This window comes from Dokdonella sp. (genome assembly GCF_044227025.1).
In the GTDB taxonomy this organism is placed as follows: Bacteria; Pseudomonadota; Gammaproteobacteria; order Xanthomonadales; family Rhodanobacteraceae; genus Dokdonella_A.
This window is the reverse complement of record NZ_JBGAFX010000006.1, coordinates 111,786-167,548: the sequence shown is the minus strand read 5'-3', so window position 1 is coordinate 167,548 and position 55,763 is coordinate 111,786. Positions and strand designations below refer to the sequence as shown.

Sequence of the window (55,763 nt, the reverse complement as noted above, 5' to 3'; positions counted from 1 at the left end):
GACCTGCGCAAGATCAAGAAGCTGATCGACCTGCTCGAGGAATCCAACCTCGCCGAACTCGAAATCAAGGAAGGCGAGGAGATCGTGCGCCTCTCGCGCGTGCCCAAGGGCATGGTCAGCACGATGGCGATGGCACCCGCGCCGATGCCGGCGCAACGCATCGAGGCCGCGCCTGCTGCGGCGACCGCCGCCGACGCCGCGCCGGCTGCCACCGGCAAGGTCGTGCCGGATGGCCATGTCCAGAAGGCGCCGATGGTCGGCACGTTCTACGCCTCGGCCAACCCCGACTCGCCGCCGTTCGTGAAGATCGGCCAGCAGGTCAAGGCCGGCGAAACGCTCGGCATCATCGAAGCGATGAAGATGTTCAACCAGATCGAAGCCGACGTCGCCGGCACCGTGCGCGCGATCCTCGTCTCGAACGGCCAGCCGGTCGAATTTGACGAGCCCATGTTCGTCATCGGCTGAGGCGACACACCATGCTCGACAAGGTAGTGATCGCCAACCGCGGCGAAATCGCATTGCGCGTGCTGCGCGCCTGCCACACGCTCGGCATCAAGACGGTCGCGGTGCACTCGACCGTCGACCGCAACCTCAAGCACGTCGGGATGGCGGACGAGTCGATATGCATCGGCCCGCCGGCGGCGGCCGACAGTTACCTCAACGTGCCGCGCATCATCGCGGCGGCCGAAGTCACCGACGCGCAGGCAATCCATCCGGGTTACGGCTTCCTGTCCGAGAACGCCGACTTCGCCGAGCGCGTGGAGAAGTCCGGCTTCATCTTCATCGGCCCGACCGCGGACGTGATCCGCCTCATGGGCGACAAGGTCGAGGCGATCCGCGCGATGAAGGCGGCCGGCGTTCCGTGCGTGCCGGGCTCCGGCGGCCCGCTCGGCGACGACATCGCGGCGAACACGAAGGTCGCGCGCGAGATCGGCTATCCGGTCATCATCAAGGCAGCCGGCGGCGGCGGCGGACGCGGCATGCGCGTCGTGCACACCGAAGCGCATCTGTCCAACGCCATCCAGATGACCAAGTCGGAAGCCAAGGCCGCGTTCGGCAATGGCGAGGTCTACATGGAGAAGTTCCTCGAGAACCCGCGCCACGTCGAAATCCAGGTGCTCGCCGACGGCCAGGGCAACGCGATCCACCTCGGCGAGCGCGACTGCTCGATGCAGCGCCGCCACCAGAAGGTGGTCGAGGAAGCGCCCGCGCCGGGCATCACGCCGGAGCAGCGCGCGGACATCGGCCGCACGTGCGTCGAGGCGTGCAAGCGCATCGGCTACCGCGGCGCCGGCACGTTCGAGTTCCTGTACGAGAACGGCCGCTTCTACTTCATCGAGATGAACACGCGCATCCAGGTCGAGCACCCGGTGACCGAGCTCATCACCGGCATCGACCTCGTGCGCGAGCAATTGCTGATCGCCGCGGGCGAGAAGCTCACGATCCGCCAGGAAGACATCGTCCTCGACGGCCACGCGATCGAATGCCGCGTCAACGCCGAGGACCCCGACACGTTCATGCCGAGCCCGGGCCTGGTGAAGCGCTTCGAAGCGCCCGGCGGCCCCGGCGTTCGCGTCGACACGCATGTCTACGACGGCTACAGGATCCCGCCGAACTACGACTCGATGATCGGCAAGCTGATCGTGCACGGCCGCGACCGCGCGACCGCGATCGCGCGCATGCGCATCGCGCTGTCGGAGATGGTCGTCGAAGGCATCAAGACCAACGTGCCGCTGCAGCAGCGCATCATGGCCGACGGCGGCTTCCAGGCCGGCGGGCAGAACATCCACTACCTCGAGAAGCGCATGGCCGAGGCGAAGGAAAAGGCGATCGGGATCGGGTGATTCCCAAGCGGCGCGGCCTGGGCCTTGCTCGCTGCGCTCGCGTTCACGACCGTCGCAAGCATGCTCAAGCGCTGACCGAGTGCCGTTGTCTATGCCTTTCCTCGAACTCTCACTGACCCTCCGTGCGACCGAACAGGAACGCGTCGAGCTCGCGCTGGAAGAGACCGGCGCACTCGCGGTGACCCTGCTCGACGCCGATGCCGACACGCCGAACGAGCGCGCGATCCTCGAACCCGGCGTCGGCGAAACGCCGCTATGGGGCGAGATCGCACTGTCCGCATTGTTCGACGCCGATGCGGATCGCGCCGGCCTGTTGCACGTACTCGCTGAACTGTTGCCGGAGATCGAACCGGCGCAGGTGCGATTCCGCGAAGTCGAAGACCAGGACTGGACGCGCGTCTGGATGGACGATTTCAAGCCGATGCGTTTCGGCCGGCGCCTGTGGATCTATCCGTCCAATATCGAGCCGCCCGGCGACGACGCAGAGACGGTCGTCGTGCGCCTCGATCCCGGCCTCGCATTCGGCACCGGCACGCATCCGACCACCGCGCTCTGCCTCGAATGGCTCGACGGCCTCGACCTCGTCGGCAAGCACGTGATCGACTACGGCTGCGGCTCCGGCGTGCTCGCGATCGCCGCGATCAAGCTCGGTGCCGCGCACGTCGACGGCATCGACAATGATCCGCAGGCGATCCTCGCCAGTCGCGACAATGCCGAACGCAACAGCGTCGCCGACCACCTCGCGCTGTACCTGCCGCACGAGTTTGCACACGCGCCGGCCGACGTGTTCGTCGCGAACATCCTCGCCGGCCCGCTCGGCGAACTCGCGCCGCGCTTCGCCGAGTGCGCGAAGGCGGGTGCGCCATTCGCACTGTCGGGCATCCTCATCGGCCAGGCCGATGAACTGCTCGCTCGCTACGCCGAATGGTTCGACGAGCTCGTCGTCGAGACGCGCGAGGACTGGGTGCGCATCTCCGGCCGGCGCCGCGCCTGAAGCAGGCCTTGCGGCTTCGCCAGGATCGGCCGCGCGCTAGACTGGCACGATCGCATTCAACGCGGAGGTACTCGTGGGTCCGTTGCAATGGCTCGGCCACCAGCTCGCGCGCTACCTGGCCCGGCCACGACCGGGCCTGCACGTCGCGACCAGCCGTCCGGGCCTGCTCGCGGCGACCTTGCGCAAGGGCGACGTGCTGCTCGTCGAAGGCACCAGCCGCTTCTCGGCCGCGATCCGTACCATCACCCAGTCGACCTGGTCGCACGCGGCGTTGTACATCGGGGATGCGCTGTCGGCGACGCGCGGCGACGACACGCCGCTGCTGATCGAGGCCGATGTTAACGAAGGCGTGCGCGCGGTACCGGTCGCACGCTACGAGCAGATGCACACGCGCATCTGCCGACCGGTGGGTGTTTCCGACGCCGACATCGACAGCCTGCTTTCCTACGCGATCAGCCGACTCGGCCAGCAGTACAACCTGCGCAACGTGTTCGACCTCGCGCGCTTCCTCGTGCGCCCACCGCCGGTTCCCGAACGCTATCGCCGCCACCTGCTCGCGTTCGGCGGCGGCGAACCGACCAGCGCAATCTGCTCGTCGCTGATCGCCGCCGCATTCGGCTCGATCCGCTACCCGGTGCTGCCCGACATCGAGATCGCGCGCAGCAAGGGCGAAGCCGGGCGCGAACAGGTGCGCGAGATCCTGCACATCCGCGATTCGCGCCTGTACGTGCCACGCGACTTCGATGTCTCGCCGTACTTCAGCATCGTGAAACCGACCCTGCTCGCCGATTTCGACCCGCGCACGCTGACTTGGGCCAGCATCCCGTCATTGCCGATGGACGCCGCCGAAGACTGACGCAGCCGCGCTGCGCGACGAGAGTGCAGGCACGCTGGCAGGCCGTTGCAGGAAAGCACTTTCTCGACATCCTGCTAGAATCGGTCGATACCGTTGCATGATGCGCCAATGTACACGCAGTGCCCCGAATGCCTGACGATCTACAGGGTCGACGGCGCCGATCTCGCGGCGGCGCATGGCAGCGTGCGTTGCGGGCATTGCGCGGCGGTATTCGATGCGTTGCGCACGTTGAGTCCCCAACTGCCACCCGAGCCGATCGAACGGATCGAGGCGCATCCGTCGCGCAATGCGCCGCCGCAGCTGGAGTCGCCGGTGTTCCGGCCGAACCCGGCACAGGCTTCGCTGTTCGCCGAGGCAACCGACCGCGCGCGCGCTGCCGAGCGATCGTCGTTGCCGGCGTTCGCGAAGCGGCGCCGGCGTGCTCGCCAGCGCAGCGACTGGCCGTGGCTGGTCGGCTGCGCGCTGCTCCTGCTCGGCCTGGCCGGCGAGATCGCCTGGGCCGAACAGGCGCGCTGGATCGACGATGCGCGTGCGCATGCATGGTTGGCCCCGGTGTGCGAGAGGCTCGGTTGCAAGCTGCCGCTGCGCCATGACGCATCGACCCTGCAACTGCTGTCGCGCGACATCCGTCCGCATCCTTCGGTGCCGGGTGCGCTCATCATCTCGGCCACGTTGCGCAACGACGCGTCGTTCGTGCAGGCGTTTCCGACGGTCGAGATCACCCTCTCGGACCTCGACGAGAAGCGCATCGCGATGCGCCGCTTCCAGCCGCGCGAATACCTCGGCGACACGCGCGCGCTCAGCGCCGGACTCGCCCCGGGCGCGAGCAGTTCGCTCGTGTTCGAGGTCGCCGACCCGGGCCGGAATGCGGTCGCCTTCGAATTCAAGTTCGAGTGACGCGTTCACGCTGCGCGGGCCGCGGCAAGGTCGGCCTTCTCAGCACATGCCGAGATAGATGACGCAAGTGCCGATGGCGCAAGGCATCTCGTCGCGATACGCGTGGCGCGAATGAAAATTCGTGCGACGAGGGACTTATCAAGGCTCGGAGTCGGCGCTACTATCGTCCTCCGACGCGCGCCCGCGATAGCTCGTCGGCCCCATGGAAGAACGTTCGCCGAGAAGGGCCTGATCGTTGTGAATGCCGCCATTCCCCTGCGTGCCGATGCGCACGAAGCCTCGTTGCAGCCGGCCCTGCGCGACTGCGTGGTGCGCGCGGTACGCCGCTATCTGGCCGACGTCGAGTCGGAGCCGGGTGAGGGGCTGCATGCGCTGGTCATGCGCGAAGTCGAATCGCCCCTGCTGCGCGAAGTGATGGCCTGGTATGGCGGCAACCAGAGCCGGGCCGCGGCGGCCCTTGGCATCAACCGCGCGACCCTGCGCAAGAAGCTGCAGCAATACGGCCTCGCCGACTGACCAGCCGGCCCGCTCGCAGGGTCCGGCGGCGGCTCTTGCAAGGACCCGGCACACGGGCAGTCCCGCCGCTATAATCGATGGCTTAGCCCCGGGACGAACCCCATGTTCGATGCCACCCTGGCGCCGGTTCGCCGCGCCCTGCTCAGCGTCTCCGACAAGTCCGGCCTGATCGACCTCGCGCGCGGGCTCGATTCGCTCGGCGTCGCGCTGCTCTCGACCGGTGGCACGGCGAAAGCGCTGCGCGAAGCAGGCCTGCAGGTCACCGACGTCAGCAGCGTGACCGGTTTCCCGGAAATCATGGATGGCCGGGTCAAGACCCTGCATCCGGCCGTGCATGGCGGCCTGCTCGGACGCCGCGGCACCGACGACGTGGTCATGGCCGAGCACGGCATCGCGCCGATCGACCTGCTGGTGGTGAACCTGTACCCGTTCGAGCAGATCACCGCCATGCCCGACTGCAGCATGGGCGATGCGATCGAGAACATAGACATCGGCGGGCCGGCGATGCTGCGCGCGGCCGCCAAGAACCACGAACACGTGGCGGTCGTGGTCGATCCGTCGGACTATGCGGAAGTGCTCGAGTCCCTCGCGCACGGCGGCACCCGCCTCACCCTGCGCCGCCGCCTCGCCGCCGCGGCCTACGCGCACACGGCACGTTACGACGGCCTGATCGCGAACTGGCTCGGCATGCGCACCGATGCGGAAAAGCCGGAGGCGTTTCCACCCGCGCTGCGCCTCGCGTTCGAGCGCAAGCAGAGCCTTCGCTACGGCGAGAACCCGCATCAGGACGCCGCGCTCTACGTCGAGCGCAACCTGCCGCCCGGTACTGTCGCCGGCGCGCGCGTGCTCGCCGGCAAGGAACTTTCGTACAACAACATCGCCGACGCCGATGCCGCGCTCGAATGCGTCAAGGCTTTCCAGAAAACCCCCGCCTGCGTGATCGTCAAGCACGCGAACCCGTGCGGTGTCGCGCTCGGCGCGAACCTCGGCGAGGCCTACGAGCGCGCCTACGCATGCGATCCGACCTCCGCGTTCGGCGGTATCATCGCGTTCAACCATCGCCTCGACGCGACGACCGCCAGGCAGATCATCGAGCGCCAGTTCGTCGAGGTGGTGGTCGCGCCGGAGTTCGAGCCGGCCGCGCTCGCTGCGATTGCCGCGAAGCCGAATGTGCGCGTGCTGAGTGTCGGCGAATGGGGCGAGGCACCGGAACAGGTTTTCGACTACAAGCGCATCGCGGGCGGCCTGCTGGTGCAGGACGCGGACCGCGACACCCTGCTGCTGTCCGACCTCAAGGTCGTGTCGCGCCGCCGACCCGACGCGGCCGAGTTGCACGACCTGCTGTTCGCCTGGCACGTCGCGATGTTCGTCAAGTCGAACGCGATCGTGTACGCGCGCGGCGGCCGCACGATCGGCATCGGCGCCGGCCAGATGAGTCGAGTCGTCAGCGCGAAGATTGCGGCGCTGAAGGCCGCCGAAGCGAAACTCGACGTCGCCGGCAGCGTGATGGCGTCCGACGCATTCTTCCCGTTCCGCGACGGCATCGATGCAGCCGCCGAAGTCGGCATCCGCGCAGTGATCCAGCCCGGCGGTTCGATGCGCGACGCCGAAGTCATCGCTGCCGCGGACGAGCATGGCATGGCGATGGTGTTCACGGGCGTGAGGCATTTCCGTCATTGATGCCGCTGGCGCGGCATCAATCCCAAAGTTCGCGGAGCGAACTTCGGGCCCCGGCCGTGCTCTTCCACACCCCATTCGCGCCTTCGGCGCGAATCGCCCCCTGACTCAGGGGGCATTTTCCTGCAGGATCGCACCATGAAGAACCAAGGGCCGGGCGCTGAGGTACTCGCATGAAAATCCTCGTCATCGGTTCCGGCGGTCGCGAACACGCGCTCGCATGGAAACTCAAGCAGTCACCACGCGTGTCCGAAGTCATCGTCGCACCGGGCAATGCCGGTACCGCGCGCGAGCACGGCATGCGCAACGCGAACGTGCAGGTCACCGACGTCGACGGCCTGCTCGCGCTGGCGACCACCGAAGGCGTCGGTTTGTCGGTGGTCGGTCCCGAGGCGGCGCTCGCCGCCGGCGTCGGCGACCGCTTCCGCGCCGCCGGCCTGCGCTGCTTCGGCGCGAGCCGCGTCGCGGCGCAACTGGAAAGCTCGAAGGCGTTCGCCAAGGATTTCCTCGCCCGCCACAACATCCCCACCGCACGCTACGCGGTGTTCACCGACGTCGATCGCGCGCTCGCCTACGTACGCAAGCACGGCGCGCCGATCGTGATCAAGGCCGACGGACTCGCTGCCGGCAAGGGCGTGGTGGTCGCACTGACGCTGTCCGATGCCGAACAGGCCCTGCACGACATGCTCGGCGCGCGCGAGTTCGGCGACGCTTCCGCACGCGTCGTGATCGAGGAATTCCTCGAAGGCGAGGAGGCGAGCTACATCGTGCTCAGCGACGGACGCAACGTGTTGCCGCTCGCGACCAGCCAGGACCACAAGCGCCGCGACGAAGGCGATCTCGGGCCGAACACCGGCGGCATGGGCGCGTACTCGCCCGCACCGGTGGTTACACCCGCGGTCGAGCAGCGCGTGCTCGAGGAGATCATCCATCCGACCATCGCGAGCATGGCCGCCGAAGGCGCCCCGTTCATCGGCTTCCTGTATGCGGGACTGATGATCGACGCCGGCGGCGCGCCGAAGGTGATCGAGTTCAACGCGCGCCTCGGCGATCCGGAAACGCAGCCGATCATGCTGCGCCTGAAGTCCGATCTGGTCGATCTGGTCGAGGACGCGCTCGACGGCCGCCTCGATCGCGCGAGCGCAAGCTGGGACACGCGCCCGGCACTCGGCATCGTTGTTGCGGCCGCGGGATATCCGGGCAAGGTGCGCAGCGGCGACGTCATCGAAGGACTGGATGCCGGCGACGGCGATGGCGTCAAGGTGTTCCACGCCGGCACCGCACTGGATGCCGCCGGCAAGGTCGTCAGTGCCGGAGGACGCGTGCTCGCGGTGTGCGCAATCGGCGAGGACCTCGAGGCCGCGCGCGCGCGCGCCTATACGCGCGCACGCGCGATCCGCTTCGACGGCGCGTTCTGGCGCCGCGACATCGGCCATCGCGCCCTGCGCAAACCCTGACGTCGCCTGAACTCCAATCGTTCGTTTCGAACGAAGCTCCTCGAATCCGTTCGTGTTGAGCGCAGCGGAGCGAAGCTCCGCGGAGTCGAAACACCTGACTTGATTCAGACGCGGCCCTTCGACTCCGGCCGTGCGGGCCTGCGCTGAGGGTGAGCGGGGAATTTCAAGCCCTGCGGGCCTGCGCCCAGGGTGAACGGGGATTTTCAAGCGAACCTTCGCACATGGCCCACTCGAATCCGTTCGTGTTGAGCGCAGCGGAGCGAAGCTCCGCGGAGTCGAAACACCAAGCTTGATTCAGATGCGGCCCTTCGACTCCGGCCCTGCGGGCCTGCGCTCAGGGTGAACGGGGAATTTGACACTTGCCTCGCCCCGGACGCCGGGAGTATCAAGCGAGCCTCGCCAAGAACGACCGAACGTCTACTTGCGTGCCGCTGCAGCAACCGGCTTCGGGTCCGGCGCAGCGCGCTGCGGATGGAACAGCACATGCCCGGGCGGCCACGGACGATCCGGCAACTTGTGCGCCTGGAACGCCTGCATGAACTCGCGGTAGTCGCCGATCTCGTCCCTCTTGTTGTTCTTCAGCAGCACGAACATCGCGGCCTGCTGCGTCTTGACGGCGTTGTCCCACTGCCCGTTCGCGGCGAGCGCGAGGGCATAGGCTTCGCCGACCGGCGCCGCGTCGACCTGCTGGTACATCGCCTGGGCGTAGTCGAGCGCCATCTTGCGTTCGCCGGCGCCGACTCCGGGGCAGGTGCTGGTAAGGCGCACGAACAACTGCAACAGGAATCCGTTTTTCGAATCCTTCGCCAGCGCGGAATTGATGTCCTTCAGTACCGAAGCGCAGCGTCCCGCGGCTACCTCGGCCGCGACCAGGTGCACCCAGCCGGCGGTGTCCTTGGGATCGCCCTTCACCACTTCGCGATACGCGGCGGAGGCGTCGTCAAGGCGCCCGGCGCGCATCAGATAGTTGCCGCGGCGGATGTGCGGCTCGACCAGGCCGGCATCGAGCGCGATCGCCTTGTCGTAGGCACGCTGCGCGCCCACGTCATCATTGGCCATCTCCAGCACGATGCCGAGGTTGGCAAAGGCCAACGCATTGTCGGGGCCGGCCGCGACCGCGGCATCGGCGCGCGCGCGTGCTTGCGGGAGATTGCCGGCCGCGCCCTCGATGCGCGCGTACAACGCCAGCAGGGTCGGATCGTTCGGTCGCAGCTTGAGCGCACGATCTGCCAGGCTGCGCGCCTTGTCGTACTGGCGCGCTGCGAGCGCCATGTTCGCCTCGGCGGCCGCCTGCATCAGCGGGTCGGTGTTTTCCGCCGGCTTCGCCGCCGGCGCCGGGCCGCTGAAGCGCAGCCCGACCGGATCGGCGAGTGCCGGAACGCCGTTGCCGGCTTTCGCGCGCGCATCGGCAGCGGCCTTGGCATTGCCGCTGCCTTCATACGCATCGGCCAGCTGCGCGTACACCTTGGTCGCCTTCGGATCCAGCTTGAGTGCGGTGTCGAACGCATCGCTCGCGTCGGCGTAGCGCTTTTCCTTCATCGCGATTTCGCCGAGCAGGACGAACGGCACCGCGACCCCGGGATGGCGCTGCGTGTACTCCGTCAGCAGGTTGCGGGCGCCAACAAGGTCGCCGGCCTGGACGCGCAGGTTGACCAGCGCGACGCGCACGGGCAGGTAGTCGGGGCTGAGCGAGAACGCGCGGGTGAACAATGCGCGCGCATCCTCGTCGCGCTTCTGCAAGTGCGCGACCACGCCCTGCGCATACGGCCAGATGCCGTTGTCGGGTGCGAGTCGCGCGGCATCCTCCAGCGCGACCGCTGCCTCGTTGTAGAGGCCGGCGCGCGCATAGGCGGAGGCGAGCAGGGAATAGGTCTCGACCAGCGCGTCGCCGCTCACGTTCTTGCTCACGTTGTCGAAGCTCGCGCGCTCCTTGCGCAGCGCATCCGCGGTGGCCTGCGGGAACCTCGACAGATCGGGCACCGGCACCGGTTGCAGGGTCGGCTCGGCGGCTGCGGCGACGCCGGAGAAGAACAACGCGAGGGCGAACGCCGATAGGCGGATGGGTTTCATGGGCAGGAATCCGGGAGGCGGCATGCTGGAACATGCAAGTCTAGCGGCTCGCACGCGGCTCCGCTGCGACCCTGCCTGCGTGCGGAAGTTCCCCCGGCAGATCGCGGCCGAGCGAGCCTCGTCGCGGAACCCAGGCAGCGCGGCGGCGCCGTTCTGCTAGATTCGCCGCACCCCGATCGCGAGCGTCTGTCCATGTCCGGCAACAGCCAGTTCTCCCTGCTCGGCAGCCGCCGCTTCGCCCCGTTCTTCGCCACCCAGTCCCTCGGCGCCTTCAACGACAACGCGTTCCGCAACGCGCTGGTCGTACTGGTCGGCTATCACATGGGACTGGACGAGCACGCGGTCGGCTTCTATTCGAACATCGCGCCGGCGCTGTTCATCCTGCCGTTTTTCCTGTTCTCGGCCAGCGCCGGCCAGCTTGCGGAGAAGTACGAGAAGACGCGCATCATCCGCTGGGTCAAGCTGTTCGAGATCGCGGCGATGGCGCTCGCGGCGATCGGCTTCTTCCTGAAGAGCATCCCGTTGCTGCTCGGCGTACTGTTCCTGATGGGCCTGCATTCGACCGTGTTCGGCCCGATCAAGTACGCGATCCTGCCGCAGGCGCTGAAGCCCACCGAACTCGTCGGGGGCAATGGCCTGGTCGAGATGGGCACCTCGCTCGCGGTGCTGGTCGGCATGATCGCCGGCGGTGTCGCGATGGGCAGCGGACCGCTGCCGGCCTCGGTGCTGGTGATCGCGGTCGCGCTGCTCGGCTGGCTCACTTCGCGCTCGATTCCACCCGCGCCGGCGACCGCGCCGGAGCTGCGCTTCAACTGGAATCCGTTCACCGAAACCTGGCGCGTACTCGGCTTCGTGACGAAGAACCGCACCGTGTTCAATTCGGTGCTCGGCATCTCATGGTTCTGGTTTTTCGGCGGCGTGTTCACGATGCAGCTGCCGAACTACACGAAGATCTTCCTTGGCGGCACCGAGTCGGTGCAGATCTTCGTGCTCGCACTGTTCTCGGTCGGCGTCGGCATGGGTTCGCTGCTGTGCGAGCGCCTGTCGGGGCACAAGGTCGAGATTGGCCTGGTGCCGTTCGGCTCGATCGGCCTGACCGTGTTCGGCCTCGACCTGTACTTCGCGCGGCCCGCGGCGACCACCCTGCACGACCTGTCCGCGTTCGCGTTCCTGGCCGCGCCGGGCGGCTGGCGCATCGCGCTCGACTTCGTGCTGGTCGGGCTGTTCGCCGGCTTCTACATCGTGCCGTTGTTCGCCCTCGTGCAAAGCCGCGCCGATCGCAGCGAGCTGTCGCGCGTGATCGCCGGCAACAACATCGTCAATGCGCTGTTCATCGTAGGCGCCGCGGCGTTCGGCATCGGCCTGTCGGCGCTCGGCCTGTCCATTCCGCAGATCCTGCTCGTGACCGCGGTGCTCAACGCGCTCGTCGCGATCTACATCTACACGCTGGTGCCGGAATTCCTGATGCGGTTCCTGTCGTGGATCCTGGTCAACACGTTGTACCGGATCAAGGTCGAAGGACTCGAACGGATTCCCGACGAAGGGGCCGCCGTGCTGGTGTGCAACCACGTCAGTTTCATGGACGCGCTGATCATCGGCGGCTGCGTGCGCCGCCCGGTGCGCTTCGTGATGTACTACAAGATCTTCCGCATCCCGGTGCTGAAGTTCATCTTCCGCACCGCGAAGGCGATTCCGATCGCCGGGCGCAAGGAAGATCCCGCCCTGCTCGAACGCGCGTTCGACGAAGTCGATCGCGCGCTCGCCGACGGCGAGCTCGTATGCATCTTCCCCGAGGGCGGGCTGACCCGCGACGGCTCGATCGACACGTTCCGGCCCGGCGTCGAACAGATTCTCGCGCGCCGACCGGTACCGGTGATTCCGCTGGCGTTGCGTGGCCTGTGGGGTTCGGTGTTCAGCCGGCACGACACGGCGCTCGGCCGTTCGCGCCTGCCGCGTCGTTTCCGTTCGCGCATCGGCCTCGCGGTCGGTGCTCCAGTTGCCGCCGACGCGGCCAGCGCGCCCGTGCTGGAACAACGCGTGCGCGAATTGCGCGGAGACTGGGCGTGAACACTCCGCGGCGCCTGCTGCTGCTCAGCGTTTCGGCGGGCGCCGGGCACGTGCGCGCGGCCGAGGCGCTGCGCGTCGCGGCCAACGGCCAGACCGGCGTCGAGGCACTGCACCTCGACGTGATGGATCATGTGTCGCCGGCATTCCGTGCGCTCTACACCGACCTCTACCTGAAGCTCGTCGAGCACTCGCCGACCACCTGGTCGATGCTGTACCGGATCATGGACCGCACGCCGCCGAACGCGCCGGTCGCGCGCCTGCGCCGTGCGATCGAGCGCCTCAACACGCGCGACCTGCGCCGCGCGATCGCCCGCTTCGCACCCGACGCGGTGGTATGCACGCACTTCCTGCCGGCCGAGCTGCTGATGCGCGAGCGCAGCCGCGGCCGCCTCGGCTGCCCGGTGCATGTCGTCGTCACCGACTTCGACCTGCATGGCATGTGGGTCGTGCCCGACATGGCCGGGTGGTTTGCCGCCAGCGACGAGGTCGCGTTCCGCATGCAGGCGCGCGGACTCGATCCCGCACGCATCCATGTCACCGGAATCCCGATCATGCCCGCGTTCGCGCAAGCGAACGACCGCGCTGAGTGCACGGCCGAGTTCGGCATCGATCCGGCGCGCCGCGCGATCCTGCTGATGGGGGGCGGCGCCGGCCTCGGCGGCCTCGACGAGGTCGCCGCGCGCCTGCTCGCGATCAAGGGAGATTTCCAGCTCGTCGCACTCGCCGGCCGCAACGCGAAAGCACTGGAGAAGTTGCGGGCACTCGCCGGCGCGCACCCGGGCCGGCTCATCGCGCAGGGTTTCACCGACAGGGTCGAACGCCTGATGAGTGCGTGCGACCTTGTCATCACCAAACCGGGCGGACTGACGACCTCCGAATGCCTCGCGCTCGGCCGACCGATGATCGTGCACGCGCCGATCCCGGGCCAGGAGGAACGCAACTGCGACTACCTGCTCGAACAAGGCGCCGCGGTGAAAGCCATCGACGCGATCGCGCTCGACTGGCGCGTGCAAAACCTGCTCGCGGACCCTGCACGCTTCGCCGCGCTCGCAGCACGCGCGCAATCGCTCGGCCGCCCGCATGCCGCGCGCGACGTGCTGCGGGTGGTGCTTGGGAGCGCGACTGCGAAGTCCCCGGCGGCTCGCCCGCTGCCGCCGGAGCGGCAGTACGCCTCGCTTCCGTAGCAGCGACCAAGCCGCTCGTCGTGCCGCAAACCTTGCTCCGCCGCCCTACAGCTCGCGCAGCGCACTCGTGACCGGCATGCGCGCGGCGCGCAGTGCGGGGTAGAGGCCGCCGATGAAACCGATCGCAAGCGCCCATTTGATGCCGGTCCACAACACCTTCGGTGCCACCGCGAACTCGAACGTGAGCTGGCCGGTGCTGCCCGCGGCAAGTGTCGAGGCGGTGTAGCCGTTGAACACCAGCCATGCGATCAGGCCGCCGATCACGCCGCCGATCAGCGCCAGCAGCATCGTCTCGAGCATGATCGCGACGACCACCGGCAGGCCGCGGAAACCGATCGCACGCAGCGTGGCAATTTCGCGCGCGCGTGCCGCGACCGCGGCGAACATCGTGTTGAGCGCGCCGAACACCGCGCCGATCGCCATGATCGCGCCGACCACGATTCCGATTGCGGTGATCACCTTCGACATGCCTTCGGACTGCTTGCTGAAATACGCCACGGTCGTGTCGACGTCGACCTGCAGGCGCGGGTCCGAGGTCAGTGCAGCCTTGAACGCGTCGAACGCGTCGGCGCCGGTCAGGCGCACGAACACCGAGGTCGAGCTGTTCGCGCCGTTCGGCCGGTAGGTCGGGCCGACCACGTCGGCGTCGCCCCACAGTTCCGAATCCATCGCGTCCTTCGATTCGAAGATGCCGACGACCTTCCACATCTGGTTGCCGAGCTTGATTTCGTGATCGACCTCGAGGCCGTCGAACTGGCGCTGCGCGCCCCTGCCGGCGACGAGCTCGCGCAGGCCCGGAGTGAACTTGCGCCCAGCGATGATCTTCGCGTTCGTGCGCAGCTTCCACGCCATCTCGCCGATGCCGCGCAGTTGCACGCTGCCGAAATCCTCTTCCGGGTTGCCGCCCTTCATCGGCAGGTTCGCCGCGACGACGAGTTCGGGCGAAGCGATCGGCTTGCCCTGCTCGTCCCGCGCGATGCCGGGTGCCTGCGCGATCACGACGGTGGCGTCATGACCGAGCACCGACGACACCTCGGATGCGGACGCACCTCGCAGCACGATCGCGGTGTCCTCGCCGCCGGTGCGGCGCAAGGTTTCGCTGTAGCCGTTCGCCATCGCGAGCATCGCGACCAGCACCGCGACGACGCCGGCGATGCCGACCACGATGACCGCGGACGAGCCAAGCCGATCGCGCAGGGTGCTGACGCCGATGCCGGTGACGGACGCCGCCTGCTGGCCGCGACGGGTCAGCACCATCCACAGGCCGAGCACGAGCAACAGTACGAGCAGCCCCTGCCACGGCAGGTTGAGGAACACGATCACGCCGGCGATGACGACGACGAAGGTGAGCAGTCCGATCAGGAATTTCATGGTATGGGTTCCTCAGCGCCCGGCCAGCGCGTCGACGATGTTCAGGCGCATCGCGCGCAGCGCGGGCAATGCACCGATGACGAGTCCGATCGCAACGGCGAGCGCGATGCCGATCGCCCAACTGCTCGCGTAGACGTGGGTGCGCGTGATCATGCCGCCACTCATCGCGGGCAGGACCAGGCTGATCAGGCTGACCAGGCCAAGCCCGACCAGCCCGCCAAGCAGCAGCAGGAGCACCGATTCCGCCAGCACCAGCGCGAGCACCTTCGGACTGGAGAAGCCGATCGTTTTCAGCACCGCGAGTTCGCTCGTGCGCTCGCGCACCGCCTGCATCATCGTGTTGCCGGTCAGCAGCACGAGGGTGAAGAACACCGCGCCCATGATCGAGGTCACGATCAGGCCGATGTCGGCCATCTGCTTGATCCAGTTCCTGGTCGCCGCCTGCTCGGTCTGCGTCTTCGTCTCGTGGTCGGAATTCACCGACAACGCATCGATCGCCTTGGCGATGCGGTCCGATTCGTTGACGTCGGCGACCCGGCTCACGTACCAGCCGACCGCGCCGCGGTTGTACGGCGTGGTCTCGTCGAAGGTCTTCCAGTGCATCACGATCATCTGGCTCTGGAACGCCTTGTTGTCCTTCGACTTCATCGTGCCGACGATCTGGAAGCTCCAGTTCTTGCTGCCTTCCTTGTTCGGGAAGATCTGCGACATCAGCGGGATGCGGTCGCCGACCTTCCAGCCGTATTTCTTGACCAGGATGTCGCCGACCAGCACGCCGTCGGCGGTGGCGTCGAACGCCTTGCGTTCTTCCGGCGCCACCGTGACTTCGGGATAGACGTCGAGGTAGTTGTCGCTGACCGCGAACGTGAAGATCTGGTTGTGCGCATCCTGGTAGGCGCCGCCGAACCAGTTCGCATGCGCGACGTCCTTCACGCCGGGCACCTGCGCGATGCGAGCCTGCAGGCTCTTCGGCAACGGCTGGATGAACGACAGCTTCGCACCGGTCTGCAGTCGCTCGGCGCCGTTCGCGGACTGGCCCGCCTCGGCGAACGAGACGCGCACCGCATCGAGCAGGCCGAACAGCAGGAACGCCATCGTGATCGACAGCAGGGTAAGGATCGTGCGGGTCTTGCGCCGGAACAGCGCCGCCCAGATGAGATGGAGATATTTCATCGTGGCCTCCGTCAGGCGTGCTGCGATTGTTCGACCAGCGTGCCCTTGTCCAGATGCAGCGTGTGGCTTGCGTACTCGGCCGCCTTCGGATCGTGCGTGACCATGATGATGGTCTTGCCGTGCTGGCGATTGAGCGTCTGCAGCAGGCCGAGCACGTCCTCGGCAGACTGGCGGTCGAGATCGCCGGTCGGTTCGTCGCAGACGAGCAGGTCCGGGTCCGACACGATCGCGCGCGCGATCGCGACGCGCTGCTGCTGGCCGCCCGAGAGTTCCGTCGGCTTGTGGCTGGCGCGGTCGGCAAGACCCACCAGTTGCAAGGCAATGCTCGCATTCCTCTTGCGCTGCGCCGCCGACAGGTTGGTCAGCAGCAGCGGCAGCTCGACGTTCTTCTGCGCCGACAGCATCGGCAGCAGGTTGTAGAACTGGAAGATGAAGCCGACGTGCTCGGAGCGCCATTTCGCGAGCGCGCCCTCGCCGAGGCGATCGATCTTCTCTCCGCCGACCGCGATGGTGCCATCGCTCGGTGAATCGAGCCCGCCGATCAGGTTCAGGAGGGTGGTCTTGCCGGAGCCGGACGGCCCCATCAGGGCGAGGAAATCGCCCTTGGCAATGTCGAGCTCGATGTTGTGCAGCACCTCGACCTTCTGCTTGCCGCGTGCGTAGACCTTGCTGACGTTGCGGATCTCGACCAGTGCGCTCATGGCTTTGTTTCCTTTCAGGTGCTGGAGTGTGTTTTCGACGAACGAGACGCTGCTATTTCGACACGGCCCTGGCCGCGATCCGCGCGCCGTCGACGAGTTCCGCCGGCGGGTCGCGCACCACGCGCGTACCGGCCACGATGCCTTCGACCAGGCGCAGGTCCGCGTAGGCCTGGCCGGGCGTTACGCTGCGCAGGCGCGCGCGATCGCCCTCGAACGCGAACACGACACTCTTGCCGTCGCGCTGCACGATGCTCGCTGCCGGCACGAGCGCACCCTTCGGCACCACCGGCGCGGCTTGCGCTTCCTTGCTGGCGGCTTCGAGGAAGGAAACGCGCACGCCCATGTCGGGCACAATGCGCGCGTCCTTCTGGTCGAGCGCGACGCGCACCTTGACCGTCGCCTTGCCGCGATCCGCGGTCGGGATGATCGCGATCACATGGCCGGGAATCTTCCAGTCCGGGTACGCATCGAGGATCGCCTCGGTGCCCTGCTTCGCGACGACGCGGTTGATGTAGGACTCGTTGACGTCGACTTCGACTTCGAGCGAATCCATGTCGACGATGGTGCCGACGCCGGTGCGGGTGAAACCGCCGCCGGCCGACAGCGGCGATACGATCTCGCCCGGCTGCGCCGCCTTGGCGATGATGACGCCGGCGAACGGCGCGCGCACCGTGCAGTAGTCGAGTTGCACCTGCGCGCCGGCGACGCCGGCGTGCGCGACCTCGACCTGGCGGCGCTGCGATTCCAGCTGCGCGGACTGCGCCTCGACCTGGGTGCGCGCCAGTTCGACCGCCTGCTTCGACACCAGCTTGCGACCAACCAGTTCCTCCGCGCGCGCGACGTCACGCCGGCTCTGCGCGAGCTGCGCCGCGATCTGCGCGAGCTGCGCCTGCGCGGCCTTGTAGCCCGCCTCTGCCTGCGCGAGTTGCGCCTTCTGCGCGGTGTTCTCCAGATGCGCGAGCACCTGCCCCTGGTCGACGTGCTCGCCTTCCTCGATCAGCACGTCGGTGAGGGTGCCGGTGATCTGCGCCGACACGGTCGCCTGGCGACGCGCGGTCACGTAGCCGGTCGCCTGCAACACCGCGAGCGGCCCGCTGCCACCCGCGGTCGGCGCCTGCGCGGTCGCGAGCTCGACCTCGACCGCCTTCGCACCACGCAACCACCACCAGCCGCCGCCCGCGAGGCCAGCCACGAGCAGCGCGACGAGCGCACCGGCCACCCAGGCGCCACCGCCCCGTACGCGCGGCGCCGGTTCGCTGCGGTCGATGCGCAATTGTTGCAAGAGATCCGACTTTTCCACTGCACCGATCCTGATGTCGCACACAAGGCTTTCAAGTCTGCCATAGACTCGCGGTCATGCCACGACGCGGCAAGGCGCCGTGGTCAGGTCAACGGGATGACAGATGTCACCATCACAAGCCGGCTATTCCGGCAAACCGGTCTGGCGGAAACTGGGACTTGCCGCGGGCATGCGCGTGCACGTCGCTGGCGCGCCCGACGACTACGCGACGCTGGTCGGCCTCGATGCGGACGCGATCGCGCTCGTCGGTGCCCGCGCCCGCTTCGATCTCGCCCACCTGTTTGCCGACGACGCCACCCGCCTCGCGCGCAGCGTCGTGGCATTGGCCGCCCGCCTTCCCGCGGACGGCGTGCTGTGGGTGTCGTGGCCGAAGAAGAGTTCCGGCATCGTCACCGACATCACCGAAGACGTGGTGCGCGCGATCGCGCTGCCACTCGGACTCGTCGACAACAAGGTCTGCGCAATCGACGCGACCTGGTCCGCCCTCAAGCTCGTGTGGCGACGCGAACTGCGCGCCGGCAAGCCGATGCGTCGACGTTGAGGCGGCTGTTATCCTGCGCGCGCCCCGCTGACCGGATCTTCCATGTCCTTCGCCATCACCGCCGCCGAGATCCCCGCCATCCCGATCGCCGGCTCGGACGCGCGTTTCCCCGTGCACCGCATCTACTGCATTGGCCGCAACTACGCCGAGCACGCGAAGGAGATGGGCGCGTCCGTCGAGCGCTCGCAGCCGATGTTCTTCATGAAGCCGGCCGACGCGATCGTGACCGATGACGCCGACGTGCCGTATCCGTCGGCGACGCAGGACCTGCACCACGAAGTGGAGATGATCGTCGCGCTCGCGCGCGGCGGTCGCGACATCGCGCGCGAACATGCGCTCGATTGCGTGTTCGGCTATGGCGTCGGGCTCGATCTCACGCGCCGCGACCTGCAGGCGGCGGCGAAGGCGAAGGGCCATCCGTGGGATGCGGCGAAGGGTTTCGATGCATCCGCTCCGGTTTCCATGCTGCGTCGGGTCGAGGACGTCGGCCATCCGCGCACCGGACGCCTCAGCCTCGACGTCAACGGCGAGCGGCGCCAGCAAGCCGACATTTCGGAAATGATCTTCGACGTCGCGGCAATCATCCACGAGCTGTCGAGACTGTGGACGCTTGCGCCCGGCGACCTGATCTTCACCGGCACGCCCGCCGGCGTGGCCATGCTGCAGCGCAACGATCGCGTTCACGCACGACTGGACGGCATCGTCGAGCTGGACGCTCGTATCGTCTAGATTCAGGGAATTCCTGCAACAACGCGCCACCTCAAGCCCGCGAAAGCCCGACAGCCGCGGCGTTTTGCGCGCGACGAGGCAAACGGACGGCGGACCATCGCCGGGCCCAAACGCGCCGGCCCGATCGGCTAGAGTAGCTTGGCGCCGCCGAGTCGGCACGAAGTCCCCAACCACTGAAGCTGGAGAGAGCTCATGGGCATGCTTTCGGAATTCAAGGCCTTCGCCATGCGCGGCAACGTCATGGACCTCGCCGTTGGCGTGGTGATCGGTGCCGCATTCGGCAAGATCGTCACCTCGCTGGTCGACCAGGTCATCATGCCGCCGATCGGCATGATCATCGGCGGCGTCGATTTCTCCTCGTACAAATGGGTGCTGCAGGCGGCAGGCCCGGACGGCAAGGGCGAGGTCGCGTTGCAGTACGGCGCGTTCCTCAACACGATCATCCAGTTCGCGATCGTCGCGCTCGCGATCTTCCTCGTGGTCAAGCTCATGAACCGCATGATCAAGAAGGAAGAAGCCGCGCCTGCGCCGCCGTCGGCGGAAGTCGTGCTGCTGACCGAGATCCGCGACCTGCTCAAGAAGGGCTGAATCCGGGCGCGGGCCAACGCCATCGAGGCGGTGGCCCGCGCCATTCACGAAGTGACAAGGACGCCCGCAGCGGCTCCGTCGATTCCGTGACGTTTGGCCCGATGCGCCCCGCTGCACGCGGCGCATACTCGGCGTTTTCCGCAAACCGGAGATCGCCCATGCCCCGCCTGCATTCGCTCGCCGCCGCTGTCCTGCTTTGTGCCTCGCCTGCGTTTGCCGCGAACCAACCGACCACGATCGCCGCGGCGGATATCGCGACCGCGACCCAGTTGCGTGACGCGGCCCTGCAGGATGAAAGCGCGTACCAGTTCATAGAAGGCCTGACCACCGAAGTCGGCGCACGCCTGGCCGGCGGCGACAACGATCTCAAGGCGCGCGAGTGGGTGATCGCGAAGTTCAAGGCGCTCGGCTTCGACAAGGTCTGGACCGAACCGGTCATCTATCCGAAATGGGTGCGCCGCAGCGAGCATGGCGAAGTCCTCGCGCCGTTCGCGCAACCGATTGCGCTGACCGCACTCGGCTACTCGGCGGCAACGCCGAACGGCGGACTCGAAGCCGAAGTCGTCGGCTTCGACTCGTTCGACGCGCTGAAGGCGGCCGATCCCGCGCGCGTGCGCGGCAAGATCGTGTTCGTCGGCGCACGCATGCATCCGTTCCGCGACGGCCACGACTACGGCATCGGCTCGACCGTGCGTACGAAAGGACCGGCGCTCGCATCGCACATGGGGGCAGCGGCGTTCCTGCTGCGCTCGGCGGGCACCGACAGCAATCGCCTGCCGCACACCGGCGTCACCGATTTCACCGGCGCGACGCCGATTCCGGCGGCGGCCGTGTCGGCGCCGGATGCCGACCAGATCGAACGCATGCTCAAGAGTGGCCAGCCGCTGACGATCCGGCTCGCGCTCGATTGCGGCGTCGACGGCCAGTACACCGGCGCGAACGTGATCGCCGAACTGCGTGGCTCGCGGAAACCGGACGAATACTTCGTGATGGGCGGCCATCTCGACTCGTGGGACCCGGGCACCGGTGCGATCGACGACGCCGCCGGCATCGGCATAGCGGTCGGCGCCGCGCACGCGATCGCCGCGTTGCCGCATCGGCCCGCGCGCAGCATCCGGGTGGTCGCGTTCGCGAACGAGGAATCGGGCCTGTTCGGCGGCAAGGCCTATGCACAAGCGCACAAGGCGCAGATCGCCAAGGCCGTGCTCGGCAGCGAATCCGACGCCGGCGCCGACCGGATCTGGAAAATCAGCGCAAGCGTGAAATCTGAAGCACGCGGCGCGATTGCGCAGATCGCCGAGGTCCTGAAGCCACTCGACATCGAATACGCCGCCGATGAACCCGGCAATGGCGGTTCGGACCTGTCCGCGGTACATGCCGTCGGCATGGCCGGTGTGTCCTTGCACCAGGACGCGACGCGCTATTTCGACTGGCATCACACGGCCAATGACACGTTCGACAAGATCGATGCGGTTCAGTTGCGACAGAACGTCGCCGCCTATGCGGTGACCGCCTGGCTCGCGGCACAGGCGAATGGCGACTTCGGCTCCGCACCCGGCGCGTTCGCTCAGGACGACGGCAAACATTGATCCCGGCTCCCACACGCGCCTGTCCCCTCTCCCCGCCGGGGAGAGGGAGAAATTCGTTCACGCCGGGCATTCGCGCATCTTCACGCTGCGCCAGTACTCGCCGAGCAGCACCGCGACGCTGGCGGCGACATTGAGGCTTTCGATCAAGCCGCTGCCGGGAATCGTCAGGCGCAGCCGGGCTGCGTCGATCATCGGGCCGCTCATGCCCTCGCCTTCCGCGCCGAACACCAGCACGAGCCGCGGCGGCAACGTCGTCGCGTACAGCGGCGTGCCGTCGCGCGGCACGGTTGCCGCCAGCGTGTAGCCGTGTTCATGCAGGGCGGCGAGCGCCTCCGATGAGTCCGCCTGCACGAGCGGCACGACTTCCGCCGCGCCTTCGGCCACGCGCGCGGCCGCCCCGGACACGTCGAGTCCCGCCTGCGCGGACACGATCACCCCGCCGACACCGAAGTGCGCGGCGCTGCGCAGCAACGCGCCGAGATTGTGCGGATTGCCGACGCCATCCAGCCACAGCAGCAGCGACGGCGCCGGTGCGCGCGGTTGCCGCTCGAGCAGCGCGTGCAGCGACAGTGGCGTGGGCGGCAACAGGTCGAAGCAGACGCCCTCGTGATGGCGCGACGCGGTCAGCTTGTCGAGGTCGGCCGCTTCGACGATGCGATAGCCGATGCGCTGCTTCACGCACCACGCTAGCACTGCCTTCAGCGCCGGGATGCGCGCCTCGGTGAGATACACCTTGCGCAACGCCTCGGGCCGTCGCGCGAACGCGGCGAGGCAGGCGTTGAGTCCGTACAGGCGTTGCTCGCGCGGCACTTTCGGCGTCGCCGCCACGGCCTCGGGTTCGGCGGCCTGCGTGCGCGGCGACGGATGCGCCCGTCGCGGACGTGACGCTGCATCACGGCCCTCGATGTATGCGCGCGCGCGCTCGTCGTCGCGACCGGAACGACCATCGCGCGCAGGCATGGGGCGCGCGCCGTCGCGCCGATCGGAGCGCGGGCGTGCCTGCGCCCAGGGTGAGGGCTTGTCCTTGTCCTTGCTCATCGTCGCCGCGCCTCGCTGGTTGCTGTCGCGCCACCAACCACGGCGGCGACGTCATTGTTGCAGAACCGTGGCGGCGGAACCGTCGGGATCGAGACATTCGCGGGTCCGCGCGTAAACGATGATGTCGAGCAACTCGCCGCGCTTGACCACCGCCGACTTCTGCACGCCCTCGCGCTCGAAGCCGGCCTTCTCCAGCACGCGCATCGACGCGGGATTGTTCGCATACACGGTCGCGTACAGGCGATGCAGGCGGAACGCGCTCATCGCGCGCGGTGCGAACGCGCCGATGATCGCACTCATCAGGCCGCGATCCCAATAGCGGCGGCCGAGCCAATAGCCGAGTTCGGCCGAATGGCGATGAACATCGGCGCCCGGATGCAGGCTCACGCCACCGACCGCAACGCCTTCGACCTCGATCGCCCACGCACGATCGGACTCATCGACCGCACGCGCGAGCCAGGCGCGACCGTCCTCGCCGGTATACGGATACGGAAAGCGGTCGCGCAAGCCGCGCGAGACATCGGCGTGGCTCGCGTTCGCGACCAGGCTGTCGAGGTCGTCCGCCCGCCAAGGGCGCAGGCGCGCGACAGCGCAATCGAGGTGCGGCAGCGGCAGCGAATCGGCATCGGTGACCATCGCACCATGCTAGCGCGAGCGGATGGCCGGCGCGCTTTGGCCGCTCCGCAGGGCGGTACGCGCAACGCGGGTGCTGCCGGCTCGGCGACCATCGTGGGCATCGCGACATGCGGCGGGACTCGCGCGGTGCGCTCGGCCTGCCCCGCGATCAATGATCCGCCACCACCGCCGGCGCCATCGCATGCCTGACCGGCCGCAGCAACAGCAGCAGCGGGATCGCCGCGAGCGTCATCACCATCATCAGCCAGAAGTCGTTGAGGAAGGCGATGCCGCTCGCCTGGCGCGTGACCTCGCCATTCAACGCGGCGAGGCCGCCGGCGGAATGGCCGACCGTCGCGGCGATCTGCGCCGCGTTGTCGCCGAACGGTGTCAGCCGCGACGCGATCTCGGCGTGGTTGAGCTGGGTGTTGCGCGACAACAGCGTCATCACGACCGAAATGCCGACGCTGGAGCCGATGTTGCGCATCAGGCTGAAGATTCCGGCCGCTTCGGTGCGCGCGCTCATCGGCAGGGTCGAATAGGCGACGGTCGAGATCGGCACGAACACGAGGCCGAGGCCGAGGCCCTGGATCATGCCGCTGGTGACGATCAAGTGCTGCGGCACCTCGAGATTGAAGTGCATCATCTGCCACAGCGAGAACGCGGTCAGCAGCATGCCGATGCCGGCGAGCACGCGCGCGTCGGCGCCGCGCGCGAGCAGCCGCCCAACGATCATCATCGCGATGAGGGTACCGATGCCGCGCGGTGCGAGCAGCAGGCCGGTGCTGACGACCGGATAATTCATCAGGCCCTGCAGGAACGGCGGCAGCAGCGCCATCGTCGCGAACAACACCACGCCGAGCACGAAGATGAAGAGGTTGCTGGCAAGGAAGTTGCGGTCGGCGAACAGGCCAAGATCAAGAAACGGCCTTGGGCTGAACTTCCAGTGCACCGCGTACAGATAGAAGCCGAGGAACGCGAGCGCTGCCTCGATCCGGATCTCGACCGAACCGAACCAGTCCTGTTGCTCGCCGCGATCGAGGAACAGCTGCAGCGCGCCAATGCCGATCGCGAGGAACGCGAACCCACGCCAGTCGAAACGCGTCTGATGCGTGTCGTCGGTCGGCAGGCTGGCGGCGACGCCAAACAGCGCGAGCGCGCCAATCGGCACATTGATCAGGAACACCCAATGCCAACTGTAGGCTTCGGTCAGCCAGCCACCGAGCGGCGGCCCGAGGATCGGGCCGATCATCACGCCCATGCCCCACAGTGCCATCGCGGCGCCGTGCTTCTCGCGCGGATAGACGTCGAGCAGGGTCGACTGCGAGAGCGGCACCAGGGCCGCCCCGAACAGGCCCTGCAACAGGCGGAACGCGACCATCGCGCCGATGCTGGTCGCCATGCCGCACAACACCGAGGCAACGGTGAAGCCGCTGATCGCGATCAGCAGCAGGCGTCGGCGTCCCATCACCGAGGCAAGCCAGCCGGTTGCGGGGGTCGCGATCGCGGCGGCGACAATGTAGGACGTCAGCACCCACGAGACCTGGTCCTGGGTCGCCGACAGCGTGCCCTGCATGTTCGGCAGCGCGACGTTCGCGATCGTCGTGTCGAGCGCCTGCATCAGCGTCGCAAGCATCACCGACACGACCAGCAGGCCGCGATTGGCGACTTCGCGGTGGGTGGCGACCGTCGTACTCATGCGCGCTTCAACGCAGCGCGTCGCCGAGCGTACTGGCGTGACGCGTGAATGCTGCGCTGGCGATGCGCCGCGCGATCTCGCGGTAGACCGGCGACAGTTCGCCGGTGCGGTCGGTGAAGGCGAAGGCGATGTCTAGCGCCGATGCCGCCGGCGCCGGCGTCGCGTGCTGCTGCCATGCGAAGGTGTCGATCAGCGGTTCAAGTGCGTGTTCGCGAAACATGGTGTGTTTCCGTCAGGTTCAGTCCTTCCCTTCAAGGCCGGTCCTGGGCGCCGTCGAAGGGGAAGGGTGGGTGGGGATGGTGTTGCTCGAGTGGCGCCAACCAGTCAAGGCGCTTGCGCGACGCGTGTCGGCGACGTCGTGTCGCTGCCCTGCCAACGCCCGATCGGCGAGTTCTGCCGGCCGGTGTCGATGTCGACGACCGCACTCATGCCGGCGCGCAGGATCAGGCCATCCTGCTGCGGTGTTTCGAGCGCGAGGCGCACCGGGATGCGCTGCACGATCTTGACCCAGTTGCCGGTCGCGTTCTGCGCCGGCAGCAGCGAGAACTCCGAGCCCGAAGCCGGGCTGATGGAGGCGACGCGCGCCTGCCACTTGCGACCCGGGAACGTGTCCACCTCGATCGAAGCCGGCTGGCCGACAACCACGTGCGTCAGGTCCGTCTCCTTGAAATTCGCATCGACCCACAGCGTGTTCGCGACCAGCGGCATCGCTGCCTGGCCGACGCCGAGGAAATCGCCCGGCTGCAGGCTGGTCTTGCCGATGGTGCCGTCGATCGGCGCGCGCACGGTCGCGTGCTCGAGGTCGAGCCTCGCCTGCGCGAGCTGAGCCAGCGCGAGCTTGTAACCGGCGAGCTGCTCATCGGGCGTGCTCGGCAGGCCACCCAGCATGTTCTGCGCCTTGCTCAGCGCGGCGTTGTTCGAGTCCTGCTTGGCGCGCGCGGCGGCGAGGTTGTTGGCCGCGTCGTCGAGCGCCTGTTGTGCGACCAGGCCGCGCGCGCGCAGCTCCTCCAGGCGCTGGAACTGCTGCTTCTTGTAGTCGAGGTCGGCCACCGCGGAACGCACGTCGGCCTGCGCCGCGCTGTAGCCGCTGCGTGCGGCGTCGAGCAGGCTGCGCACCGACTCGACCTGTGCCTGCATGCGCGCAACCGCGATCTCGAGTGGTTCGGCGTCGATGCGAAACAGCACGTCGCCGCGCTTCACCGCCTGGTTCTCGCGCACGTTCACCTCGACCACGCGGCCACCGATCTGCGGCGCGATCGTGACGCGATCGGCCTGCACATAGGCATTGTCGGTCGAGGCGTAGCGCCCGGAAGTCAGGTAGAGCCAGCCACCGGCGCCGAGCACCAGCGCGGGCCCCAGCACCCACATCAGCATGCGCGTGCGGTTCTTCGCCGGCTTCGGCGCGGCGATCGCGGGTTCGACCTTCGGTTGTTGCTCGGTCATGACTTGCCTCGTTCTTCGGTCGGTGCGCCATCGAGCGCGACCAGGTTGTCCTTGATCTGCGCAAGCACGCGCAGCAGGGCTTCGAAATCGGCGGGCTTCACGCCGCGCAGTGCTTCCTCGCGCAGGCCAGCGCCGATCACTTCCATCTCGTCGACGATCGCGTGGGCCTTGGCCGCCAGGTGCAGGCGCCAGCGCCGGCGGTCGGTGGGATCCGCGCGCCGCTCGACGAAGCCGGTCTTCTCGAGGCGGTCGATCACGCGACCGACCGGGATCGGCTGCATGTCGAGGTTATCGGCCAGCTCGGCCTGGCTCAGCCCCTCGTGGCGGCGTATCACCTTGAGCGCACGCCACTGCGCACGGGTCAGCTGCAGGCGCGTCGCGCGGCGGTCGAAATGCTTGCGCATGAGCCGGGTGACGTCGTGCAGGCGGTAGGCGAACGTGTTGTCGGTGGTCTGGATCATGGATGCCGCGAATATTATGTCCTAGGCAACATAATTTCAATACCCGCAGGTACAAATTGTTTGCAGTGCAGCAAAGATTGCGCACGAATGCTGGTAAAACAATGCATTGCATGAGTCCAGCCAGGCACCACCTGCCGCCCATGAGTCCACTGCTGCAGGTCATCGAAGCCGACATCACGACGCTCGCCGTCGATGCGATCGTCAACGCGGCAAACGAGGCGTTGCTCGGTGGCGGCGGCGTCGACGGAGCGATCCACCGCGCCGCCGGTCCCGGCCTGCTGGCCGCCTGCCGCGCCCTCCCCGAGCTGCGACCGGGCGTGCGGTGCCCGACCGGCGAGGCACGCATCACGCCCGGCTTCGACCTGCCGGCGCGCTGGGTCGTCCATACGGTCGGCCCGGTCTGGCACGGCGGCGACCGCGGCGAAGCCGACCTGCTCGCCGCCTGCTACCGCAACAGCCTGCGACTCGCGCACGCGCACGGCGTCCGCAGCATCGCATTCCCGGCGATCAGCTGCGGCGTGTTCGGATATCCGATCGAGGCGGCCGCGGCGATCGCGGTGCGCGAAGCGCGCGCATGGCTGGCGGGCGCGGACACGCCGACCTCGCTGGTTCTTTGCTGCTTCGGCGGCGCGGTCGCGGCTGCCTGCCGGCGCGAACTGGCGCACGCATAAGCGCATAACCACGCATTCTTTCCGCAGCGGCGCCGGCGCGCCTAGCATCCGGGTTCGTGGACGTTTGGACGTCCAGATGGATGGATGCCGTGCCTGCCGTATCGCCCTTGCCGGCGCTGCCGTTGCCCGAGGAAAAATCCGCCGAGGCCCTGCGCCTGTTCGACGGCCTCGATGCCGGAGCACTGTGGTGGTTGTCCGGCTACGCTGCCGCACTCGCGCGCACCGCGCCTGCGCGCCCGGTCGCGGAGCCGCTGCGCGAAGCACCCGAGCTGGAACGCCTGACCATCCTCCATGGTAGCCAGACCGGCAACGCTCGCCGCGTCGCCGAAAAGCTTGCCCGCGACGCCGAAGGCGCCGGCCTGTCGGTGCGACTGAGCAGCTCGGGCGCGTATCCGATGCGCGAACTAGCACGGGAACGCCTGCTGCTGGTCGTCATCAGCACCCAGGGCGATGGCGACCCGCCCGACGACGCGCGCTCCTTCCTCGAGTTCCTCGCCGGCAAGCGTGCGCCGAGGCTGACCGGGTTGCACTACGGCGTCCTCGCGCTCGGCGACTCCAGCTATCCGAAGTTCTGCGCCATCGGCCGCAACCTCGATGCGCGACTCGCGGAGCTCGGCGCCATCCGTGCGCTCGATCTCGTCGAAGCCGACGTCGACCTCGAAACGGTCGCGAACCCGTGGCGCGCGCGTGCGCTCGCCGGCGCGCGCGAGCTGCTGCGCGGCGCGCCGCTCGCCACGGTCACGCCACTGCGTCCGCAGCCGACCGCCGCTGCCGCGCCTTCGCGCGAGCATCCGTTTGCGGCGCCCGTGCTGGCGAACCAGCGCATCGTCGCGCGCGATGCCGCGCGCGACGTGCGCCATGTCGAGTTTTCGCTGCAAGGCTCCGGCCTCGTCTATGAGCCCGGCGATGCACTCGGCGTGTGGCCGGTGAACCCGCCCGCCGTCGTCGACGCCGTGCTCGCCGCCACCGCGCTCGACGGCGATGCGCTCGTCACGCACGACGGCCGCAGCCTGCCGCTGCGCCAGTGGCTCGCGCGCGAGCGCGAACTGACCCGCCTCGCACGGCCGTTCGTCGCGCTGCATGCCGAACGCAGCCGCGACGCCGACCTCGATCGCCTGCTCGCGCCGGATCGTGCGCCCGAGCTGGCCGCGTTCCTGCGCGCGCGCCAGCCGGTCGACCTGCTGCGCGAGCAGCCGCGGGCGTGGGATGCGCCGTCGCTGGTCGCCGCACTGCGCCCGCTCGCGCCGCGCCTGTATTCGATCGCATCGAGCCGCAAGGCGGTCGGCGACGAGGCGCACCTGACCGTCGGCGTGGTCGATTACGAAGCGTTCGGGACGCGCCATCACGGCAGCGCCTCGCGCCATCTCGCCGATGCGGGCGATGACGCGCTGATGTCGGTCTACATCGAACCGAACGAGCGCTTCCGCCTGCCGCGCGACGGCACGCGCGACCTCGTCATGATCGGTCCCGGCACCGGCGTCGCACCGTTCCGCGGGTTCGTGCAGGAGCGTCGCGAAACCGGCGCAACCGGCCGCAACTGGCTCGTGTTCGGCAACCGCCATTTCGCGAGCGAGTTCCTCTACCAGACCGAATGGCAGGACGCGCTGCGCGACGGGTCGCTCGACCGCCTCGACCTCGCATTCTCGCGCGACAGCGCCGGAACCTACGTGCAGCAGCGCGTGCGCGAACACGGCCGAGAACTGTACGCCCGCCTCGAAGGCGGCGCCCACGTCTACGTCTGCGGCGACGCCATGCGCATGGCGAAGGATGTGCACGCCGCACTGCGCGACGTGCTTGTCGAACACGGCGGCGTCGACCGCGAGCGCGCCGAGGAACACCTGGCGCAACTCGTCGTGGAGGGTCGCTATGCGCGCGATGTCTATTGACGCGGGTCGCGCCTTCGTCGCTGCGCTCAGGGAGAGCGGAGGTTTGCCACGCTGTTGCGCCGGCACATCCATCGATATCCAGCACGATCAGCGGCCGCACACTTCAAGCAGGGTTCCAATCACCCAGATGCCCACCATTCTTTCCGAACTCGAACGCATCAAGGCCGACAGCCGCCACCTGCGCGGCACGCTGCTCGCGACGCTGGCCGATCCAGTCACCGGCGCGATCAGCGATGCCGACAACAAGCTGCTGAAGTTCCACGGCAGCTACCAGCAGGACGACCGCGACCTGCGCGACGAGCGTCGCCTGCAGAAGCTCGAACCGGCGCATTCGTTCATGATCCGCGCGCGCCTGCCCGGCGGCGTGGTGACGCCGGCGCAATGGCTCGCATTCGACGCGATCGCGCGCGACTACGCCAACGGCACGCTGCGCATCACCACGCGCCAGACGTTCCAGTGGCACGGTGTGATCAAGCGCGAGTTGAAGCAGACGATCGCCGCGATCAATGCAACGCTGGTCGACACGATCGCCGCCTGCGGCGACGTCAACCGCACCGTCGTCGCTTCCGCCAATCCGGTCGAATCATCCGCGCACGCACAGGCGTACGGATGGGCGAAGCGCCTGTCCGAGCACCTGCTGCCGAAGACGCGCGCGTACCACGAGATCTGGCTCGACGAGGAAAGGATCGCCGGCAGCGACGAACACGAGCCGCTGTACGGGGCAACCTACCTGCCACGCAAGTTCAAGATCGGCATCGCGGTGCCGCCGACCAACGATGTCGACGTGTTCGCGCAGGACCTCGGCTTCATCGCGATCCTCGAACACGGTGAACTCGCCGGCTTCAACGCCGCGATCGGCGGCGGCATGGGCGCAACGCATGGCGATCCGACCACCTACCCGCGTCTGGCCGACGTAATCGGCTTCGTCACGCCGGAGCAGGTGCTCGCGGTGGCCGAACAGGTGATCGGCGTGCAGCGCGACTGGGGCAACCGCAGCGAGCGCAAGCATGCGCGTCTCAAGTACACGCTCGACCATCACGGCCTCGACGCGTTCGTGGCCGAACTCGAACGCCGCCTCGGCTTCGCGCTCGCGCCAGCGCGCGCGTTCCGTTTCGACCACAACGGCGACCGCTACGGCTGGATCGAAGGCAGCGACGGCCGCGCGCACCTGACCCTGCAGGTCGAAGCCGGCCGCGTCGCCGATCGGCCAGGACAGGCATGGTCGAGCGGACTGCGCGATATAGCGCGCGTGCATCGCGGCGACTTCCGGCTCACCTGCAACCAGAACCTCATCATCGCGAACGTCGAACCCGCCGAACGCGCGACGATCGACGCGCTCGTCGCGCGCCACGGCCTCGACGGCTGGCGTCGCGGCAGCGCGATCCGCCGTCACGCGATCGCCTGTGTCGCGTTGCCAACCTGCGGCCTCGCGATGGCCGAAGCGGAACGCTACCTGCCCGACCTGCTCGAAAAGATCGAGCGCCGGCTCGTCGCGCACGGGCTCGCCGACGCGCCGATCCTGTTGCGGGTGTCCGGCTGCCCGAATGGTTGCTCGCGCCCCTACCTCGGCGAGATCGCGCTGGTCGGTCGCGCGCCGGGTCGCTACGACCTGCGCCTCGGCGCCGATTTCGGCGGGCGCCGGCTCAATCGCCTGCATCGGGAAAACATCGCCGAAACCGAAATCCTCGAAACCCTCGACCTGCTGTTGGCGCTGTACGCGGGCGAGCGCGAAGCGAACGAGGGCTTCGGCGATTTCCTGCTGCGTACCGGCGTGGTTGCGCCGGCGCCGCGCATCGCGGCCGAGGTGGCGCCATGATTCCGCCGGATCTGGTCAGTGCGGCCGAGGATGCCCGCGCCCTCGCCGAACTCAACCGCTGGCTCGGCGAGCAGGCCACCGAAGCGCGCGTCGAATGGATGCTCGACACCCTGCCCGGCAACCAGGTGCTGTCGTCGAGTTTCGGCGCGCAGGCTGCCGCGATGCTGCACGTGGTCACGCGCAGGCGTCGCGACATTCCGGTGATCCTTGTCGATACCGGCTACCTGTTTGCGGAAACGTATCGCTTCGCCGACACGCTGACCGAGCGACTCGGACTCAATCTCAAGGTATACCGTCCGCAGATCGGCATCGCCTGGATGGAAGCACGCCTGGGTCGCCTGTGGGAACAGGGGCTCGACGGCATCGAGCGCTACAACCGCCTGCGCAAGGTCGAGCCGATGCAGCGCGCGCTCGACGAACTCGGAGCGCGCAGCTGGTTTGCAGGCCTGCGTCGCGCGCAATCGGCAAGCCGCGCCGGTACCGACTTCGTCGAACTGCGCAACGGCCGCTGGAAGGCCCACCCGATCGCCGACTGGAGCGACCGCGACATCGGCCGGTATCTCGCGCAACACGCGCTGCCGTACCACCCGCTGTGGGACGAAGGCTACATCTCGATCGGCGACGTGCACACGACGCGCGCATGGCATGCAGGCATGGCCGCCGACGACACGCGCTTCTTCGGCCTCAAGCGCGAATGCGGCCTGCATGTAGAAGTGTGAACACAACCTCGGCGCGGACCAGCGCGGATCGAGCAGCGATTCCTGTCCCTCTGCGCAGGGCCTTGCACCACGCGGACGGGGTGGTTTGGCCCCATCCGCGTCGAGCAGGGGATTCACGCCGCCATGCGCGCCGGATCGAGATCGCGCCAACGTGGCGGCAGCGGCCATTCGTCCGCGGCGATGCCATGGTCGAATGCGCGGCGCACGTCGCGGCGGTCGATGTGCGGGGCGAAGCGCGCGATGAACTCGAGTGCGTATTCGCGCAGCACGCGGTCGCGGCGCAGCACGATCCAGGTCGTGCACGAGGGCAACAGGCCGCCAAGGTCGAGGCCGACGACTTCGCGGTCGGATTCGTCGAGCGCCATCTCGGCAAGCACGCCGACGCCGAGGCCGGCACCGACGTAGGTGCGGATGAGGTCGGCATCGCGCGCGGTGAACGCGAGGCGCAGCGGCAAGCCCGCTTCGTCGAACGCGCGTCGCAATGACGACTCCGGTTTCAGTGAAGATTCGTAGCTGACCAGCGCATGCGCGGACAGCTCGGCCAGGGTCGGCGCATGCCCGGACTTCGTCAACGGGTGGCCACGCGGGACCAGGGCGACGCGATCCCAACGGTAGACCGGCAGGGCGAGCCCGGCGGGAGGCGGCGTTCCGGCGGTCGACACCACCGCAAGATCGGTCAGGCCGCGTTCGAGGAGTTCGAGGATTTCCGCATCACCGCCCGGTTGCAGGTGCACGCCGACTTCCGGGTAGCGCTTGCGCAAGGCGGCGATCGCCGGCGGCAGCGCGTAGCGGGCTTGGGTATGCGTGGTGGCGATGCGCAATTCACCCTGCGCTTCGTTGCGCAGGTTCGCGGCGAGCGCGCGGATGTTCGCGGCTTCGGACTGGATGATGCGGGCGCGTTCGATCACCTGCGCGCCAGCGGCGGTGATCGCTTCGAGGCTCTTGCCGCGACGGGTGAACAGCGTGAAGCCCAGTTCTTCCTCGAGCTGCTTGAGCTGCTTGCTTAGCCCGGGCTGGGTCGCGTGGACGCGCTCGGCGGCGAGGGTGATGTTGAGGCCGGAATCGGCGATGGCGATGAGGTAACGAAGCTGGGTGAGGGTCATGGCGAGGGGTCCGCAGGTGGTCGCAATCGGTTCGTCGAGGCATGGCGGATGGCGGAGCTACAACAGCACATGTGCTTGACCGATGCGTATTTCATGGCAATCCCCTGCGTTCGGACGGCCGGATGGCCGCCCCTGGTCAAGCGAGACTAGCGCATGAATGTTTGGACGTCCATACGTCCATCGCTGGGCGCGCGCCGGTCGACCGCCGCGGCGATAACCCGCGGGCATATCCGCGTCGCCACAAGTCATTTCCACGCAGCCGGGCCGCCACCGAGCATGGAAGACCGCGCTGCAGGCGTCGAATCCGGCCGAATCCCATGAACTTGTTCCCGTTGTTCGTCGACCTGGCGCGCCGCCCGGTGCTCGTCGTCGGTGGCGGCGAGGTGGCCGCGCGCAAGGTCGCCGCGCTGCTCGCGGCGGGCGCGGATGTGACCGTCGGCGCGCCTGCGCTTACGCCCCAGCTGGCGCGGCTGGCGGCCGACCGGCGCATTCACCATCTCGACGGCCCCTACGCGGAGCGCTGGCTCGACGGCAGCTGGCTGGTGGTTGCCGCCACCGCCGACCGCGCGACCAACGAGGCGGTGGCGAGCGACGCCGCGCATCGGCGCCTGTTCGCGAATGTCGTGGACGACGCCGGGCTGTCGACATTCCATGTGCCGGCCATCGTCGACCGCTCGCCGGTGATCGTCGCGATCTCGTCCGGGGGCAGCGCACCGATGCTTGCGCGACGCCTGCGCGAACGTCTGGAAACCCTGCTCGATCCCGACCTCGGCGCGCTCGCGACCCTGCTCGAACGCTTCCGCACGCGTATTCGCACCCGCCTGCCGGCACCCGCCGCGCGTCGGCACTGGTACGACGCGCTGTTCGACAGTCCGCTGATGGCCTTCCTGCGCGCGCGCCAGCCGGCGCTCGCCGAAGCCGCGCTCGAAGCGTCGCTGCACGCGCCGACGGCGCCGGCCGAAGGCCGCGTCGCGCTGGTCGGCGCCGGTCCCGGCGATCCGGGCCTGCTCACGCTGAAGGCGCTGCGTGCGCTGAACCAGGCCGACGTGATCCTGCACGATCGGCTGGTCAGCGCGGAGGTGCTCGCGCTCGCGCGCCGCGACGCCGAGTTCATCGAGGTCGGCAAGCGCGGCGGCGGCCACTCGACATCCCAGGACGCGATCCACCAGCTGATGCTCGAACAGGCGCGCGCCGGGCGCCGCGTCGTGCGCCTCAAGGGCGGCGATCCGTTCGTGTTCGGCCGCGGCGGCGAAGAACTCGAATTCCTGCGCTCGCACGGCGTTCCGTACGAGGTCGTGCCCGGCATTACCGCGGCACTCGCCTGCGCCGCGTACGCGGGCGTGCCGCTGACCCACCGCGACCACGCGCAATCGGTGCGCTTCGTCACCGCACACTGCCGCGACTCGTTCGATGCGCTCGACTGGCGCGCCCTCGCGCAGGAGCGGCAGACGCTCGCGATCTACATGGGCGTGGCCGGGCTCGAACGGTTGCGCGCGCGCCTGCTCGCGCACGGCCGCGCCGCGACGACGCCGTTCGCCCTGGTCGAGAACGGCTCGCGCGCATCGCAGCGGGTCGTCACCGGCACCCTCGGACAGTTGCCGCAAACCGCGAACGCGCACAAAGTAGGCTCGCCGGCGCTGCTGATCCTTGGCGAGGTCGCGGCACTTGCCGAAACCCTGCACTGGTACGGCGCGCCGCCGCTCGTAGCGCTGCGCGAACTGTCCATCCCGCACGCCGCTTGACGTTTTCCGCATGGACTGCCCGGCACAGCAGACCGCATCGACCTGAGGACACCGACATGATCCACGACAGCATTCTCGACACCATCGGCCGCACGCCGGTAGCCAGGCTGCACCGAATCGCCCCGAAGCACGTCGAGTTGTACGTGAAGGTGGAGGCATTCAATCCTGGCGGTTCGGTCAAGGACCGCCTCGCGCTCGCGATCGTGCTCGACGCCGAAGCGAAAGGCTTGCTCAAGCCCGGCGACACGATCGTCGAAGCGACTTCCGGCAATACCGGCGTCGCGCTTGCGATGGTTGCTGCCGCACGCGGCTACAAGTTCGTCGCGATCATGACCGAGACGTTCTCGATCGAGCGGCGCAAGCTCATGCGCGCCTACGGCGCGAAGGTGATCCTTACCGCAGCCGCCGAACGCGGCAGCGGCATGGTGAAGAAGGCCGAGGAACTGGCGAAGAAGCACGGCTGGTTCCTCGCGCGCCAGTTCCAGAATCCCGCCAATCCTGCGTATCACCGCCAGACCACGGCAGCGGAAATCCTGCGCGACTTCGCCGGCCGGCGCCTCGACTATTTCGTCAGCGGCTGGGGCACCGGCGGCACCCTGACCGGCGTCGGCGAGGTGCTGCGTGTCGCGCGGCCGGAAGTGCGGATCATCGCGACCGAACCCGCCGGCGCCGCGCTGCTGTCGGGCAACGAGTGGAAACCGCACAAGATCCAGGGCTGGACGCCGGACTTCGTTCCCGACGTGCTCGACCGCAAGGTCGCGCATGCGATCGAGCCGGTCGACGACGTCGTCGCACGCGACACCGCGCGCCGCCTCGCCGCCGAGGAAGGCATCTTCGTCGGCATCTCCTCCGGCGCCACGCTCGCCGCGGCGCTGAAGGTGGCCGAAGGTGCACCGAAGGATTCGGTGCTGCTCGCGATGCTGCCGGATACCGGCGAACGCTATCTGTCGACGTTCCTGTTCGAGGGCGTAAACGAAGGTTCCGACGACGAGTGGCTGGCATCGCTCGGCTGAACGCCAGCCTCCCCGGCGCTACGTCGTCGCCAGTGCCGCCTCGACCGCGGCATCGGCGTGCAGCGCAGTCGTGTCGAACAGCGGGACGCTGGCGTCGGCGGGGCCGACCAGCAGCGAGATCTCTGTGCAGCCGAGCACGATCGCCTGCGCGCCACGCGCCACCATCTCGCGCATGATGCCGCGATAGGCTTCGCGCGACGCGTCGCGGATCATGCCGAGGCAGAGCTCTTCGTAGATCACGCGATGCACCACTTCGCGGCTGGCGGCGTCGGGCACCAGCACGTCGAGTCCGTGAACGTCGCGCAGGCGCTCGCGGTAGAACGCCTGTTCCATCGTGAAGCGGGTGCCGAGCAGCCCGACGCGCCCTAAGCCGGCACGCCGGATCGCCGCGCCGGTCGGATCGGCGATGTGCAGCAGCGGAACGGCGACCGCTGCCTCGATGGCACCGGCGACCTTGTGCATCGTGTTCGTGCAGAGGACGAGCAGGTCGGCACCTGCGCGTTCGAGCGCGCGCGCCGCATCGGCGAGCACGACGCCGGCTGCGTCCCAGTCGCCCGCCTGCTGCAGGCGTTCGATGGCATGGAAGTCGACGCTGTAGAGCACGAGGCGCGCCGAATGCAGGCCGCCCAGGCGACCTTTCACGCCCTCGTTGACGAGGCGGTAGTAGCCCGCGCTCGATTCCCAGCTCATGCCGCCGATCAGGCCAATGGTCTTCATCCGCGCCTCAGTCGACGATGAACAGGCGAGCCCCGGCATCGGTCGACGACCGATGCGCTTCCGCGCCATCGCCGACCTGGTAACTCATGCCGGGCGTGAGCGTGAAGTGGCGGCCGTCCTCGAGCTCGGTGCGCAGCTCCCCTTCGACACACAGGAGGATATGGCCCTTGCGGCACCAGTGATCGGCGCGATAGCCGGCGGAATAATCGACCATGCGCACGCGCAACGGGCCGAATTCGCGCGTGCGCCAGTACGCGACACCGCGCTCGCCCGCGTGTTCGCTCGGCTCGAGTCGCGCCCAGTCGGTCGTGTCGAATCCGAACGCCGGCATCTGCATGCAAATCCCCCGCGTCGCCGCGAAAGCCACGGCTGCAACAGCGTAGCGCGGATGGCATGACGTGCGCCTGCGCCCGGAAATGAAAACGGGCGCCGCGGCGCCCGTTTCGTTGCTTCGATGCGATCCGGGGGATCGCGTGGCTCACGCCACCTTTTTCCACTGGCCGAGGGCGGCGAGTCCGTTCTGGCGCGCGCGCAGCACGACCATGTCCTGGGCGGCCTTGAAGTTCGCCTGCATGTCCTTGCCCCACAGCTGCAGCGCGGCGGTCTGCATCGCGCGGCCGTAGGAGAACGACAGCGGCCACGGGTGCGGGCCCATCTGGTTCATCGCGTTGAGATGCGCGGTCGCCTGCTCGTCGCTCTGGCCGCCGGAAAGGAACACGATGCCCGGCAGCGTCGCCGGCACTGCGGACTTGAGGCAGCGCACGGTCGCGTCGGCGACTTCGTCGGCGTCGGCCTGGTCCGGGCAGTCCTTGCCGGACACGACCATGCTCGCCTTTAGGATCGTGCCTTCGAGCAGCACGTTCTGCTCGTACAGCGCGCCGAACAGCGATCGCAATGTCGCCTCGGTGACTTCGTAGCAGACGTCGAGGTCGTGGTCACCGTCCATCAGCACTTCCGGTTCGACCATCGGCACGATGCCCGCTTCCTGGCACAGCGCGGCGTAGCGCGCGAGCGCATGCGAGTTCGCCTCGATGCAGGTCCCGCTCGGCGTGTCCTCGCCGATCGTGATGACCGCGCGCCACTTGGCGAACTTGGCGCCGAGGCGCGCGTATTCGGCGAGGCGCTCGCGCAGGCCGTCGAGGCCTTCGGTGACGAGCTCGCCCGGGAAACCGGCCAGCGGCTTGGCGCCTAGGTCGACCTTGATGCCGGGCAGGATGCCGGCGTCCATCATGATCTTGGTGAACGGCACGCCGGCCTTGGTCGCCTGGCGGATCGTTTCATCGTAAAGAATTGCGCCGGAGATGTGCTCGCCGAGTTTCGGCGCGGTCAGCAGCATCTCGCGGTAGGCGCGGCGGTTTTCCTCGGTGTTCGGCACGCCGACCGAATCGAAGCGCTTCTTGATCGTGGCGGTCGACTCGTCGATCGCGATGATGCCCTTGCCCGGTGCGACCATCGCCTGGGCGACGCTTTCAAGCTCTTCGATGCTCATCAAGGACTCCGTGGAACGAAAGGACGCCGCGGCCGCGCAGTGCCGGCCGGAGCGGGAAAATTTCAGGGGCGACGATTATAGGCCAGTTCCGCCGCAGTGGGCGTTCAGCCGGACGGCTCCGGCACGAGCAGGGCTTCGTGCAGCGGCGGTGGCAGCCTGGCGGTGTCGACCGCGAACAGGCCGCCGGCGTTGTTGCCCATCCAGAGAACGCCGGTGGCGGGATCGAGGTCGATCGCGCCGATCTCGCGCAGCTCGCTGCGTCGGGCTGCGGCGATGCGCACGCTCAGGCCTGCGGCCGCGCGTTCGAACACGCAATGCACGATCACGCCACGGCCCGCGGCGTACACCCCCTGCCCTTCGCGGTCAACGGCGAGACCGAACAACGCATCGTCCAGATCCGGCACGCGCAGCAGATGCCGCTCATCGATATCCCAGACATGAACGCGCGTCGGCTCCGTGCCAAGCACGACGACGATGTGCGCGTTCGGCACCTCGACCAGACGATAGCCGCCGTGGCTGTCGATCGGCATCGAGCGCGCACGCCAGCGCCCGTCGACGCGATCGAGCGCAATCAGGCGGTCGTTCCAGGTACCGACCAGCGCGTGCGTCGCGCTGGCGTCGATCCAGAACGCATGCAGGTTCGTATCGGGCGCGCCGGTCAACGCGCGCAGGTCGATCGTCTCTTCTTCTTCCAGCGTCGGCCAGCGCCAGCGCTTGAGCGTTCCGTCGGACGAGCTCGACCACAACGAGCCGTTGGCGAGCACGAGCTGGTTGACGAGATAGTCGTGGCCGCGCGTGCGCCACTGCACGTCCATCGCCGGCAGGTTCCAGATCGCGAGCGTGCGATCGTCCGATGCGCTGGCCAGGTGCTCGGCATCGCCCGCCAGTGCGGTCACGCCGTCGGTGTGCAGCGCGTGGTGCTTGATCGCGCCGTGCGAGAGCTCGTGCAACGTGCCGTCGCGTGAGCCGACGAACACTGCCGCGGGTTGCGTGGTCGCATGCAGAGCCCAGGTTTCCTGCGTGCCGAGCGCGTGCTGCTCGGCCAGCGGCAATACACCGTAGTCGAGCCATGCGAGCTTGTGGGTATTCGTGTCGAGCGCGAGCACGCCACTGCCGTCGGCGTGTAGCCCACCGCTCGCGCTGACGATGTCTTCGCTGCGCTCGGAAAGGAATGCGCCGTCGCGCACGAGCGCGATGCCGCGATCGCCCGCGGCAAGCAGGGTCGGCGCATCGGCGATCCACGCCAGCGCCTGCGCACCCTGTGGCAGCGACAGCACCAGCGGCGCGGCATGCCCGGCAAGGTCGAGTACCAGCAATTCAGGCCCGCTTGCGGCCAGCGCCAAACGCCCCGGCGCGTCGAGCAGGGCAATCTCGCGCACGCCACCAAGGTCGAGCGCCTGGTCGAGTACGGGCGTACCGTCGCGACGCCAGACACGCACGCGCTTTGCATCCCCGGTGACCAGCGCGACCTGTTCGCGCGACAACGCGACCGCTTGCGCGGAAGTTGTTTCAGGCCACTTCGCCACCTCCTTGAACGCATCGCCATCGCGCCGGTACAGCACCGCACCTTGCGTCGACACGACGAGCGCCGCGCGACCATCCGGCGCGAGCGTCAGCATCGACGCGGCATCGATCGCGCCCGGCAGGCGCGCCAGCGGCCGTGCCGCGCCTTTGAGCGGATCGACCGCGCGCAGCTCGGCGCCTTCGAGCACGGCGAGACTGCCGTCTTCGAGCGCACCGATGAGGCGCTGGCCCGCCGGCAACGTGACGCGACTCGCCTCGACATCGCGGTCGAGGGGACGCAGGTACCAGCCATCGGCCGAGGCGAGCACGGCGACATCGAGCGTGCGCGTGAGCACGCTGCGCGCGTCGACCGGGACCCTCAACTCGGCGCGGCGGCGCAGCCAGCCCTTCGGCTGGGCTTCGATCGTCGCCACGCCGGGCGCGGCTTCTTCCGCCGAAGGGGCGCTCGCGGAAGGCGGCGCCGAAGCATTTCGATGCTGTGCGTACCGGAACGCCGCCGCGACGAGCAGGGCTGCCGCAAGCGCGAGTGCGATGGCGAACGTGCGCCGCGGCGAACGCGCGACCACGAGTCGCGTCGTCCCCGGTGCCGGCGCGGTGAGGCGCGGTGCCGGTCGCGTCGGCGCGCCCACCGGCGCCTGCGCGGTGCGTTCGTCAAGACCGAGCGCGTGCGCGAACGCCTCGACCGAGGCGTGACGCTCGTCCGGATCGACCGCAAGCGCGACCGCGAGCGCCTGCACCACGGCAGCCGGCGTACCGGTCGGCAGTTCCGCGGTGATGCCCGCCGGCGCCCGCGCGAGGCCTTCGAGGCTGATCTCGCTGAAGCTGCGCCCGCTGCGCAACGGTCGACCGCGCAGCATTTCGGCGATGAGCAGCGCCAATGCGTACTGATCGGTCGCGAGCGTGACCGGATAGCCGTAAAACTGCTCCGGCGCGAAATACTGCGGCGTGCCGATCACGAGTCCCGTCTGGGTCAGGCGCGTCGGCGCATCGGCGCCCTCGTCAACGAGGCGCGCGATGCCGAAGTCGAGCAGCTTGACGCGCTCGCCGCCGGCATCGCGCACGATGAAGACATTGTCGGGCTTGAGGTCGCGATGGACGATGCCACGCCCGTGCGCGTACGACAGCGCAGCGACGATGCCGCGCAGGATCGGCACGCAGTCCGGCCAGGACAGTCCGCGCGGCGCGTCTGCGATGCGTCGCGCGAGACTGTCGCCGACGAGCAATTCCATGACGTAGTACGGTACGTCGCCGGGCGATACGTCGAAGTCGTGCACCTCGACGACATTCGGGTGGTGCAGGCCGGCCAGCAGGCGCGCCTCGCGCAGGAAGCGCTCGCGGAACGCCGCATCGCCGAGCCCCGGCTGCAGCAGCTTGACCGCGACGTCCCGCCCGAGCGTCGCATGCGTGCCGCGCAGCACCACGCCCATGCCGCCGCTGCCGATGAGGTCGACAAGGCGGTACTTGCCGAACATCTGCCCGACGAACGTGCGCGCGTCCGCGGCGACGGTGGCAGCGTCGCAACGCGGACAGCGATCGATACCTGCGGCCGTCGCAAGACCGCACGCGGTGCAAACCCTGAAGTCCATCCGGACCCGCCCCTGGGCGACCGCGCCATGGTGTCGGCGGGACCGGTGCGCGTCAATGCCGCCGAGCCGAACGGCAGGAATCGCTCCTGCAGCGCCGAGCTTGCGCGGCTCAGCGGTCGCGAGAGCCGCGGGGCATCCTGATCAGTATGGCCCGTTCCAGCGCTGCGCGATGCCGACCGCGAAGCCGGGATCGTCGGAAACTCCAAGGCGCAGCGTCTGCCCGCCGATCGAGCTGTCGACCAGCACGATGCCCTTTTCCTCGTCGAGATCATCGGCGAAGTCGGCAACGACAAAGCCTTCGAGGAGCCAGCGGAACGCGCCGGTGAAATCCGGGCACGCGCCATTGGCGGACAGGTTGTGTTCGCTGCCCTCCTGCGAGGTCCAATAGTAGATGCCGCGTCCGCCACACGCCTTCGTCGGCGGCGGCCGGTACACCAGGCCGCCAAGGCCGTCGCCGACTTCGGTGAACAACAGCGTGCTCGCGCGCAGCAGTTCCTGCATCTTCGGTGAATAGTCGTCGGTCATCGCCGATTCCGGCGTGCCCCAGTCCGTGACGATCGCGCCGTACGCATCGCGCAGCGACGCCACCCGGGTCATCCCGTGGTCGCCGATGCGGATCGCGCCCAGCGTGCGCTGCAGCGAAACGAACTCCGGCGGCAATGCGAATCCGAGGCGTTTTTCCGCGGCGGCGATCGCCGCCGCATCGACCGGCGTGCCGGCTTCGATGTCCAGCTCTACGCCGTTGTCGCGCGCGAGCGATCGCAACGCATCGATGTAGGCGCCGACGCGTTCGCCATACGGTCGCTGCACATCGAGCAGGTGTCTGGACGTCGACGCCATGTCGAGCAAGCGCAGGGCCTGCGTACCCGCATGCGCCACCGGCTTGCCGGCGCCGTTGTTCGTCGTGTAGCGACCGCGCACCTGCAGTACACGCGTCGCCGGAGCGAGGTCGAAGCGGCAGCCCGGCTCCGCCGCCGCGTTGCCGGCCTCCTTGCCCTTCAACGTGCAGACGGTCTTGCCGTCGGCGAGAATCACGAGATCGACTTCGATGCCCCGCCACAGCAACGCCGACAGCTCGAACGGTGCAGCCGCTGCCTGATGCATTGATGCGAGCCCGCACAGCACGATGGCTGCCGCGCAGGCGCGCTTCCATCCCGCCATCAGTGATCTTTCCAGGCGAGCTTGTCGATCTGGCATTGCTGCATGACCGCGGTGCGCGCCGCGGCATCCTGCGGCAGGTTGAACGGGAAGATCAGCCAGCTGAACACGCGGTCGCGACCCGCGTTCGACACGGTCGGCTCGAAGCGGATGTTCTTCGCCATGCTCCCGGCGATCTTCGCGAGGTCGCCACCCGGCACTACGCGCTGCACCTTGATCGTGCTGGTGCTGCCATCCTTCTCGACCACGAACGAGACCGCGGCACAGCCGGGTGAGCTGATGTTCTTGGCGATGTTCGGCACATCGGCCTCGACCGATGAATTGATCAGCACCCACGAACCCGCGAGCTTGTCGGGCACGACCACGCGCGGAGGAGCGTCGGACTGCGCGAAAGCGATGCCGCCGCTGACCAGCAACAACAATGCAACGATGCGACGCGACATGGCAGCCCTCCGTGAATTCCTGCGATCCGGTTGATCGCTGCCCGCATCTTACGACTGTGCGCGTGTGCGCGCAGCAGCATCGGAGCCGGCGTTCGCCGGCGCTTCAGCCTGCGGCGGCATGCCGCCATGGCGGATGCGTTGGAGCACGCCGGTCAAACCGCGTGCGCCGAGTGTCAACGCCATCCCGAAACCCATCTGCAACAACCAGTAAAGGGCGACCTGCACGAACTTCGCGAGGCGCATCTCCCGGTCCGCGATCGCGCCGACGATCAGTTGCTGGATCTCGTAGTGCGCGAAACCGACCAGTCCTTGGACGAAGAAATACATGCCAAGCACACTCAGTGCAATCCACTGCACATGCGCAGCCGCGATCGGACTCTCGAGCACCTGCTGGCTGCTCCGGGTGGAGGCCATGCGCGCGAGCGGGCCGGGATAAAGCCACAGGAAAAATGCGACAAGCAGGGTCAGCACGAACGCAACCAGGGCGGGAACGAGTTCCAGGGCAGCGGTTCCGTCCCGCAGCGCGAGGCACATCGAGAGCACACCGCCAAGCGTACTTACCGCGAGCAGCACCGCGCCGAGGCGAATCACGATGCAAAGGATCGAATACAGCGATGTACGCATGGCGCAACCTCCAATCCGCCGACAGGCCAATGGGGGCAACCGCTTCTGTGGGAGCGGCGCAAGCCGCGATGCCTTCTCGCAGGGTGGAGCGAAGAGCATCGCGGCTTGCTCAGCGACGCCTTCGTTGCCGACCTGCAGCAGCTTGAGCGTATTGGTGCCGCCGCCCTGCCCGGTGTGGTCGCCATTGGTGATCAGCACGCGATCGCCGACCGCGAGGTGGCCGAGGCGGAACAGGTGCTGGATCGCGTCGCGCGAGGCCTGCGTCGGTCCCGCGCCGTGCGCATCGAACTCGACCGGATTCACGTCGCGGTACAGCAGCATGCGCCGGCGCGCCGCGGCATTGCGCGAGAGCGCGTAGATCGGCACGGTCGAGCGGTAACGCGACAGCCACTGCGCGGTCGCGCCGCTCTCGGTCAGCGCGATGATCGCGCGCACGCCGACCTGGTCGGCGAGGAACATCGCGGCGAGCGCGATCGCCTGGTCGGTGCGATCGAGCCGGTGCATGCCAGGACTCATGTCTTCGGTCGGCTCGAACTGGCGCTCGGCGCCGAGGCAGACGCGGCGCATCGCCGCAACCGCCTTGTCCGGGTGTTTGCCGGCCGCGGTTTCCTGCGACAGCATGACCGCATCGGTGCCGTCGATGACCGCGTTGGCGACATCGAGCACTTCCGCGCGCGTCGGGATCGGCGACTCGACCATCGACTGCATCATCTGCGTCGCGGTGATCACGACACGACTCTGCGCCAGCGCCTCGCGGATGATCTTCTTCTGCAGGCCCGGCAGCTCGGCATCGCCAATCTCCACGCCGAGGTCGCCGCGCGCGACCATCACCGCATCCGACGCGTCGACGATTTCGGAAAGATTCGTGATCGCCTCGGCGCGCTCGATCTTCGCGACCAGGGCGGCATTTCCGCCGGCCTCGCGCAGCAGGCGGCGCGCCTGCTCGATGTCGTCGGCGGTCTTCACGAAGGAAACCGCGAGGAAATCCGCGCCGAGCTCGGCCGCCAGCTTGATGTCGTTGCGGTCCTTGTCCGACAACGCGGCGACGGTGAGGCCGCCGCCCAGGCGATTGATCCCCTTGCGGTCGGACAGGCGTCCGCCGATCAGCACGCTGCAACGCACTTCGCGACCAACCACCTCGACGACCTCGAGCGAAACGAGGCCGTCGTCGAGCATGAGCACGTCGGCCGGCTTCACGTCACGCCAGAGGTCGTGATAGCTGACGCCGACGCGGGTAGCGTCGCCGGCCGGCGCATCGTCACTGCAGTCAAGCGTGAACGGCTGGCCCGGCTCGATCTCGATCGGACCGTTCGCGAAGCGCTCGATGCGGATCTTCGGGCCCTGCAGGTCGGCCAGCACGGCGACCTCGATGCCGAGCTCGGCCGCCGCGGCGCGTACGGCAGCGGCGCGCAGCTTGTGGTCCTCGGCACTGCCATGTGACAGGTTCAGCCGCACGACGTTGACGCCCTCGGCGATCAGTCGCTTCAGCGCTCCCGGCGCGTCGGTCGCGGGACCGAGCGTGGCGATGATCTTGGTGCGACGGATCTGCTCGAGCATCACGCGATTTCCTTTCCGGGCAAGCTTGTTAAGCTAGCACAGGCTCCGCACCGACAGGCATCGCCGATGAGCAGCGCCGGCGTGACGAACCTCGCCCTTTCCGCATCGATGCAGCGCCCGCTGCGCTGGCTGCTGGCGCTCGCATTGCTGCTGCCGCTCACGCTGGTCGCCGCCTCGCTCGCGCTGACGTGGTCGCTGGCGCGGACGACGCCCGTGGTGCTGGTCGCACCCGCCGCCGTGTTCGCCACCACGCTCGCTATGTACCTCGGGTTGCGGCGCAGGTTCGCACGCATCCATGCGCGCATCGAAGATGGTCGCCTGCACCTCGAAACCGGCTTCAGCCGGCGCGACTACGCCCTTGCCGAACTCGCCGCGAATGGCATGCGCGTGGTCGACCTCGATGCCGAACGCGATCATCGACCCGGCCTGCGCACCTGGGGCATCGGCCTTCCCGAGCTTGCCTCGGGCTGGTTCCGCCTGCGCGATGGCGAGCGTGCGCTGTGCATCCTTACCGGCGCATGGAACCGGGTCTGCCTGCTGCGCGCGCACGATGGCACGCGCATCCTGCTTTCGCTCGCCGATCCGGCAACCCTGCACGCCGCACTGGCGTCGGCGCGACCTGTCCGCGGTGTGGACGGCAGCGCGTGAAGCGGGGCGCGTGACGGCGGCACGCGCGCTGCGCGTACCGCCCTACGACAGCAGGGCGGGCAGTTCTTGCGGCGTCGTCGCGATCGCGTCGGCACCGGCATCGCGCAGTTCCTCGCGGCTGCCGAAGCCCCAGCCGACGCCGATTGCGCGCACGCCGTTGGCGCGTGCGCCCTCGATGTCGAAGTGGCGGTCGCCGACCATCGCCGCGTGTTCCGGCGCAACGCCGAAGTCGCTGAGCGCACGCGCGATCATCGTCGCCTTTTCACTGTGCGTGCTGCCCGCCGCAGCGGCGTAGACCCGCTCGAATTGCGCGCCGAACGGCAGGCTCTGCACGATCCTGCCCGCGTGCAGCTCGACCTTGGTGGTGACCACCGCGAGTCGCGTGCCGCGCGCGGCGAGCGCGTCAATCACCGCATCGATGCCTGCATACGGCGTGTGCTCGGTCCAGCCGATCGTCGTGAAGCGCTCGCTGTAGTGCGCGACCGCCTGCTCGGTGCGCGCGGGATCGTCGCCGAGCACGAGCGGGAACGTCGCGCGCAACGGCGGGCCGATCCAGCCGCGCAGCGTTTCGCGCGGCGGAGCGGTCGCGCCGAGACGACCAAGCGCGTATTCGATCGACTGGACGATGCCGGTTTCGGAATCGATCAGGGTTCCATCGAGATCGAACAGCGCAAGCTTCACCCGTTGAATCCGTTCTTGAAGATGACGTCACTCGATGCGCCGCGCTGCAGGTTCAGCACGAAGCCGTCGGTGGTCGCGCTCGCGACGCTGACGGTGAACGCGTTGCCGGGCGCAGTCCAGGTTTCGCCGACCTTGAACATCGAGCCTTCGTTGTTCGACACGTTGGCAGGCGGCACGCTGGCGTCGACGCTCCATGCCGGCGCATCGCGATCGGTCTTCACCTCGTGGATGATGACCGCGTCGCCGGCGAGATTCGCCTCGTAATTGCCGACGCGCTTGCGTGCCTCGATCACGTAGTAATGCGTGGCCGGCTCCGGTGCCGGCAGGGTCACGACGATCATCTGCACGTGGGTCGAACCAATCAGGCTGGCGCGGTCGAGCACGATGCCGTTGACCGCGCCATTGGTCGACACCGTCAGCTTGCGCGCCGCATCGATCCAGCCGAGGTGGTCGCGCGACCAGATGCCGATGTGCTTGGGCTGCGCGCCATAGGTCGCATCGCTGCCGGCGTTGTGCCAGCTGTCGCTCATCACGTCCCACGGATTGTCGTAGGTGTCGGAATCGAGGTCGGAATTGTTCGCATGCGGCAGGCCGAAGCCGTGTCCCATCTCGTGCGCGAGCGGCGCCTCGTTCGCATACCCCCACGGTGGCTCCCACGTCACGTACCAGACCTTCGACACGCCATCGAGGGTCGCATAGCGGCTGCCGCCCCAGGCAAAGCCGTCGAGGTCGTCGTTGTAGAACGTGTTGACGCCGACGAAACCGGCGAAGTTGACCGTGCTGTCGGCAACCGCCGTGCAGTCATTGAACAGGTTCGTGAGGTTGGCGGAGCCGCTTGCCGGCACGTAGTACGAACGCGGATGCGGCAACGTGAACCAGCCATACGCGGTGCTGCCAGCGACATTCACCTTGTTGTAGGACACCTCTCGCCAGTAATGATCGAGGCGACCGGGCTGGTTCGACAACATCGTGCCGAAATAGGCGAGATCGTGCGGCTGCGCGGCGACGTCGCTGAACTTGCACGCGAGCGTGACCCACGGCTGCGCACCTGCGACGCGCGGAGTCTGCGGTGCATCGGCCGTCGGCGTCGCGTCGACCATCGCCTCCGGCGCGAGGCGCCCGCCGATCCACGGACCCGGCTGCAGGCTGAGCGCGACCTTGCGACCGGCCAGGTCGAACAGGTTGCCGGCGGCGCGCAAGGCGCTGTCGGTGTCGAGGGGGCGTCGCATGCCACTTGCGTCGACGAGAGACACCTCGAACTGCGCCGCTTGCGACGAACCCGGCGACGGGTCGCCCCAGAGCAGTTCCAGCGTGCCCTGCTCGATCGCCTGCGCATGCAGGCCGGCGCCCGCGAGCAACAGCGGCAATGCGCAAAAACGGGATTTCATGGCAGCGTCCAGCCTAGTTGTCGAGATGCACACCTTAGCAAGGAGCGCGCGCGCCGCCTGCGACCGCGCGCACATCCCGTCAGCCGCGCGCATCGAGCGCGACGACCGCAGGCAGTTCCTTGCCTTCGAGGAATTCGAGGAAGGCGCCGCCGCCGGTCGAGATATAGGACACCTTGTCGGCGACGCCGTATTTCTCGATCGCCGCGAGCGTGTCGCCGCCGCCGGCGATCGAAAATGCGTCCGATGCGGCGATCGCGCGCGCGAGCGTCTCGGTGCCCTTGCCGAACGCATCGAACTCGAACACGCCGACCGGGCCGTTCCAGACCACGGTGCCTGCCTTCGCGATCAGTTCGGCATAACGCTGCGCGGTGTCCGGCCCGATGTCGAGGATCAGGTCGCCGTCACCGACGTCCTCGACCTTCTTCACCGTCGCCGGCGCATCGGCCTTGAAGTCGGGCGCGACGACCACATCGGTCGGCACCGGCACGTCGGCGCCGCGCGCCTTCGCCGCGGCGATGATGCGCCTGGCGGTGTCGACCAGGTCCATCTCGACCAGCGACTTGCCGACCTTGTGGCCAGCGGCGGCGATGAACGTGTTCGCGATTCCGCCGCCGACGATGAGCTGGTCGACCTTGCCGACCAGTGTTTCGAGCAGGGCGAGCTTGGTCGAAACCTTCGAGCCCGCGACGATCGCGAGCAGCGGCCGCGCCGGATGTTCGAGCGCCTTCGCGAGCGCGTCGAGTTCGGCCATCAGCAACGGTCCGCCCGCGGCGACCCTGGCGAAGCGGATCGCACCATGCGTCGACGCCTGTGCGCGATGCGAGGTGCCGAACGCGTCCATCACATAGACATCGCACAGCGCGGCATACTTCTTCGACAGCGCCTCGTCGTCCTTGCCCTCGCCGACATTCATGCGGCAGTTTTCGAGCAGCACGAGCTGGCCGGGCTTCACGTCGACACCATCGAGCCAGTCGCGCACGAGCGGCACCTCGCGACCGAGCAGTTCACCGATACGCTTCGCCACCGGCGCGAGTGAATCCTCGGCACTCCACGCGCCTTCCTTCGGGCGGCCGAGGTGCGACATGACCATCACCGCCGCACCCTTGGCGAGCGCCAGTTTGAGGGTCGGCAATGCGGCGAGGATGCGCGTCTCGGACGTGATGCGGCCATCCTCGATCGGCACGTTGAGATCCTCGCGGATCAGCACGCGCCTGCCGGCAAGGTCGAGATCGTTCATGCGCACGACGGACATCGGAAGTTCCCGGGTCTGGAAGAACGCGCATTATCGCCGAAGCCGCGCGCGCCACGGCAATGGTTTGGGAGCCCGCCGCAGCGCGCGAACCGCATGGCACCGTGCGACCGCCCGCGAAGTGGCCCGCGCCTGCCTGCCCGTGCGGCGCTATCCTGCCCATGTCCCGACGGAGTCCGCATGAGCACGCACGGTGCAACGATCGCATGGCAGCGCGGCGACGCGGGTTTCGCCGACGGGCGCTATTCGCGCCGGCACGAATGGCGCTTCGATGGCGGCGCCATCGTTGCCGCGTCGCCCTCGCCGCAGGTGGTGCCCGCGCCGTGGTCGGACGCGTCCGCGGTCGACCCCGAGGAAGCGTTCGTCGCCGCGATCGCGAGCTGCCACATGCTGTGGTTCCTTTCGCTCGCGGCCGAGCGCGGGCTGGTGGTCGAGTCCTACGTCGACGAGGCGATCGGCACGATGGCGCGCATCGCCGCGGGGCGACAGGCGATCACCGAGGTCGTGCTGCGTCCGCGCATCGCGTTCGCAGGCGCGATGCCCGAGGCGGCCATCGTCGCCGGCTTGCACGACGCCGCGCACGAACGCTGTTTCATCGCGAACTCGGTGAAGACCGCGATCAAGGTCGAGCCCCGTGCGGTTGAGGGCTGAGGGCCGGCAAGCATCGCGGCTTGTGCCGCTCCCACACAAGACTGTTGCTGCTACAGGGCGGGCAAGCCGAGCTGCTTGCGCAACGCCGCCTCGACCTTTTCCGGCGCATCGCCACCGACCCGGCGATAGGTGATCGCACCGCTGCGATCGACGAGCAGCAGGCCAGGCGTGCCCTTGATGCCGTAGAGGTCGGCGATCGCATCGCCGTCGCGCACGAGCGTGAATGTCTGCCCGCGCTCGCGCAGTTCGGCAACCGGGTCGCCGTCGTCCTTGATGTCGATCGCATAGACATCGAGATGCTGCTTGCCGGCGGCGTCGTATACCTTTTGCAGATACGGCATCAGCGCCTTGCAGTACGGGCACCAGGTCGCCCAGAACAGCAGCACGGCGGGGCGCTGCAGGTGGGCCGGATCGAAACGGATCGACTGGCCATCGGCGCCATGGCCCTGCCAGGCGATCGCGCGCTCCTGCGCGTCGACGGAAGCGGACAGGAGGAGCAGGAAAAGCAGCAGGACTGCACGCATCGTCGATCTCCGGCGGGGACTACCTTCCGACCGGATCGCCGGACGCTTCCTTTCGGGTCTGGCGGACTGCCTGGCCGGGTCGCCGTGCGTCGGGCCGAAAGTGCCAAGGATTGGCATTCCCTGCCGACCGCGCCAGCGCCAGCAGGAAGGATTTACCCGAAGCGGGTCGGACCGCGACCGGAACGGGCCGTTTTGCGAACCCCGTCACAAGGGACGCTGAACGGGGTGGCGAGCCAGAATGAGACTGCCGTCACAAAACCGGCGACTCCCGCCGGATCAACGAGTTTGGCGGAAAAACTGGCATGTCGCTTGCTTGTGTCCTACCCGACACTGACGACGACAGCACGACATGCTTGCGATTGTGGATTCCTTTGAGCCGCTTGGCGGCGACTTTCCAGTAGCGACGTCGCCTTCGACGAGCTCGCTGCAGTGGCGCAGCCGTTACGATGGCCTCGTCTCCGTCGCCTACATCGACGGCAAGGCGGTCGCCGGCATTTCCGGTCCCTGGTCGGGCAAGTACGCGCTAACCTGGTGGGAACGTCCGATGCCGGCGCGCGAGCTCGAGCTGCACGATTCGCTCGGCTCGGCCCAGCGTGAAGTCGAGGAATGGGCGCTGCGCATGCATTCGGGCAACTACGCGCTGCCGCTGCCGCACCCGCAGGCCGTCGCGCATGCCCACACGCTGCCGTTGTCGGTGCAGCGCCAGCGCGCGGCGAATACCGCGGTACGCAAGGCCGGACTGTTCGAGCGCGTGCGCTCGCTGCTGCCGATGCTGCAACCGTCAAGCGGCGAGAAGATCGAGCGCTTGCGCCTCGCCAGTGCAGACGCCGAGCCGGACCTGCGCGGCCTGCACTTCGCCGCGACCGAGTAGCGACCCGCCTCAGGTCGTTCGCTTGCGTGCCACGCCGCGGCGGTTGCGGACATAGGTCGACGTCGCACCGCTCTCGCCGCTCTTGCGTTTCTCGACCTCGAACAGGTCGCTCGCCGCGATCAGCTCACTGAGCTTCTTGTAACCGTAGTTGCGCGGATCGAACTCCGGCGCCTGCTTGGCGATCGTGCTGCCGACCGGCGCGAGGTTCGCCCAGCCGGAATCGTCCGATGACGCATCGACGGCATTGCGCAGCAGCGCGACCAGGCGCGTGTCCTGCTTCAGTTGCGCGGCACTGCGCGGCGCAACCGTCTCGTCCTCTTCGTCGTCTTTCGCGACGAGGATTTCCGTGTAGATGAACTTGTCGCAGGCGGACACGAACGGTGTCGGCGTCTTCTTCTCGCCGAAGCCGTACACGACCAGGCCGGCCTCGCGCACGCGCGCGGCGAGGCGGGTGAAGTCGCTGTCGCTGGAGACGATGCAGAAGCCGTCCAGCTTGCCCGAGTAGAGCAGGTCCATCGCGTCGATGATCAACGCCGAGTCGGTCGCGTTCTTGCCGGTGGTGTAGCGGAACTGCTGGATCGGCTGGATCGCGTGGGTCAGCAGCGCTTCCTTCCAGCCCTTGAGCTGCGGCCCGGTCCAGTCGCCGTAGATGCGCTTTACCGTCGCGGTGCCGTACTTCGCGATCTCGGCGAGCAGGCCTTCGACCACGGCCGGCTGCGCGTTGTCCGCATCGATGAGCACTGCGAGTTTCGTCGACTGCGTCGCCATTCCGCTTCTCCGCCACCAGGGTTCCAGCCTACTCCGTCGCCTTCCCGGCGGTAAGCGCCGCGCTCGAAGCCGTCGCCGTATCGACCGTCGCGAGGTGCGGGTCCACACGTGGGCGCCTGCAACGAACGCCATCGCCGCGCCACATCCTCGCCACGCCGCCGACGCTCGGCGCGGCCACTCTGGCGCTCGAGGGAGGTCGCACATGCACGCACGACGCACCGATGACACCGCACCGCAGGATGCCGGCACGACACCGGCCGATCGCGCCTGGCCGTTGATCGCGCATTTCGCCGCCGCCGAGGCGCGTTTCGCCGAGCGCATCGCGCGCACGCGCGCGCGCACATTCGCCTACGAATTCGTGCGCTTCGGCTGCAAGCAGGCCTGGGCCTGCCAGTTCGGCGGCGCAATGGTCGCGCTGATCGTCGCCAGCCACCTGTGGTATCCGGCCGACGCGCCGCTCGCGCGCTACGACGCGCTGTTCCTCGCCGCGCTCGTGCTGCAGGCGCTGCTGCTTGCGACGCGCATGGAGACGCCGGACGAGGCGAAGGTGATCCTCGTCTACCACGTGATCGGCACCGCGATGGAAGTGTTCAAGACCGGCGTCGGTTCGTGGAGCTATCCCGAGGCCGCACTATTCCGCATCGGCGGCGTGCCGCTGTTCTCGGGCTTCATGTACGCGGCGATCGGCAGCTACATCGCGCGCTGCTGGCGCCTGTTCGACTTCCGCTTCACGCACCATCCCAAACCGTGGGCGGTCGCGCTGCTCGCCTTCGCGATCTACGCGAACTTCTACACGCACCATCGCTGGCTCGACCTGCGCATCGTGCTGTTCGCCGCGACGGCGCTGCTGTTCGCACGCACGCATGTCCACTACCGCATCTGGCGCGCGCACCGGCGCATGCCCCTGCTGCTGGGATTCCTGCTGGTCGCTTCGTTCATCTGGATCGCCGAGAACCTCGGCACGCTCACCCACACCTGGACCTACCCGCACCAGGCACACGGCTGGTCGCTCGTGCGCCTGGGCAAGCTCGGCTCGTGGTTCCTGCTGCTGATCGTCAGCTATGCGCTCGTCGCGATGGTCAACCGGCCGCGGCCGTACGCGGCGCCGCGGTCGCGGCGCGCGCGCCCGCTTCAGGTCAGGTACGTGAACAGCAGCACGATGTAGCTGCCGATTACGAACGCGGCGATCACCGCCAGTGCTTCATGCACGCGTGGTCGGGTGGTTGCTACACCGGTGACACCCAGTGCGATGAACACGCCGTGGTAGGCAAGATCGCGCCACTCCGGCAAGTTGCCGCCGACGACGACGCTTTTTACCAGGCTGATCCCGATCAGCAGCAACAGCATCGAAGAGAACCAGCGGTGGTTGCCGATGAAATGCGCGCGCAGGTCGACAACCTCTCCAGGCGCGAAATCCGGCAGCACGAGCGCCGCCAGAAGGTAAATGGCGATCGTTTGCGTGACCACGATGGAGAACGCGAAGAACGTCCAGTCGCTGTGCTCGCGCAGGCCGAACATCGACCACCACGTCTGCACGGCGATTACCAGCACGAGGACCGCCCAGGTCACCGCCGGCCAGTACGACCGGGTGCGTCCGCGCGCGAGCATGAGCCCGCGAAAACCCTTGAGGACCTGGGTGATCGCAAGGCCGACGATGATCGAGAGCAGGACCGAGAGATAACTGAACGCGTCCATGAGTGCCTTCCAATGCCGTGTCGTTCGAATGGAGCATGAATCCTGCGAGAGGTCGGATCACTCCGTGCGGACGACCGGCAAGTCGATGAAGCTCGCCTGCTCGCCCGCGACATGCACGCGTTGCGTCGCCTTGCGGTAGTCCCCCGGTTTCGCGAAGAAGATGTTGTCGACGAAGGTCTGCGGGTTGCGGTCGTACAGCGGGAACCAGCTCGACTGCACCTGCACCATGATGCGGTGGCCGGGCAGGAAGACGTGGTTCGCATTGGGCAATTCGAAGCGGTATTTCTGCACGGTGTCGGCAGGAATCGGCGCCGGGTGTTCCAGGCTGTCGCGGTATCGCCCGCGGAAGATGTCCATCGCGACACCGAGTTGATAGCCGCCGAGGTCGGCCTGCGCAGGCACCTCGTCGGGGTAGACGTCGATGAGCTTGACGACCCAGTCGCTGTCGCTGCCGCTGGTCGAGGCGAACAGGTTCACCACCGGCGCACCGGCGATCTTCAACGGCGCGGTCAGCACGTCCGACGTGTACGTCAACACGTCCGGGCGACCATCGACGAAGCGCTGGTCGACCACCAGCCAGCGCCGCCAGGCGTCGCTGTCCTCGAAGTGCACCGGACGCGGCTGGTACGGCACCGGCTTGGCCGGGTCGGACACGTATTCGTCGAACGCGCCGCCCGCGGCGGGCACGCTGAAATCGACGCGCCCGCCGGCATGCAGGTACAACGGCTTCGACGTCGCGGCGCAGCCCCGTGCACACGCGAGCGGCCAATGCGTCTCGCGCAGCCAGCGATTCGTGCCGGTCTCGTAGACGAATACCGGCGGCGTGTCCGCCTTCGCTGCGCCGTCCTTGAGGTAGGTGTCGAGGAATGGCTTCATCACGTCGCGGCGGAACTGCAGCGCGGTGTCGCCATTGAACTTCAACGCACCAAGCATGCTGCCGTCGTAGTTGACGCCGCTGTGGCGCCACGGTCCGAGCACGAGGAAATTACGGTCGTTCGCGCCGTCCTTCGGTTCGGTCGCCTCGTAGGTCGCGATCGCGCCGTACATGTCTTCCTGGTCCCACAGGCTCGCGACGATCATGCGCGGCACCGCCAGCGGTTGCGCGGCAATGACCGGGTCGAGTGCCTGCTGCTGCCAGTAGGCGTCGTACGCCGGGTGCTCCGCAATCTTGTTCCAGAAGCCGAGCTGTTCGAAGCCGAAGTGCCGGGCGTAGTCACCGGCGGAGCCGTACTTCAGGAAATTCGCATAGTCGTCGAACGCGCCGCGCGGTACCGCCATGCTGTCGTCCTTCGCCGCGGTCTGGCCGTAGATGTAGTCGAAGTTCGTCTGGCGGAATGCGCCGTTGTGGAACCAGTCGTCGCCTTTCCAGCCATCGACCATCGGACTCATCGGCACGGCGACCTTGAGCGCCGGATGCGGATTCACCAGTGCCATCAGCACGGTGAAACCCTCGTACGAGGAACCGATCATGCCGACCTTGCCGTTGCTCTCCTTGACGTGTTTGACGAGCCAGTCGATCGTGTCGTACGCGTCGGTCGAATGATCGACCTTGCTGTCGTTGAGCGGTCCGCGCAGCGGGCGCGTCATGACGTAGTCGCCCTCGGACTTGTGCTTGCCGCGCACGTCCTGGAACACGCGGATGTACTCGCCGCTGCCCGCGAATACCTCGTCGCCGATCGGCAGCGCGCCCGTGATGTGCGGGCTGACACTGCGCTCGGCGCGTTTCGCCGCGTTGTACGGCGTGCGCGTGAGGATGATCGGCAGGTGTTGCGCGCCCTTGGGCATGAGGATCACCGTGTACAGCTTCACGCCGTCGCGCATCGGGATCATCTCCTCGCGCCGAACGTAGTCCGCGTCCGCCTGCGGCACCACGAATTTCTTCGGGATGTCGGGTGCGAGTGGTGGCGTCACCGCGCCGGCGAGGCCGCTGGCGAACACGGCGCATGCACACAGGGACAGCAGCATCGGGCGCGAGATCGTCATTGAGCGTTCCTCGGCGGTTCGGAACGGCGACATTAAACGCAAACGGGCATGCTGCGAAGGGACACGATTGCGAGAATCCCTTGGAGCCACGCGGGGCTCGAGCCCTCGATCCTGTGAAGTGCGCGAGGCTGCCGCACGGTATACGTGCGATCAACACTGGCGGAGGACCCTCTCAGGCGCGGGATGCGATCGCCTGCAGTGCCTCGCGCAGCACGACCGCCTGGTTCTCGGTCTCGCTGCGTGCGCCGTAGACGAGGGTGATGCGGCGCTTGCCGGCTGCCGCGAGCAGGGCTCGCAGACGCGCACGCTGCGCGGCGGCGTCAAGTTCGCCGTGGTAGCGCGTGCGGAATTCCTCCCAGCGCGCTGGATCGTGACCGAACCAGTGGATCAGCGCGGGATCGGGCGCAAGATCGCGCGCCCATTCGTCCAGCGCCAGCACGGCCTTGC

The 55,763-nt window shown here is 68.0% G+C and carries 50 protein-coding genes and 1 pseudogene (2 of these 51 cut by a window edge); 24 read left to right on the top strand and 27 right to left on the bottom strand.

Features of this window, described 5'->3' with window-relative positions:
- The 8 genes from accB to purD form a co-directional block, all read left to right on the top strand.
- Positions 1–465: the 3' portion of an acetyl-CoA carboxylase biotin carboxyl carrier protein gene (gene accB / locus ACILRJ_RS15005; RefSeq protein WP_395684012.1), read on the top strand. 3 nt of this gene lie to the left of the window's left edge; 465 of the gene's 468 nt are visible here — the last part of the coding sequence; its start codon lies beyond the left edge, outside the window; the stop codon is at positions 463–465.
- A gap of 11 nt (positions 466–476) precedes the next feature.
- The gene (gene accC, locus ACILRJ_RS15000) at positions 477–1,844 is read left to right on the top strand and encodes an acetyl-CoA carboxylase biotin carboxylase subunit (RefSeq protein ID WP_395684011.1); all 1,368 of its coding nucleotides are present in this window, start codon (positions 477–479) and stop codon (positions 1,842–1,844) included.
- A 91-nt stretch (positions 1,845–1,935) separates the two neighbouring features.
- Positions 1,936–2,838, top strand: coding sequence for a 50S ribosomal protein L11 methyltransferase (prmA, locus tag ACILRJ_RS14995; RefSeq protein ID WP_395684148.1), 903 nt, complete (start codon positions 1,936–1,938; stop codon positions 2,836–2,838).
- A 73-nt stretch (positions 2,839–2,911) separates the two neighbouring features.
- Complete coding sequence (locus tag ACILRJ_RS14990; protein ID WP_395684010.1) at positions 2,912–3,694, top strand: YiiX/YebB-like N1pC/P60 family cysteine hydrolase; 783 nt, start codon at positions 2,912–2,914, stop codon at positions 3,692–3,694.
- Positions 3,695–3,802: 108 nt separating this feature from the next.
- Entirely contained in the window at positions 3,803–4,591 is a 789-nt protein-coding gene (locus tag ACILRJ_RS14985; protein WP_395684009.1) for a DUF3426 domain-containing protein, read from the top strand.
- 237 nt (positions 4,592–4,828) lie between these two features.
- Entirely contained in the window at positions 4,829–5,107 is a 279-nt protein-coding gene (locus ACILRJ_RS14980; RefSeq protein WP_395684008.1) for a helix-turn-helix domain-containing protein, read from the top strand.
- Between the two features lie 102 nt (positions 5,108–5,209).
- Positions 5,210–6,787 carry a bifunctional phosphoribosylaminoimidazolecarboxamide formyltransferase/IMP cyclohydrolase gene (purH, locus tag ACILRJ_RS14975; RefSeq protein ID WP_395684007.1) on the top strand — a complete coding sequence of 526 codons (1,578 nt, stop codon included), beginning with the start codon at positions 5,210–5,212 and terminating at the stop codon, positions 6,785–6,787.
- Between the two features lie 170 nt (positions 6,788–6,957).
- Positions 6,958–8,241, top strand: a complete 1,284-nt coding sequence (gene purD / locus ACILRJ_RS14970; RefSeq protein ID WP_395684006.1) for a phosphoribosylamine--glycine ligase — start codon at positions 6,958–6,960, stop codon at positions 8,239–8,241.
- Between the two features lie 417 nt (positions 8,242–8,658).
- On the opposite strand, the gene ACILRJ_RS14965 is transcribed toward purD, so the two are convergent.
- Positions 8,659–10,311: a tetratricopeptide repeat protein gene (locus tag ACILRJ_RS14965; protein ID WP_395684005.1), complete on the bottom strand. Its 1,653-nt coding sequence runs from the start codon at positions 10,309–10,311 to the stop codon at positions 8,659–8,661.
- 192 nt (positions 10,312–10,503) lie between these two features.
- On the opposite strand from ACILRJ_RS14965, the gene ACILRJ_RS14960 reads away from it, so the two are divergent.
- Together ACILRJ_RS14960 and ACILRJ_RS14955 are read left to right on the top strand one after the other, a co-directional pair.
- A complete protein-coding gene (locus ACILRJ_RS14960) occupies positions 10,504–12,378 on the top strand; it encodes an MFS transporter (RefSeq protein ID WP_395684004.1) in 1,875 nt (624 codons plus the stop codon).
- A complete protein-coding gene (locus ACILRJ_RS14955) occupies positions 12,375–13,562 on the top strand; it encodes an MGDG synthase family glycosyltransferase (protein ID WP_395684003.1) in 1,188 nt (395 codons plus the stop codon). The genes ACILRJ_RS14960 and ACILRJ_RS14955 overlap by 4 nt, the downstream gene beginning before the upstream one ends.
- A 45-nt stretch (positions 13,563–13,607) precedes the next feature.
- Here ACILRJ_RS14955 and ACILRJ_RS14950 read toward each other — a convergent pair whose 3' ends face one another.
- From ACILRJ_RS14950 to ACILRJ_RS14935, 4 genes are read right to left on the bottom strand one after another with little or no spacing between them, the layout of a single operon-like run.
- A complete protein-coding gene (locus tag ACILRJ_RS14950) occupies positions 13,608–14,933 on the bottom strand; it encodes an ABC transporter permease (RefSeq protein ID WP_395684002.1) in 1,326 nt (441 codons plus the stop codon).
- Between the two features lie 12 nt (positions 14,934–14,945).
- The gene (locus tag ACILRJ_RS14945; RefSeq protein ID WP_395684001.1) at positions 14,946–16,106 is read right to left on the bottom strand and encodes an ABC transporter permease; all 1,161 of its coding nucleotides are present in this window, start codon (positions 16,104–16,106) and stop codon (positions 14,946–14,948) included.
- Positions 16,107–16,117: 11 nt separating this feature from the next.
- The gene (locus ACILRJ_RS14940; RefSeq protein ID WP_395684000.1) at positions 16,118–16,807 is read right to left on the bottom strand and encodes an ABC transporter ATP-binding protein; all 690 of its coding nucleotides are present in this window, start codon (positions 16,805–16,807) and stop codon (positions 16,118–16,120) included.
- 52 nt (positions 16,808–16,859) lie between these two features.
- Positions 16,860–18,107, bottom strand: a complete 1,248-nt coding sequence (locus ACILRJ_RS14935; protein ID WP_395683999.1) for an efflux RND transporter periplasmic adaptor subunit — start codon at positions 18,105–18,107, stop codon at positions 16,860–16,862.
- Positions 18,108–18,210: 103 nt separating this feature from the next.
- On the opposite strand from ACILRJ_RS14935, the gene ACILRJ_RS14930 reads away from it, so the two are divergent.
- From ACILRJ_RS14930 to ACILRJ_RS14915, 4 genes are all read left to right on the top strand, one after another.
- Positions 18,211–18,648, top strand: a complete 438-nt coding sequence (locus ACILRJ_RS14930) for a DUF3052 domain-containing protein (protein ID WP_395683998.1) — start codon at positions 18,211–18,213, stop codon at positions 18,646–18,648.
- A 42-nt stretch (positions 18,649–18,690) separates the two neighbouring features.
- On the top strand, positions 18,691–19,377 hold the full coding sequence (locus ACILRJ_RS14925; RefSeq protein ID WP_395683997.1) for a fumarylacetoacetate hydrolase family protein: 687 nt from the start codon (positions 18,691–18,693) through the stop codon (positions 19,375–19,377).
- Between the two features lie 192 nt (positions 19,378–19,569).
- On the top strand, positions 19,570–19,965 hold the full coding sequence (mscL, locus tag ACILRJ_RS14920) for a large-conductance mechanosensitive channel protein MscL (protein WP_395683996.1): 396 nt from the start codon (positions 19,570–19,572) through the stop codon (positions 19,963–19,965).
- A gap of 158 nt (positions 19,966–20,123) precedes the next feature.
- Complete coding sequence (locus tag ACILRJ_RS14915) at positions 20,124–21,554, top strand: M28 family peptidase (protein WP_395683995.1); 1,431 nt, start codon at positions 20,124–20,126, stop codon at positions 21,552–21,554.
- Between the two features lie 57 nt (positions 21,555–21,611).
- Here the strand turns inward: ACILRJ_RS14915 and ACILRJ_RS14910 are convergent, their stop codons facing one another.
- From ACILRJ_RS14910 to ACILRJ_RS14885, 6 genes are all read right to left on the bottom strand, one after another.
- Complete coding sequence (locus ACILRJ_RS14910) at positions 21,612–22,514, bottom strand: TrmH family RNA methyltransferase (RefSeq protein ID WP_395684147.1); 903 nt, start codon at positions 22,512–22,514, stop codon at positions 21,612–21,614.
- A gap of 129 nt (positions 22,515–22,643) precedes the next feature.
- Positions 22,644–23,228, bottom strand: coding sequence for a GNAT family N-acetyltransferase (locus ACILRJ_RS14905; protein WP_395683994.1), 585 nt, complete (start codon positions 23,226–23,228; stop codon positions 22,644–22,646).
- Positions 23,229–23,376: 148 nt separating this feature from the next.
- A complete protein-coding gene (locus tag ACILRJ_RS14900; protein WP_395683993.1) occupies positions 23,377–24,906 on the bottom strand; it encodes a DHA2 family efflux MFS transporter permease subunit in 1,530 nt (509 codons plus the stop codon).
- 7 nt (positions 24,907–24,913) lie between these two features.
- A complete protein-coding gene (locus ACILRJ_RS14895; protein WP_395683992.1) occupies positions 24,914–25,126 on the bottom strand; it encodes a hypothetical protein in 213 nt (70 codons plus the stop codon).
- A 104-nt stretch (positions 25,127–25,230) separates the two neighbouring features.
- A complete protein-coding gene (locus tag ACILRJ_RS14890; protein WP_395683991.1) occupies positions 25,231–26,349 on the bottom strand; it encodes an HlyD family secretion protein in 1,119 nt (372 codons plus the stop codon).
- Positions 26,346–26,810 carry a MarR family winged helix-turn-helix transcriptional regulator gene (locus ACILRJ_RS14885; protein ID WP_395683990.1) on the bottom strand — a complete coding sequence of 155 codons (465 nt, stop codon included), beginning with the start codon at positions 26,808–26,810 and terminating at the stop codon, positions 26,346–26,348. Before ACILRJ_RS14885 ends, ACILRJ_RS14890 begins: the two co-directional genes overlap by 4 nt.
- A 110-nt stretch (positions 26,811–26,920) precedes the next feature.
- On the opposite strand from ACILRJ_RS14885, the gene ACILRJ_RS14880 reads away from it, so the two are divergent.
- From ACILRJ_RS14880 to ACILRJ_RS14865, 4 genes are all read left to right on the top strand, one after another.
- A complete protein-coding gene (locus ACILRJ_RS14880; RefSeq protein ID WP_395683989.1) occupies positions 26,921–27,481 on the top strand; it encodes an O-acetyl-ADP-ribose deacetylase in 561 nt (186 codons plus the stop codon).
- An 80-nt stretch (positions 27,482–27,561) separates the two neighbouring features.
- Positions 27,562–29,367, top strand: coding sequence for an assimilatory sulfite reductase (NADPH) flavoprotein subunit (locus ACILRJ_RS14875; protein ID WP_395683988.1), 1,806 nt, complete (start codon positions 27,562–27,564; stop codon positions 29,365–29,367).
- A 127-nt stretch (positions 29,368–29,494) separates the two neighbouring features.
- Entirely contained in the window at positions 29,495–31,183 is a 1,689-nt protein-coding gene (gene cysI, locus ACILRJ_RS14870; RefSeq protein ID WP_395683987.1) for an assimilatory sulfite reductase (NADPH) hemoprotein subunit, read from the top strand.
- A complete protein-coding gene (locus ACILRJ_RS14865) occupies positions 31,180–31,902 on the top strand; it encodes a phosphoadenylyl-sulfate reductase (RefSeq protein ID WP_395683986.1) in 723 nt (240 codons plus the stop codon). Before cysI ends, ACILRJ_RS14865 begins: the two co-directional genes overlap by 4 nt.
- A 113-nt stretch (positions 31,903–32,015) precedes the next feature.
- Here the strand turns inward: ACILRJ_RS14865 and ACILRJ_RS14860 are convergent, their stop codons facing one another.
- A complete protein-coding gene (locus ACILRJ_RS14860) occupies positions 32,016–33,005 on the bottom strand; it encodes a LysR substrate-binding domain-containing protein (protein WP_395683985.1) in 990 nt (329 codons plus the stop codon).
- A 317-nt stretch (positions 33,006–33,322) separates the two neighbouring features.
- Here ACILRJ_RS14860 and cysG point away from each other — a divergent pair, with 317 nt between their 5' ends.
- Positions 33,323–34,747 carry a siroheme synthase CysG gene (gene cysG, locus ACILRJ_RS14855; protein WP_395683984.1) on the top strand — a complete coding sequence of 475 codons (1,425 nt, stop codon included), beginning with the start codon at positions 33,323–33,325 and terminating at the stop codon, positions 34,745–34,747.
- Between the two features lie 56 nt (positions 34,748–34,803).
- A complete protein-coding gene (gene cysK / locus ACILRJ_RS14850) occupies positions 34,804–35,760 on the top strand; it encodes a cysteine synthase A (protein ID WP_395683983.1) in 957 nt (318 codons plus the stop codon).
- 18 nt (positions 35,761–35,778) lie between these two features.
- On the opposite strand, the gene ACILRJ_RS14845 is transcribed toward cysK, so the two are convergent.
- From ACILRJ_RS14845 to pyk, 7 genes and pseudogenes are all read right to left on the bottom strand, one after another.
- Entirely contained in the window at positions 35,779–36,477 is a 699-nt protein-coding gene (locus ACILRJ_RS14845; protein ID WP_395683982.1) for an aspartate/glutamate racemase family protein, read from the bottom strand.
- A gap of 7 nt (positions 36,478–36,484) precedes the next feature.
- A complete protein-coding gene (locus tag ACILRJ_RS14840; RefSeq protein ID WP_395683981.1) occupies positions 36,485–36,814 on the bottom strand; it encodes a DHCW motif cupin fold protein in 330 nt (109 codons plus the stop codon).
- Between the two features lie 141 nt (positions 36,815–36,955).
- On the bottom strand, positions 36,956–37,966 hold the full coding sequence (locus ACILRJ_RS14835; RefSeq protein WP_395683980.1) for a class I fructose-bisphosphate aldolase: 1,011 nt from the start codon (positions 37,964–37,966) through the stop codon (positions 36,956–36,958).
- Positions 37,967–38,070: 104 nt separating this feature from the next.
- A complete protein-coding gene (locus tag ACILRJ_RS14830) occupies positions 38,071–41,076 on the bottom strand; it encodes a protein kinase domain-containing protein (protein WP_395683979.1) in 3,006 nt (1,001 codons plus the stop codon).
- 141 nt (positions 41,077–41,217) lie between these two features.
- Positions 41,218–42,237 (bottom strand): hypothetical protein, encoded by a 1,020-nt coding sequence (locus ACILRJ_RS14825; RefSeq protein WP_395683978.1) that lies wholly within the window; start codon positions 42,235–42,237, stop codon positions 41,218–41,220.
- The gene (locus ACILRJ_RS14820; RefSeq protein WP_395683977.1) at positions 42,237–42,677 is read right to left on the bottom strand and encodes an energy transducer TonB; all 441 of its coding nucleotides are present in this window, start codon (positions 42,675–42,677) and stop codon (positions 42,237–42,239) included. Before ACILRJ_RS14820 ends, ACILRJ_RS14825 begins: the two co-directional genes overlap by 1 nt.
- Positions 42,678–43,409: 732 nt before the next feature.
- A pseudogene (gene pyk, locus ACILRJ_RS14815) lies at positions 43,410–44,858 on the bottom strand (pyruvate kinase); the annotation flags it as partial.
- 66 nt (positions 44,859–44,924) lie between these two features.
- Here pyk and ACILRJ_RS14810 point away from each other — a divergent pair.
- Positions 44,925–45,506, top strand: a complete 582-nt coding sequence (locus ACILRJ_RS14810; RefSeq protein ID WP_395683976.1) for a PH domain-containing protein — start codon at positions 44,925–44,927, stop codon at positions 45,504–45,506.
- A 42-nt stretch (positions 45,507–45,548) separates the two neighbouring features.
- On the opposite strand, the gene ACILRJ_RS14805 is transcribed toward ACILRJ_RS14810, so the two are convergent.
- From ACILRJ_RS14805 to ACILRJ_RS14795, 3 genes are all read right to left on the bottom strand, one after another.
- Positions 45,549–46,187: an HAD hydrolase-like protein gene (locus ACILRJ_RS14805; RefSeq protein WP_395683975.1), complete on the bottom strand. Its 639-nt coding sequence runs from the start codon at positions 46,185–46,187 to the stop codon at positions 45,549–45,551.
- Positions 46,184–47,575, bottom strand: a complete 1,392-nt coding sequence (locus ACILRJ_RS14800; RefSeq protein WP_395683974.1) for a hypothetical protein — start codon at positions 47,573–47,575, stop codon at positions 46,184–46,186. The genes ACILRJ_RS14805 and ACILRJ_RS14800 overlap by 4 nt, the downstream gene beginning before the upstream one ends.
- A 79-nt stretch (positions 47,576–47,654) precedes the next feature.
- The gene (locus ACILRJ_RS14795; protein WP_395683973.1) at positions 47,655–48,827 is read right to left on the bottom strand and encodes a phosphoglycerate kinase; all 1,173 of its coding nucleotides are present in this window, start codon (positions 48,825–48,827) and stop codon (positions 47,655–47,657) included.
- 177 nt (positions 48,828–49,004) lie between these two features.
- Here ACILRJ_RS14795 and ACILRJ_RS14790 point away from each other — a divergent pair, with 177 nt between their 5' ends.
- The gene (locus ACILRJ_RS14790; RefSeq protein ID WP_395683972.1) at positions 49,005–49,475 is read left to right on the top strand and encodes an OsmC family protein; all 471 of its coding nucleotides are present in this window, start codon (positions 49,005–49,007) and stop codon (positions 49,473–49,475) included.
- A 50-nt stretch (positions 49,476–49,525) separates the two neighbouring features.
- Here ACILRJ_RS14790 and ACILRJ_RS14785 read toward each other — a convergent pair whose 3' ends face one another.
- Positions 49,526–49,999, bottom strand: coding sequence for a TlpA family protein disulfide reductase (locus tag ACILRJ_RS14785; RefSeq protein ID WP_395683971.1), 474 nt, complete (start codon positions 49,997–49,999; stop codon positions 49,526–49,528).
- Between the two features lie 349 nt (positions 50,000–50,348).
- Here ACILRJ_RS14785 and ACILRJ_RS14780 point away from each other — a divergent pair, with 349 nt between their 5' ends.
- The gene (locus ACILRJ_RS14780; protein WP_395683970.1) at positions 50,349–50,870 is read left to right on the top strand and encodes a hypothetical protein; all 522 of its coding nucleotides are present in this window, start codon (positions 50,349–50,351) and stop codon (positions 50,868–50,870) included.
- Positions 50,871–50,879: 9 nt separating this feature from the next.
- Here the strand turns inward: ACILRJ_RS14780 and ACILRJ_RS14775 are convergent, their stop codons facing one another.
- On the bottom strand, positions 50,880–51,638 hold the full coding sequence (locus ACILRJ_RS14775; RefSeq protein ID WP_395683969.1) for an NYN domain-containing protein: 759 nt from the start codon (positions 51,636–51,638) through the stop codon (positions 50,880–50,882).
- Between the two features lie 202 nt (positions 51,639–51,840).
- Here ACILRJ_RS14775 and ACILRJ_RS14770 point away from each other — a divergent pair, with 202 nt between their 5' ends.
- The gene (locus ACILRJ_RS14770) at positions 51,841–52,803 is read left to right on the top strand and encodes a DUF817 domain-containing protein (protein ID WP_395683968.1); all 963 of its coding nucleotides are present in this window, start codon (positions 51,841–51,843) and stop codon (positions 52,801–52,803) included.
- On the opposite strand, the gene ACILRJ_RS14765 is transcribed toward ACILRJ_RS14770, so the two are convergent.
- From ACILRJ_RS14765 to ACILRJ_RS14755, 3 genes are all read right to left on the bottom strand, one after another.
- On the bottom strand, positions 52,770–53,333 hold the full coding sequence (locus ACILRJ_RS14765; RefSeq protein ID WP_395683967.1) for a hypothetical protein: 564 nt from the start codon (positions 53,331–53,333) through the stop codon (positions 52,770–52,772). The two genes, ACILRJ_RS14770 and ACILRJ_RS14765, sit on opposite strands and share 34 nt — an antisense overlap.
- 57 nt (positions 53,334–53,390) lie before the next feature.
- Entirely contained in the window at positions 53,391–55,316 is a 1,926-nt protein-coding gene (locus ACILRJ_RS14760; RefSeq protein ID WP_395683966.1) for a CocE/NonD family hydrolase, read from the bottom strand.
- Positions 55,317–55,488: 172 nt separating this feature from the next.
- Positions 55,489–55,763, bottom strand: the 3' portion of a protein-coding gene (locus ACILRJ_RS14755; protein ID WP_395683965.1) for a DUF488 domain-containing protein. It continues 121 nt past the right edge of the window; the window shows 275 of its 396 coding nt (coding positions 122–396); its start codon lies beyond the right edge, outside the window; its stop codon occupies positions 55,489–55,491.

What these genes read in the sequence shown, in the direction of transcription:
- accC (WP_395684011.1), top strand. Translation starts at nt 477, where the DNA reads ATGCTCGACAAGGTAGTGATCGCCAACCGCGGCGAAATCGCATTGCGC.
- prmA (WP_395684148.1), top strand. Translation starts at nt 1,936, where the DNA reads ATGCCTTTCCTCGAACTCTCACTGACCCTCCGTGCGACCGAACAGGAA.
- ACILRJ_RS14985 (WP_395684009.1), top strand. Translation starts at nt 3,803, where the DNA reads ATGTACACGCAGTGCCCCGAATGCCTGACGATCTACAGGGTCGACGGC.
- purH (WP_395684007.1), top strand. Translation starts at nt 5,210, where the DNA reads ATGTTCGATGCCACCCTGGCGCCGGTTCGCCGCGCCCTGCTCAGCGTC.
- purD (WP_395684006.1), top strand. Translation starts at nt 6,958, where the DNA reads ATGAAAATCCTCGTCATCGGTTCCGGCGGTCGCGAACACGCGCTCGCA.
- ACILRJ_RS14965 (WP_395684005.1), bottom strand. Translation starts at nt 10,311, where the DNA reads ATGAAACCCATCCGCCTATCGGCGTTCGCCCTCGCGTTGTTCTTCTCC.
- ACILRJ_RS14960 (WP_395684004.1), top strand. Translation starts at nt 10,504, where the DNA reads ATGTCCGGCAACAGCCAGTTCTCCCTGCTCGGCAGCCGCCGCTTCGCC.
- ACILRJ_RS14950 (WP_395684002.1), bottom strand. Translation starts at nt 14,933, where the DNA reads ATGAAATTCCTGATCGGACTGCTCACCTTCGTCGTCGTCATCGCCGGC.
- ACILRJ_RS14945 (WP_395684001.1), bottom strand. Translation starts at nt 16,106, where the DNA reads ATGAAATATCTCCATCTCATCTGGGCGGCGCTGTTCCGGCGCAAGACC.
- ACILRJ_RS14940 (WP_395684000.1), bottom strand. Translation starts at nt 16,807, where the DNA reads ATGAGCGCACTGGTCGAGATCCGCAACGTCAGCAAGGTCTACGCACGC.
- ACILRJ_RS14930 (WP_395683998.1), top strand. Translation starts at nt 18,211, where the DNA reads ATGTCACCATCACAAGCCGGCTATTCCGGCAAACCGGTCTGGCGGAAA.
- ACILRJ_RS14925 (WP_395683997.1), top strand. Translation starts at nt 18,691, where the DNA reads ATGTCCTTCGCCATCACCGCCGCCGAGATCCCCGCCATCCCGATCGCC.
- mscL (WP_395683996.1), top strand. Translation starts at nt 19,570, where the DNA reads ATGGGCATGCTTTCGGAATTCAAGGCCTTCGCCATGCGCGGCAACGTC.
- ACILRJ_RS14915 (WP_395683995.1), top strand. Translation starts at nt 20,124, where the DNA reads ATGCCCCGCCTGCATTCGCTCGCCGCCGCTGTCCTGCTTTGTGCCTCG.
- ACILRJ_RS14910 (WP_395684147.1), bottom strand. Translation starts at nt 22,514, where the DNA reads ATGCCTGCGCGCGATGGTCGTTCCGGTCGCGACGACGAGCGCGCGCGC.
- ACILRJ_RS14905 (WP_395683994.1), bottom strand. Translation starts at nt 23,228, where the DNA reads ATGGTCACCGATGCCGATTCGCTGCCGCTGCCGCACCTCGATTGCGCT.
- ACILRJ_RS14900 (WP_395683993.1), bottom strand. Translation starts at nt 24,906, where the DNA reads ATGAGTACGACGGTCGCCACCCACCGCGAAGTCGCCAATCGCGGCCTG.
- ACILRJ_RS14895 (WP_395683992.1), bottom strand. Translation starts at nt 25,126, where the DNA reads ATGTTTCGCGAACACGCACTTGAACCGCTGATCGACACCTTCGCATGG.
- ACILRJ_RS14890 (WP_395683991.1), bottom strand. Translation starts at nt 26,349, where the DNA reads ATGACCGAGCAACAACCGAAGGTCGAACCCGCGATCGCCGCGCCGAAG.
- ACILRJ_RS14885 (WP_395683990.1), bottom strand. Translation starts at nt 26,810, where the DNA reads ATGATCCAGACCACCGACAACACGTTCGCCTACCGCCTGCACGACGTC.
- ACILRJ_RS14880 (WP_395683989.1), top strand. Translation starts at nt 26,921, where the DNA reads ATGAGTCCAGCCAGGCACCACCTGCCGCCCATGAGTCCACTGCTGCAG.
- ACILRJ_RS14875 (WP_395683988.1), top strand. Translation starts at nt 27,562, where the DNA reads ATGGATGCCGTGCCTGCCGTATCGCCCTTGCCGGCGCTGCCGTTGCCC.
- cysI (WP_395683987.1), top strand. Translation starts at nt 29,495, where the DNA reads ATGCCCACCATTCTTTCCGAACTCGAACGCATCAAGGCCGACAGCCGC.
- ACILRJ_RS14865 (WP_395683986.1), top strand. Translation starts at nt 31,180, where the DNA reads ATGATTCCGCCGGATCTGGTCAGTGCGGCCGAGGATGCCCGCGCCCTC.
- ACILRJ_RS14860 (WP_395683985.1), bottom strand. Translation starts at nt 33,005, where the DNA reads ATGACCCTCACCCAGCTTCGTTACCTCATCGCCATCGCCGATTCCGGC.
- cysG (WP_395683984.1), top strand. Translation starts at nt 33,323, where the DNA reads ATGAACTTGTTCCCGTTGTTCGTCGACCTGGCGCGCCGCCCGGTGCTC.
- cysK (WP_395683983.1), top strand. Translation starts at nt 34,804, where the DNA reads ATGATCCACGACAGCATTCTCGACACCATCGGCCGCACGCCGGTAGCC.
- ACILRJ_RS14845 (WP_395683982.1), bottom strand. Translation starts at nt 36,477, where the DNA reads ATGAAGACCATTGGCCTGATCGGCGGCATGAGCTGGGAATCGAGCGCG.
- ACILRJ_RS14840 (WP_395683981.1), bottom strand. Translation starts at nt 36,814, where the DNA reads ATGCAGATGCCGGCGTTCGGATTCGACACGACCGACTGGGCGCGACTC.
- ACILRJ_RS14835 (WP_395683980.1), bottom strand. Translation starts at nt 37,966, where the DNA reads ATGAGCATCGAAGAGCTTGAAAGCGTCGCCCAGGCGATGGTCGCACCG.
- ACILRJ_RS14830 (WP_395683979.1), bottom strand. Translation starts at nt 41,076, where the DNA reads ATGGACTTCAGGGTTTGCACCGCGTGCGGTCTTGCGACGGCCGCAGGT.
- ACILRJ_RS14825 (WP_395683978.1), bottom strand. Translation starts at nt 42,237, where the DNA reads ATGGCGGGATGGAAGCGCGCCTGCGCGGCAGCCATCGTGCTGTGCGGG.
- ACILRJ_RS14820 (WP_395683977.1), bottom strand. Translation starts at nt 42,677, where the DNA reads ATGTCGCGTCGCATCGTTGCATTGTTGTTGCTGGTCAGCGGCGGCATC.
- ACILRJ_RS14810 (WP_395683976.1), top strand. Translation starts at nt 44,925, where the DNA reads ATGAGCAGCGCCGGCGTGACGAACCTCGCCCTTTCCGCATCGATGCAG.
- ACILRJ_RS14800 (WP_395683974.1), bottom strand. Translation starts at nt 47,575, where the DNA reads ATGAAATCCCGTTTTTGCGCATTGCCGCTGTTGCTCGCGGGCGCCGGC.
- ACILRJ_RS14795 (WP_395683973.1), bottom strand. Translation starts at nt 48,827, where the DNA reads ATGTCCGTCGTGCGCATGAACGATCTCGACCTTGCCGGCAGGCGCGTG.
- ACILRJ_RS14790 (WP_395683972.1), top strand. Translation starts at nt 49,005, where the DNA reads ATGAGCACGCACGGTGCAACGATCGCATGGCAGCGCGGCGACGCGGGT.
- ACILRJ_RS14785 (WP_395683971.1), bottom strand. Translation starts at nt 49,999, where the DNA reads ATGCGTGCAGTCCTGCTGCTTTTCCTGCTCCTCCTGTCCGCTTCCGTC.
- ACILRJ_RS14780 (WP_395683970.1), top strand. Translation starts at nt 50,349, where the DNA reads ATGCTTGCGATTGTGGATTCCTTTGAGCCGCTTGGCGGCGACTTTCCA.
- ACILRJ_RS14775 (WP_395683969.1), bottom strand. Translation starts at nt 51,638, where the DNA reads ATGGCGACGCAGTCGACGAAACTCGCAGTGCTCATCGATGCGGACAAC.
- ACILRJ_RS14770 (WP_395683968.1), top strand. Translation starts at nt 51,841, where the DNA reads ATGCACGCACGACGCACCGATGACACCGCACCGCAGGATGCCGGCACG.
- ACILRJ_RS14765 (WP_395683967.1), bottom strand. Translation starts at nt 53,333, where the DNA reads ATGGACGCGTTCAGTTATCTCTCGGTCCTGCTCTCGATCATCGTCGGC.
- ACILRJ_RS14760 (WP_395683966.1), bottom strand. Translation starts at nt 55,316, where the DNA reads ATGACGATCTCGCGCCCGATGCTGCTGTCCCTGTGTGCATGCGCCGTG.